Raw genomic sequence first — 57671 nt, forward strand, 5'->3', positions numbered from 1 at the left:
GCCGAGCTGGGCGACGAGGCCGCCCGGCAGCCACGGTTCGGCCGAGCGCAGGTTCGTCAGCAGGTCCCGGGCGCCGGTGCGCTCCAGCGCCTCCTCGGGGGTGGGGCGCGCGTCGGGGTCCTTGGCGAGGAACCCGGAGATCAGCGGGTGCAGCGTGGCCGGCACGCCCGTGAGGTCCGGCTCCTCCTCGGCGATGCGGAACATCAGGGCGTGGATGCCGCTGTCGGCCGTGCCGAACGGCATCCGGCCGCTGGCCGCGTAGGCGAGCACCGAGCCCAGGCAGAAGATGTCGCTCTTGGGCGTGACCTGGCCGCCGCGCACCTGCTCGGGCGACATGAAGCCGGGCGAGCCGACGGCCGCGCCGGTGCGGGTCAGGCCCCCGTCGGTGACGGTCTCCAGGGCCCGGGCGATGCCGAAGTCGATGACGCGCGGCCCGTCGAGCGTGATGAGCACGTTGGACGGCTTGAGGTCGCGGTGGACGATCCCGGCCGCGTGCACGGCCTGCAGGGCGCGCGCGAGGCCCGCTCCGAGGATGCGTACGGACCGCTCGGGCAGCGGCCCGAAGTCCTGGCCGACGACCTGGCGCAGCGACGGCCCGGCGATGTAGCCCGTGGCCACCCACGGGACGGCGGCCTCGGTGTCCGCGTCGAGCACCGGTGCGGTCCACTCGCCGCCGACCTGCCGTGCGGCCCGCACCTCCTGCCGGAAGCGGCGCCGGAACTCCTCCTGGCCCGCCAGTTCCGGCTGCACCAGCTTGACCGCGACCGTGCGGCCCCTGTCGGAGCGGGCGAGATAGACCCGGCCCATGCCTCCTGCGCCCAGCTTGCCGAGCAACCGATAGGCGCCGAGTGTGCGTGGGTCTTCCGGCGACAGATCTTCCATGCCGGGCACTCCTTCCCCCATGTTTCTCCGCGGAGAATAGCGGCATGCCAAAGGGCCGGGTATCCGCACGGCACAAAGTGCGGTCCCCGGCCCCCTGTGGATCCCGGTTCCGGAGGGCTGCCGGGCCGGCCGCCCTGGCCGCCCCGGAGCGCCGTCCGGCCGTCAGGTGGGGAGGATGTTCTCCGCCTGCGGGCCCTTCTGGCCCTGGGTGATGTCGAAGGTGACCTTCTGGCCCTGCTGGAGCTCCCGATAGCCCTGCGTGGCGATGTTGGAGTAATGGGCGAAGACGTCCGCGCCGCCGCCGTCCTGCTGGATGAAGCCGAAGCCCTTTTCCGAGTTGAACCACTTCACGATGCCGGTAGCCAAGCTGATCTCCTTATTGGGGGCGCACGGCGGAATTCCGTGCTCCAGGAAAAACGCAAGTGCGCCCGAGGTCACAGACCTTCAGGCGCACATGACAAATGGGTACCAAAACTGCAACTGCAAAAGACCGTAGCAGGCAAATGACCTCGAATTGGGATTTCCCGCCGCGTGGCGATGCGCCCGTTCCCCCTGTCGGCGGCGCCCTCCCACGGCCGCACGCGGGCCGTTGTTCACGGGCGCCGGGCACCCGGCACTGTGTCCACGGGGGCGTCGAGCGGGCGACACAGTGCCGGTATCCACGCCGGGAGCGCACTCCGTAGGCTCGGGGCCGGACGCCTAATGCCCCATCAGATACGAGGTCATGCCCGTGAGCACCCAGAGCACGCAGCCCGATCCCTCCGCCGGCGCCGCGGTGAAGGCCGCCGACCGCGCCCACGTCTTCCACTCGTGGTCGGCGCAGGGCCTCATCGACCCGCTGGCCGTGGCCGGCGCCGAGGGCTCGTACTTCTGGGACTACGACGGCAACCGCTACCTCGACTTCTCCTGCCAGCTGGTGAACACCAACATCGGCCACCAGCACCCCAAGGTCGTGGCCGCGATCCAGGAGCAGGCCGCCCGGATGTGCACCATCGCGCCGGGCTTCGCGGTGGACGTGCGCTCCGAGGCCGCCCGGCTGATCGCGGAGCGGACGCCCGGCGACCTCGACAAGATCTTCTTCACCAACGGCGGCGCCGAGGCCGTCGAGAACGCCGTCCGGATGGCCCGGCTGCACACCGGCCGCCCCAAGGTGCTCAGCGCCTACCGCTCGTACCACGGTGCGACGGCCGCGGCGATCAACCTCACCGGGGACCCGCGCCGCTGGCCCTCCGACACCGCCTCGGCCGGCGTGGTCCACTTCTGGGCGCCGTTCCTCTACCGCTCGCCCTTCCACGCGGAGAGCGAGGAGCAGGAGTGCCAGCGCGCCCTGGCGCACCTCGAGGACACCATCGCCTTCGAGGGGCCGGGCACGATCGCCGCGATCGTCCTGGAGACCGTCCCCGGCACCGCCGGCATCATGGTCCCGCCGCCGGGCTACCTGCCGGGCGTGCGGGAGATCTGCGACCGTTACGGCATCGTGTTCGTCCTCGACGAGGTCATGGCCGGCTTCGGGCGCACGGGCCGCTGGTTCGCCGCCGAGCACTTCGGCGTCACCCCCGACCTGCTCACCTTCGCCAAGGGCGTCAACTCCGGCTACGTCCCCCTGGGCGGCGTCGCGATCTCGGCCGAGATCGCCGCGACCTTCGACCGGCGCCCCTACCCGGGCGGGCTCACCTACTCCGGGCACCCGCTGGCCTGCGCCTCCGCCGTGGCCACGATCAACGCGATGGCCGAGGAGGGCGTCGTGGAGAACGCGGCCCGCATCGGCGAGGACGTCATCGGCCCCGGGCTGCGCACGCTCGCCGAGCGCCATCCGTCGGTGGGCGAGGTGCGCGGCCTGGGCGTGTTCTGGGCGGTGGAGCTGGTGCGGAACCGGGCCACCCGCGAGCCGCTGGTGCCCTACAACGCGGCCGGCGACGCGAACGCCCCCATGGCGGCCTTCGCCGCCGCCTGCAAGAAGGCCGGCCTGTGGCCGTTCGTGAACATGAACCGCACCCACGTCGTCCCGCCGTGCACCGTCACCGAGGCCGAGGTGAAGGAGGGCCTGGCGGCCCTGGACGAGGCGCTGACGGTGGCGGACGCCCACACGGTCTGAGGAAGGACGACGACCGCCCCCGCCGGAGAGCGGAAAAACGGAACTGCGCATACCGCCCCTTACAGGCCCGCGCGGCCATCGGGTAGCGTTCGCCCTTTCCGTGCGTACGGTCATATCGCCCCGCGACGGCCCTCGCATATCGTTGCGAGGGCCGTTCGCATGCCAGACGCGCGGTCATGGAAGGGGAGACGGAGACCAATGCCCGGCAGCGACGCGGTCAGGCGCACGACGCTGCGCTCGCAGATCGCCGACGCCCTGCGCGACGAGGTCATCGCGGGGCGGCTCCCGGCCGGCCGGCAGTTCACCGTCAAGGAGATGGCCGAGCAGTACGGGGTCTCGGCCACGCCCGTCCGCGAGGCCCTGCTCGACCTGTGCTCGCAGGGGCTGCTCGACGTGGAGCTGCACCGCAGCTACCGGGTGCGCGAGTTCTCCCACGCCGACTTCCGGGACATGATCGAGGCCCGCACCCTGATCGTGGAGGGCATGTTCCGCCGCTCCACCGCGCGGGCCCTGCAGGCGGCCACCCCCCAGGCGCTGGCCTCGGTGCGGCGCCGGGCCGAGGAGGCCGGGCGGGCGGCGGTCGCGGGGGACCTCGACATCCTCATCGGTTACGACCTGCGCTTCTGGCGCGAGATGGCGGGCCTGGTCGGCAACCCCTACATCTCCGACTTCCTGGACCGCGTCCGGGTGCAGAGCTGGATCTTCACGGTGCCGCTGCTGCGCTCGCTGGGGGATCTGCGCGGGCGGCTGTGGGACCGGCACGCCGACCTGGTCGAGGCGGTGGCCTGCCGGGACGTGGAGGAGGCGCAGCGGATCATCGTGGCGTACAACGAGCACACGCTGGCGCTGATCGACTGCCTTACGGACACGACCGGGAGCAATCGAGGTTCGACCGAATAGGGTCGAAGCTGCTCGACGCCGCCGCCAAACGGGTGATCAGACAGGGTGAACAGCCGGGACGGCGGCGCCGATGTCGGATATGCAACCTTCGACCGTTTGAGGGACGTCTCAGTCACGTGATGTCAAAGACCCAGCCGTCGGCCCAGCCCTCGGAGCCCCCCATACCGGCCGGAGCCAGCACCGTCGACCTGACGGTGGTCGTCCCGGCCTTCAACGAGGAGGACCGGCTCGCCCCGACGCTGCGGGCGATCCGGGAGCACCTCGGGACCCTGGAGCCGCTGCGGTGGGAGCTGCTCGTCGTCGACGACGGCTCGACCGACGGCACGGCGGCGATCACCGAGGCGGCGGCCGCCGACGAGCCCCGCATCCGTCTGCTGAGAACCCCCGCCAACCGCGGCAAGGGCCACGCCGTCCGCACCGGCGTCCTCGCCTCCAGCGGCCGGCGCGTCCTGGTCACCGACGCGGACCTGGCCACCCCCATCGAGGAGCTCGCCGTCCTCCAGCGGCACCTGGACGCGGGCGCCACCGCGGCCGTCGGCTCCCGCGCGCTGCCCGAGTCCCGGGTCGCGGTGCGCCAGCACGCCCTGCGCGAGCTCATGGGCCGGCTCGGCGCCCGCCTCATACGCGCCGCCGCCGTGCCCGGCATACGCGACACCCAGTGCGGCTTCAAGCTCTTCGACGGCGACAAGGTCCGTACCGCCTTCGCCGGTTCCCGCCTCGACGGCTGGAGCTACGACGTCGAGATCCTGCGCTTCTTCCACCAACGGGACTGGGAGGTCGCCGAGGTGCCGGTCAGCTGGGCCCACCAGCCGGGATCCAAGGTCCGTCCGCTCGCCTACCCCCGCGTCCTCGCCGACCTCCTGCGCATCCGCCTGCGCACGGTCAGCCCGGTGCGGCTCGCCGTCCCGGCCCTCTTCCTCCTCTTCTCGTTCTTCCTCTACGGCGGACTGTGGGGCGCCCTCGACACCGGCTACCTCGCCGACTCGGGCTCCGACCAGCGGCAGTGGGAGTGGTTCTTCGCGGTCACCGCGGACAACGTCGCGCACCTGCGCAACCCCCTCTTCACCGAGCTGCAGAACTTCCCGCTCGGCGTGAACCTCATGGCGAACACCGCCATGCTGGGGCTCTCCGTCCCCCTCGCACCCGTCACCCTGGCCTTCGGCGCCCACGTCACCTGGGCCATCGTCCTCACCGGCGGCCTGGCCGCGACCGCCTGCGCCTGGTACTGGCTCATCGCCCGCCGCTTCGTGCGCTCCCGCTGGGCGGCCGCGCTGGGCGGCGGCTTCTGCGCCTTCGCGCCGCCGATGATCTCGCACGGCAACGCCCACCCGAACTTCGCGGTGCTGTTCATGATGCCGCTGATCATCGACCGGATGCTGCGGCTGTGCGAGAACCGCCGGCCCACCCGCGACGCCGTCGTCCTGGGCCTGTTCCTCGCCTACCAGATCTTCCTCGGCGAGGAGGCGTTGCTGCTGGCCGTGACCGGCTTCGCCCTCTTCGCCCTCGGCTACGCGATCGCCGCCCCGGACGTCGCGAAGGCCGTCGCCGCGCCGCTGCTGCGCGGCCTGGGCATCGCCGCCCTGGTCTCCGTACCGCTGGTGATCTTCCCCGTGGCCTGGCAGTTCTACGGCCCGCAGAGCTACCACAGCGTCCTGCACGGGCAGGTCGGCAACAACCCGATGGCCATGCTGGAGTTCGCCACCCGCTCGCTGGCCGGCGACGACAAGATCGCCGCGTCGCTGTCGCTCAACCGGACCGAGGAGAACGCCTTCTTCGGCTGGCCGCTCGTGGTCGTGGCCGTCGCCGTCGTCGTCCACCTGCGCGACCAGCCGCGCGTGCGCGCCCTGGGCTTCACCGCCCTGGGCGCCGCCGTCCTCTCCCTCGGGCAGAACATCCCGCTGCTCGGCACGGACAAGACGCTGCCGGGCCCCTGGCGGCTGGTGGCGAAGATGCCGTTCTTCGAGTCGGTCATCGAGTCCCGCACGGCGATGGTCTGCGCGCCCGCCCTCGGCATCCTCCTCGCCCTCGCCTGCGACCGGCTGGCCCTGCGCCGCCTGCGCAGCGAGCGCGAGAGCTCGCGCCGGCTGCTGGGCTGGGCGGCGCTCGCCGTGGCCGTCCTGCCGCTGCTGCCGACGCCGTACCGCACCGTCGAGCGCGCCCCGGTGCCCGCCTTCTTCGCCGACGGCAGCTGGCGGGAGTACGTACGCCCCGGCCACTCCCTGGTGCCTGTCCCCGTGCCCAGCCCCACGGAGACGGCCGCCCTGGGCTGGCAGGTCGATTCCGGCCTCGGCTTCCCCTTCCCCGGCGGCTACTTCAACGGACCCTGGGGACCGGAGCGCATCGGCATCTACGGGCCCCAGCCGCGCTTCACCTCCGACCTGCTGAACAAGGTTCGCGAGAGCGGGAAGGTGCCCGACATCGGCGCCCAGCAGCGCCGCCAGTTCGGCTGGGACGTCGACTTCTGGCGCGCGGACGCCTTCGTCCTCACCCCGCAGGACAACGAGGCGCCGCTGCGCGAGGCCCTCACGCGACTGTCGGGCAAGGAGCCGCGGCGCGTCGCGGACTCATGGGTGTGGGACGTGCGCGAGCGGCGGTGACCAACCGGCCGGAAGCAAGCGGAGTGAGGGCTTCTATGTCCGTCGGCCCTGTGTGACAACCGGCTGAGCGGCACTACTCTGGCCCGACCATCGCATGCCCCGACCATCGCACCGCGAGAACGAGAGTGAGCTCACGTGGCCTGTGACCTCTGGCTAGTTCCCCTTGTCGACGTGCTGTGCCACAGCGCCGACAACCCCTTCGCCGAGGAGATCGCCGCGTACGACAAGGCACTCGGCGAGGCCGGGCTGCCGCCGGTGCCCGTCTTCGGCTACATGCCGGGCCTCTCGGGGGACGTCGCCCCGGTCGCGGGCTTCGACTACGACGCGCTGCACTTCCTGCGCCGCGCCCACCTGCTGAACCTCTGCGGCCTCGCCGTCACCCCGGTGGACGAACTGGGCGGCGACTACGAGCAGTTGCTGGAGATGTTCGACGCCACCGCCCGGCAGTCCCACCTGGTCTGGCACTACGACCACGCCGGGGCGTACGTCCCCGTGGACTTCGCCCACCCGCTGTCCAACGAGGAACTCCTCGAAGGCGGCGGCCCCTTGGGCTCCAGCCACGGCCTGCTGCGCGAACTCCACGCCGTGGCCCCGGTCCTGGGCATCGACCCCGCCAACCCGCCGGCCCCGCCCGCCGCTCCCGACCGCCCCACCACCCTGGAGGAACGCGCGGCCCCGGCCCCGCACGACGACAGCCCCTTCGCCCGCGAACGCCACGTCTGGCTGGGCCTCCACGCGGCGGCGACCAGAAGCCTGGGCCAAGGCTCAATGATCGTCTTCAGCTGACCCCCTCCAAGTCCGTCCGGCGCTTGAGGACGCACTTCAGCCCGTCCGGCGGACGTCCATCCAGCCCGTCCGGCGTTTGAGGACGTCTTTCCAGCCCGTCCGGCGCTTGAGGACAAGAAACGGTGAAAGGGCGGGGCCGGGGAGAATCCCCCCAGCCACCGCCCCCGCATAGCTCGCGGCCCAGGCCACCCCTACCGCGGAGACTCCGGCGGCCGCTGCCGCGGCATGTTCGGCCGCGTATGCGGCGGCAGCGGAAACCGCCCCACGGGCCCGGCCTCCCCCCGCGGCCCCCACGCCACCAGCGACTGCGTCAGCAGCGGGGCCGGGCCCGCCCGGAACTCCACCATCCAGTCGGCCGTCTCGGCCCGTACGAGCTCCGAGACGTCCTCCGAGAAGCGCCGCAGCACCGTCAGGCAGCGCTCGGCCGCCTCGCTGGCCGTGCCCTCGGTCGGCCCGAGCACCTCACGGACGCACTCCGACGCCCAGTCGAACTGCAGCACCTCCAGCCGCCGCTGCACGGCCTGCGCCGTGGCCACCGCGCGCATCCAGCCGGACGTCAGCCCGAAGTAGCGGTCGCAGGCCACGCAGGCCACCGCGCCGAGCAGGGCCAGAAAGGCCCACGCCGAGCCGGTGCGCAGCACCTTCGTCAGCTCCAGCAGCGGCAGGGCGGCCCCCACCACGGCGCAGAACGCCGCCCCCAGGCGCAGCCCGCGCGCCCAGCGGCGCTTCCACGCCCGGTCGGTGAGGTACCAGTCGGCGAGATTCAGCGCCCCGCCCTCGACCCATCTGTACAGCTCGTCCAGCCGCTCGGCGGGCTCTCCCCAGTCCCCGAGCGGGAAGGTACGCCCGCGCAGGTCGCCCCGGTGCTCCCCTCCTTGGCGGCCTCCCTGCTCCCGAGGGAGCCCCTCGGGCTGCATCTCAGGCTGGCTCACCCCTGCACTCCCTCTCCGCCGCGTGCGTCATTAGTGATCGCAGCCTCCTTCCTACCGCCGAACGGTTGGCGTTGGGCGCAAGATCCAGCCTTTTCCGTCCGTAAGTGCAGCGGGATCGGGTATAGGAGCACCGGGTCTTCACCCGAAAGAGTGCGGCCCGATCGGCGTAATGACATCGGACGGGCGCGGAATCGTCCTGACGAGTGGCCTTCGCGGCGTCCGCACGACGGATCCGCGCGGTACTCCGAGGTACGCGAGGGGCTCCCGGGACGGGATCAAGAGGTTCCTACGAGGCGGGGGCGGGCCCCGAGTCGTAGTGATCCACAAGGCAGGCAATAGGGTGGCACCCGTGAAGGTCCTCGTCATCGGCGGCGGCGCCCGCGAACACGCCCTGTGCCGCTCCCTGTCCCTCGACCCCGACGTCACCGCGCTGCACTGCGCCCCCGGCAACGCCGGGATCGCCGAGGTCGCCGAGGTGCACACCGTCGACGCCCTGGACGGCGCGGCCGTCGCGGAGCTCGCCGCGTCGCTGCGCGCCGACCTGGTGGTGGTCGGCCCGGAGGCGCCCCTGGTCGCCGGGGTCGCCGACGTGCTGCGCGAACGCGGCGTCCCGGTCTTCGGCCCGTCCGCGCGGGCGGCCGTGCTGGAGGGGTCCAAGGCCTTCGCCAAGGACGTCATGGCCGCCGCGAACGTCCCCACCGCCCGCAGCTACGTCTGCACCACCCCCGCCGAGATCGACGAGGCCCTGGACGCCTTCGGCGCCCCCTACGTCGTCAAGGACGACGGCCTCGCCGCCGGCAAGGGCGTCGTCGTCACCTCCGACCTGGCGGCCGCCCGCGAGCACGCGCTGGCCTGCGGCCGCGTGGTGATCGAGGAGTTCCTGGACGGCCCCGAGGTCTCCCTCTTCGCCATCACCGACGGCGAGACGGTCCTGCCCCTGCAGCCCGCCCAGGACTTCAAGCGCGCCCTCGACGCGGACGAGGGCCCGAACACCGGCGGCATGGGCGCCTACTCCCCGCTGCCCTGGGCCGACCCCAAGCTGGTCGACGAGGTGCTGCAGACCGTTCTGCAGCCGACCGTGGACGAGCTCCGCCGCCGCGGCACGCCCTTCTCCGGCCTGCTCTACGCCGGGCTGGCGATCACCTCGCGCGGCGTACGGGTCATCGAGTTCAACGCCCGCTTCGGCGACCCGGAGACCCAGGTCGTCCTGGCCCGGCTGAAGACGCCGCTGGCCGGGGTGCTGCTGAACGCGGCCACCGGCAACCTCGCCGCCCAGCCGCCGCTGCGCTGGAGCGAGGGCGCCGCCGTGACGGTCGTCATCGCCTCGCACAACTACCCGGACACCCCGCGCACGGGCGACGTGATCGAGGGCCTGGCCGAGGCGGCCGGGGTCGACAAGGCGTACGTGCTCCACGCGGGCACCGCGCTGGACGCCGAGGGCCGGGTGGTCAGCGCCGGCGGCCGCGTGCTGTCCGTGACGGCGACCGGCAGCGACCTGAGCGCCGCCCGGACCCGCGCGTACGAGGCGGTCTCGCGCATCCGCCTGGACGGCTCGCACCACCGCACGGACATCGCGGCCAAGGCGGCGGCGGAGGCCTGAGCCGCCGCGGGACGCCGGCCGCACGGCGCCGGGCGGGCCGGGATCCGGGGCGTGGCCCCGGACAGGCCCATCCGGCGGCCTCCGCGCAGAGGCTTTGCCCAAAGCCATTCCATCGAGTGACCGCTTGCCCAACCGGCTGACGCACGCCCGTCCCCCAACTAGGGTGCGGCGAAGGCCGACTGCTGTGCATCCGGCAACTGGCCCACCGGCATTGCGATGTCAGAGGCCGGTGCCACAGTGGGGGAGGTACGCAACACACCTCGGCAGAGCACTACAGGCAACTGGGGGTGATCGGTCTCGTGGCAGGTCCGGAAACAGGCGCGCTGACCGCGCGCGCCAGAGCCCTCGCCGTGCTGCGTGTGCGCAGCGCCGCGCTGGCCGTCGCCCTGGTGCCGGCGGCGGCCGCCGTCGTGCTGGCCGCGGGCTCCGCCATGGGCCGGATTCCCGCGGGCGGCGCCGTGGACGTCCTCCGTCCGGCGGTCACCGCCGCCGCCCTGCTGACCCTGGCGCTGGCCGCCGGGGTGGCCATGGTCGTCGCCCGGGCGCGGCCGGCCCTCAGCCCCACCGTCCCGATCCCCGAGGAGACGGCCCCCGACCTCTACCGCCTGGTGCGCGACCTGGCCGAGCGGCTGGAGGTCCCGGCGCCCTCCGCCATAGCGCTCACCCCCGACTGCGACAGCTGGCTGGAGGACCGTACGCATCCGGCGCACGCCCCGCCGCGCGAGCGCCTGCGGCTGCGCAGGCGGGCCGGGGCCGCGCCCGTCCTGGTGATCGGCTCGCCGTTCCTGTGGTGGATGCGCGTCGCCGAGCTGCGCGCCCTGCTGGCCCCGGTGGTGGCGGGCACGGGCCCGGCCGCCCACCCCGACATAGCCGCCGCCCGTCGCTTCGTCCGGGGCCTGGACGCCGCCGTGGCCGTCGCGGCGAGCAGGCCCCTCCTCGCGTTCGTCGGCTGGGTCGCCCGGCTGCTGCTGCGCTCCTGCCGCGACCACGCGGCCGAGATGGAGCGCGGAGTGGCCGCCGCCGCCTCCGAGCGCGCCCAGACCGTGGACTACGGCCTGCGCATCGTCGCCCAGGAGCAGGTCGGCCTGGCCTACGCCGGCTGGGACCGGCTGCTGAACCGCGTGGCGCTGCCCGCCTGGCGGATGGGCCGCTGGCCCTCCCGGCTGGACGCGGGCGTCGTCTCCGCGCTCACCGAGCTGTCCCGGCGCGACCGGCTGGCGGAAGGCTTCGCCTCCCGGCTGGGCGAGCGGCCCGCCTGCGATCTGCTGGAGGAGCCCGGCCTCATCGACGAGGCCGCGTCCCTGCTGGCCGCCCGGCTCTTCCACGGCGGCCCGGCCCAGCCCGGCCCCGACTGGTCGCCGGTCGCCTGGAGCCAGTACGCGGACGAGGTCGTGGACCGCAAGTGGCGGCTGGAGGCCGCCCGGCTGCACCGCGTCCTCGACGACATCGCCGCCTGCGGCGCCGTGCCGGGCGCCCTGTCCGGCGCGCGCAGCGGCCCCGCGCAGGACGCCGTGCCGGCCGCGCCGACGGTCGCCCGCATCCTCGAGCGCCTCACCGGCCCGGCGGGCAGCGGGGTGGGGGAGGAGCTGGAGGTACGGCTCAGCGCCGAGGTGGCGCGCGAGGCGGCCCAGGAGGAGCGCGCGGCCGAGCGGGGCGCGTTCGGCGCGGCGGCCGGGTCGTGGGTCGACGGGCTCGCGCCGCTGTTCCCGCTGCAGCCGCCGCGCAGCGGCCGGGAGCTGCTGGCCGACCATGTGACGGCCATGGTCTGCTGCGCGGCCGTGGACACCGCCGGTGCCGTTCCCGGCCTGGACTGGCTGGACGGCCCGGCCCTGCTGGTCGGCGGCGCCCGCCGCGCCGACCTGACCCGTACGGTCCTGAGCCTGATCGAGGACGGCGACGGGGAGCCGTTGCGCGCCTGGCTCGGCGAGGTCGGGGTCCGCCCCGAGAAGCCGGTCCGACTGATGTGATCAGCAGCAGGTGACCGAGAGTGACGCCGTAACGCTCCGTAGGGGCCGAGCCATCACTTCCGGGGAATTTCCTGACGAACGGTGACAAGCCGCACGCGTCGTGTGATCTGCTGGGAATCTGCTGGGAAACCGAAAAGGTATGCGGGGGCCTAGGGGAGGGAGCACACATGGGGACGGATCAGATCCGCCGCTGGGAATCCGGTGCACTCGCGCACGCCGTTTCGGACCCCTTCGGCCAGGGCCCACTGCCCTGGCTGCGCGGCGGCGAGTACTACTTCGACGGCACCGGCCAGATCATCCCCTGGTACGTGGACCCGGTGACGACCACCGCGGCCGGCACCCGCGTCCCACCGCCCCGCAGACCGGGCCCCCGCGCCGCCGACGACGTCCACTGCCAGATCAAGGGCTTCGCCTCCGCCAGCTCCGTCGCCCCCGGCGAGGCCCTGGACTTCCGGATCACCGTGGACCCGCCCCAGCAGTTCGGCGTCGACGTCTACCGCATCGGCCACTACGGGGGCGTCGGAGCCGCCAAGGTCACCACCAGCCCCCGGCTCTCCGGCATCGTCCAGCCGCCGCCGCTGACCGTGGACCGCACGGTCTCCTGCCACCACTGGTGGCTCTCCTGGCGGCTGCAGATCCCCAGCTTCTGGAGCACCGGCGCCTATGTGGCCGTGCTGACCACCACCGACGGCTACCGCAGCCACATCCCGTTCACCGTGCGCGACAGCGGCCCCGCCGATCTGCTGCTCGTCCTGCCCGACATCACCTGGCAGGCCTACAACCTCTACCCCGAGAACGGCCGCACCGGCGCGAGCCTCTACCACGCCTGGGACGAGGACGGCCGGCTCCTCGGCGAGGCCGACGCGGCCACCACGGTCTCCTTCGACCGCCCCTACGCGGGCGCCGGCCTGCCGCTGCACGTCGGCCACGCCTACGACTTCATCCGCTGGGCCGAGCGCTACGGCTACAGCCTCGCCTACGCCGAGACCCGCGACCTGCACGCCGGGCGAATCGATCCGGCGCGCTACCGCGGCCTGGTCTTCCCCGGCCACGACGAGTACTGGTCGGCCCCCATGCGCCGCGCCGTCGAGGACGCCCGCGACTGCGGCACCTCGCTGGTCTTCCTCTCCGCCAACACCATGTACTGGCAGGTCGAGCTCGCCCCCTCGCCCGCGGGCCCCGACCGCCTGCTGACCTGCCGCAAGCGCCGCGGCCCCGGCCGCTCCGCCCTCTGGCGCGAGACGTCGCCCCCCGAGCAGCAGTTGCTCGGCATCCAGTACGCGGGCCGCGTCCCGGAGCCCGCCCCCATGGTCGTCCGCAACGCCGACCACTGGCTGTGGGAGGCCACCGGCGCCGGCGAGGGCGACGAGCTGCCCGGCCTCGTCGCGGGCGAGGCCGACCGCTACTTCCCCCGTACGGCCCTGCCCGAGCACACCCGTCGCATCCTGCTCGCCCACTCCCCGTACAAGGACAGCGAGGGCGCCACGCGCCACCAGGAGACCTCGCTCTACCGCGCCCCCAGCGGCGCCCTCGTCTTCGCCTCCGGCACCTTCGCCTGGTCCCCGGCCCTGGACCGGCCCGGCCATGTCGACGCCCGCGTCCAGCGGGCCACGGCCAATCTCCTGGACCGCATCTGCAAACGCGTCTGACCCCTCGCGGGAGCCCGGCGGACCGGTACGGCAGAATCGAGGTGCTTGGACAAACCACCAGGAGGCCCGTGTGTCCGGATTCGTCGAGAAGCCCAAACCCGTCGAGGTGCCGGGGCTGACGCACCTGCACACGGGCAAGGTCCGCGACCTGTACCGCGACGAGGCCGGCCGGCTGGTGATGGTCGCCAGCGACCGCATGTCCGCCTACGACTGGGTGCTGCCCACCGAGATCCCCGACAAGGGCCGCGTCCTCACCCAGCTCTCCCTGTGGTGGTTCGACCGGCTCACGGACCTGGCCCCCAACCACGTCCTGTCCACCGACCTGCCGCCCGGCGCCCCCGCCGACTGGGCCGGCCGCACCCTGATCTGCCGCTCCCTGGACATGGTCCCGGTCGAGTGCGTCGCCCGCGGCTATCTGACCGGCTCCGGCCTCGCCGAGTACCGCGAGACCCGCACCGTCTGCGGCCTCGCCCTCCCCGAGGGCCTCACCGACGGCTCCGAGCTGCCCTCCCCGATCTTCACCCCGGCCACGAAGGCCGAGGTCGGCGAGCACGACGAGAACGTCTCCTACGAGGAGGTGGCCCGCCAGGTCGGCGCGGAGACCGCCGCCCTGCTCCGCCAGTCCACCCTCGCCGTCTACAGCCGCGCCCGCGACATCGCCCGCGACCGGGGCATCATCCTCGCCGACACGAAGTTCGAGTTCGGCCACGCGGAGGGCGGCGAGCTGGTCCTCGCCGACGAGGTGCTCACCCCGGACTCCTCCCGCTTCTGGCCGGCCGACACATGGGAGCCGGGCCGCGCCCAGCCCTCCTTCGACAAGCAGTTCGTCCGCGACTGGCTCACCTCCCCGGCCTCCGGCTGGGACCGCACGGCGGAACAGCCCCCGCCGCAGCTCCCGGAGGAGATCGTGGACCGCACGCGAGCGAAGTACATCGAGGCGTACGAACGCCTGACGGGCCAGAAGTGGTCCTGACCGGCAACCCACCCGCCCAGCCATAAGAGCCCTCTCAGACACCGTCTGCCAGGGTGGGGGCACCGGCACAAGATCCCCCACCCCCCGGAGGCCCGATGGGCGAGCCGTCCGTACTCGTCGTGGACGACGACCCCGACGTCAGGGCCGCCGTCGTCGACGGCCTGGCCGTCGAGGGCTACACGGTCCGCTCCGCGGCCGACGGACTCGAGGCCCTCTCCGCCGTCGCCGCCGCACAGCCCGCCGCCATCGTGCTGGACCTGGCCATGCCCGTCCTCGACGGCCTCGCCGTCTGCCGCCGGCTGCGCGAACTCGGCGACCGCACGCCCGTGCTCGTCCTCACCGCCCGCGACGCCGTCTCCGACCGCGTCGCGGGCCTGGACGCGGGCGCCGACGACTACCTCGTCAAACCCTTCGCCCTGGACGAGCTCCTGGCCCGCCTGCGCGCCCTGCTGCGCCGCGCGGCACCGCCCGAAACGTCGGCGGCGGACGTCGAGTTGAGGTTCGCCGACCTCACGGTCGACCCCCTCACGCGCACCGGCGAGCGCGCCGGCGTCGCCCTGGAGTTCACCCGTACCGAGTTCGCGCTGCTGGAGGTGTTCCTGCTCCACCCCGGCCAGGTCCTGCCGCGCGAGCTGATCCAGGAACGGGTCTGGGGCACCGACTTCGGCCCGGAGTCCAACTCCCTCGCCGTCTACATCGGCTACCTGCGGCGCAAGCTGGAGGCGGGCGGCGCGCCCCGCCTCGTCCACACCGTGCACGGCGTCGGCTACCAGCTGGCGGAACGATGAGCCCGGTCCGGGGCCTGCGCCGCAGGCTGCTGGGCCGCAGGCCCCTGCGGGCCCGGCTGGCCATGGTCACCGCCGCCGCCGTCGCGCTCGTGGCACTCGGCGTCCTGGCCGCCGCCTACGTCGTCATCCGCTACGAGCTCGTGCGCCAGCTCGACCTCCAGCTCAAGCAGCAGGCCGGGATCATCGCCCAGCAGGCCCACGGCGGCGCCGACAAGGGCGTCCTGTTCAACCAGTGCGTCTGGCGGGCCGCCCCCGCCTGCGCCCAGATCGTCCCCGCCGACCCGGCCGCCCCCGGCCAGGAGGACCTCGTCCTGCCCGTCACCGGCGCCGCCCGCCAGGTCGCGGCCGGCCGGCTCGGCCCGTACTACAGCGACATCACCCACGACGGCCAGCCCATGCGGATGTTCACCATCCGGCTGCAGGACAAGAAGAACCGGGCCCTGCAGGTGGCCGCCCGCTCCGACACCGTCGACATGGGCGTACGCCAGGCCGGGATGTACCTCGGCGCGGTCGGCGCGGTCGGCGTCCTCCTCGCCGCGGTGCTCGGCTACGCCGCCTCCCGCACCTCCCTGCGCCCCGTCACCCGCCTCACCGCCACCGCCGAACGCATCGCCGCCACCCGCGACCCCGCCCACCGCATCGAACTGCCCCCCTATGAAGCGCGCCGCCAGGACGAGATCACCCGCCTCGCCACCAGCTTCAACACCATGCTCGGCGAGCTGGAGGAGGCCGTCGCCGCCCAGCGCCGCCTCGTCGCCGACGCCTCGCACGAGCTGCGCACCCCGCTCACCGCGCTGCGCACCAACGCCGAGCTCCTCGCCCGCGCGGACCGGCTCTCCGCCGCCCAGCGCGAACGGGCCTCGGACGCCCTGGGGCGCCAGCTGCGCGAGGTGACCGGCATGGTCAACGACCTGATCGAGCTCGCCCGCGACGAGGAACCCCAGCCGCTGGTCGAACAGGTCCGGCTGGACCGCCTCACCGAGCGCTGTGCGGACGTCGCCCGCGGCCACTGGCCGGCCACGGTCTTCACCGTGGACGTGACGGAGGTCACCGTTGCGGGGGTGCCGGCCCGGCTGGCCCGGCTGCTGTCCAACTTGCTCGACAACGCCGCCAAGTTCAGCCCGCCCGGTGCGATGGTGGAGGTCCGCCTGGTCCGCACGGACGGCGGAGTGGACCTCACCGTCCGCGACCACGGCCGGGGCATCGCCACCGAGGACCTGCCCTACGTCTTCGACCGCTTCTACCGCTCCCGCCAGGCCCGGGCCCTGCCCGGCTCCGGCCTGGGGCTCGCCATGGCCCGCCAGATCGCCCGCGCCCATGGCGCCGAGCTCACGGCCGAGCAGGCCGATACCGGCGGCGCCCGCTTCCGCCTGCGCTTCCCGGCCGACGGGCGCTAGCAACGCCGAAGGCCCCGGTCGTTCCCGACCGGGGCCTTCGTTCTCTGAGCGGACGACGAGACTCGAACTCGCGACATCCACCTTGGCAAGGTGGTGCTCTACCAACTGAGCTACGTCCGCATTCGCCCCGCGCTTTCGTGCGGTGCGGGAACCACTATAGCCAACCCTGGGAGCGTGCGATGCGCGCCGCCGCGTGACGGTTCTCCGCGCCGAGCTTCAGCGCGGCCGCCGAGAGGTAATTGCGGACCGTCCCCGGCGTCAGCGAGGCCCGCTTGGCGATCTCCGCGATGGACGCGCCGTCCTCGGCCAGCTCCAGCAGTTCCGCCTCGCGCGCCGTGAGCGGGGAGTCGCCCGCACTGATCGCATCCGCCGCCAACTCCGGGTCCACATAGCGGCTTCCGGCGTGCACGGCCCGGATGATCTCGGCCAGCCGCCGGGCCGACACCGTCTTCGGTACGAACCCGCGCACCCCCGCCTCCAGCGCCCGCTTCAGATGCCCCGGTCTGCCATGGCCTGTCACGATCATGGTCCGGCATCCGGGCAGTTCGGCCCGCAGCGATGTGGCCACCATCACACCGTCCGCCCCGGGCATCTGAAGATCCAGCACCGCCACGTCCGGCCGGTGCGCCCTCGCCATCGCCAGCGCCTCGGTCCCCGAAGCCGCCTCCGCCACGACATGGAGATCGTCCTCCAGCCCCAGCAGCGCGGCGACCGCGCCACGGATCAGATGCTCGTCGTCCGCGAGCAGGATCCGCACGGGCCCACCCCCCTCGTTCCCGCTCATGCCTTCTCCCCCTCCGGTCCGGCCGCCATCCCGGCGGCCACGGGCACGGACTCCCGCTCCGCGACACCGCCCCCGTCCGCCCCCTCGGCCCGGCCTCCTGCCCCCGCCAGTGCAATGCTCGCCGTCAGCCGGAACGTGCGGTGCGAGCGCTGCTCGGACACCAGCGTGCCGCCCAGCCCCGCCAGCCGCTCCCGCAGCCCCGCCAGCCCCGAGCCGCCCCCGGCCCCGGCAGCCGGACCGCTCCCGGAGGCGCGGCGCACGCCGTCGTTCTCCATGAGCAGCACCGCCACCCCCTCCACGACCCGCAGCCGCACCGCGCAGCGGCTCGCCTCCGCATGTCGCAGAACGTTCGTCGTCCCCTCACGGACCACCCACGCCAGCGCCGACTGCACCGCCGACGGCAGCTCCGCCCCCACCGAGTCGGTGATGCGGCACTCGATGCCCGCGGCCGCCAGCACTCCCCGCGCACCGGCCAGTTCCGTGTGCAGATCGGCCTCGCGGTAGCCGCGCACGACCTCCCGCAACTCCCGCTGCGACTCCCGCGCTATCCGCTGCACCTCGTCCATCTCGTCCAGCGCCGCCGCCGAACCGCGCCGCGACAGCTGCGTGGCCAGCTCGCTCTTGAGCGCGATCACCGCAAGGTTCCGGCCGAGCACATCGTGCATGTCGCGCGAGAACCGCAGCCGCTCCTCCGCCACCGCCAGCCGCGCCTGGGTGCCCCGAGCGGCCTCCACCTCCCACATCACGGCGAGGAACCAGGCGGAGGCACGCACCGCCGTCATGCTCCACATCCCCAGCAGGAACAGCAGCACCGCCACCGTGACCGTCCCGACCGGACCGCTGCCCGTCAGCGCCACCCCGGCCGCCGCGACCACCCCCGCCCCCGCACAGCCGGCCATGTAGGTGCGGATCCGGCGGGTGAGCAGGCAGTACGAACCGAAGGTCACCAGCCCGGCATGCAGCAGCACCGTCGAGTTCGCGGTGATATGCGACATCCCGTCGCGGCGCACCTGGATCACGAACACCGTCAGGGTGAGCGTGAAGATGACCGCACTCACGGCCAGCTCCCACCAGGGCGCCGACCGCTTGCGCAGATAGTGGTCCAGCGAGCGCCGGATGAGTCTCATCCCCTGCGCGCACTGCAGGAAGCACAGGCTCAGCAGCAACCAGACCAGCGCCGGGACGCCCCCGGGCTCGGGCAGCCACGCGAGGCAGTTGAGCACCGGAAACAGCCACGGCACTCCGTACAGCGTCCACCGCGTATAGCTGTCCACCTGGGCCACCTTGCTCCGGCCCCGCCACTCCCTCATCCGTGACCGCACCACCACGCGCCCGCCCGCCCCCTCGTCCGCCCCAGCAACCCCGGTCGACGCCTTCAGCGCCTCGGTTCCCAGCGGAACCACCGGCGTACAGCAAACACGCCCAGCCCCGCCCAGGCCAAAGCGGTCCCGAGGGCCCGCAGCGCCTCGCCCGCGCCCATCCCGCCCAGCCAGCCGCCCCGCATCAGCTCGACCACCGGCGTCAACGGCAGCAGCCGGCATGCCCCGGCGAGCCCGTCCGGCATGATCTCCACCGGTATGAACAGCCCCGAGCCCAGCAGCGAGAGCACCATCAAGGGCATCGTCACCAGCTGAGCGCTCTCCACGGTCTTCGCCCAGCCGGCGGTCACGGCGGCGAGGGCGACGCTGAGCACGACGCCCAGCAGCAGCCCGGCCAGCAACAGATCGGGCCGGGCGACCGCCCGCAGGCCCAGCAGACTCACACCGGCCACCACCAGCACCGCGCACTGGGCCAGCGCCACCCCCACCGCGGGCAGCGCGGCCCCGGTCAATATCTCCGCGTCCCCCGCCTCGCCCGTACGCAGCCGCTTGAGCACCAGCTCCTCACGCCGGGCTACATAGGCGCTGACCAGGTTCTGGTAGACGGCGAAGAGCAGGATGTAGCCGAAGGCCCCCGTTATCGACACTTCCTTGAGCGACATCCCGGACGCGCCGAGGTCCAGGTCATCGAGAGACCGCTGCATGGCGGCCACCATCGTCACCGGCATCAGCAGCGCGATGTACAGCGCCATCCTGTTCCGCCCGAGCAGGGTCAGCTCCGCCCGCCCCAGCGCCAGCACCCGTGTGACCGCCATCACTTGCCGCTCCCCGAAACCAGTGCCGCAGCCGGACCGGCCGGCCCGGCATCCGCCCCCGCTATCGCCAGGAACGCCTCCTCCAGCGACGCCGTCCGCGCGTCGAGCTGCTCCAGCTCCACGGACTGCTCCCGTGCCCACAGCAGCAGCCCCGTCAGCGTCCGCTGCAACTCCCGGGTCTGGAGCTCTATCCGCCCGTGCGTCTCCTCGTGCCGGGTCACCCCCAGCTCGGCCAGCGGCGGCAGGTCCCCGACGAACCAGCCCACCGGCATCGCGAAGCGGATCCGCGCCGGATACGTCCCGATCACCTCGGCCGCCGTCCCGGACGTCACGATCCGCCCCTCCCGCATGATCGCCAGCCGGTCGGCCAGCGCCTCGGCCTCCTCCAGATAGTGCGTGGTGAGCAGCACCGTCGTGCCCTCCTCGCGCAGCTGCCGCACCAGCTCCCAGGTGTGGTGCCGCGCCTGGGGGTCCAGGCCGGTCGTCGGCTCGTCGAGGAAGAGCACCTCGGGCCGCCCGAGCAGCGCCAGCGCCAGGTCCAGCCGCCGCCGCTCGCCGCCGGAGAGCTGCTTGACCCGCACATCCCGGCGGCCGGCGAGCCCCACCAGCTCCAGGGCCTCGGCCACGGGCCGCGCCCCGGTCGTGCACCCCGCCCACATCAGCACGGTCTCGGCCGCGGTGAGCCCGGAGGGAAAGCCCCCTTCCTGGAGCATCACCCCCGTGCGGGGCCGCACCGCGCCCCGCTCCTCGTACGGATCGTGGCCCAGCACCCGCACCCGGCCCTCCGTCGGCCGGGCCAGGCCCTCCAGCAGCTCGACCGTGGAGGTCTTGCCCGCTCCGTTCGTCCCCAGCAGCGCGAACACCTCGCCGCGCCGCACGGTGAAGGACACGCCCCGCACCGCCTCGAAGCCCTCGTCCCCGGACGTGCCGTACCGCCGGCGCAGCCCTGAGACCTCGATCACACTCTCCCCGAATCCCATGGTTCAAGGCTCCCGGCGGATCCCGCCCCGGGTCAGTGCGGCCTGTCATGACTTCGCATGACGAATGTCAGCAGGCCCGGCCGCCAACAACGCCGAAGGCCCCGGTCGTTCCCGACCGGGGCCTTCGTTCTCTGAGCGGACGACGAGACTCGAACTCGCGACATCCACCTTGGCAAGGTGGTGCTCTACCAACTGAGCTACGTCCGCATGTCTCCGACCGACGGCTTCTCGAAGAGAGGCGCCACCGGGCGGTGCGTGCATCACTCTACCTGATCCACTGACGTGGTCGGTAAGCGATGAGAGCGGGTGACAGGAATCGCACACTGCGCCTCCCCCTTGGAAAGGGGGCGCTCTACTACTGAGCTACACCCGCGCGTCCATCCGCACCGGCCACTGACGTGGCCGACCGAACGGTGAGAGCGGGTGACAGGAATCGCACACTGCGCCTCCCTCTTGGAAAGAGGGCGCTCTGCTACTGAGCTACACCCGCGCGTCCATCCGTACCGACCACTGATGTGATCGAACGAACGGTCAGAGCGGGTGACAGGAATCGCACACTGCGCCTCCCCCTTGGAAAGGGGGCGCTCTACTACTGAGCTACACCCGCATGACCCCGAAGTTCCGGCCCGTTTCCGCGCCTTGCCCCTCGGTGTGATCCAGACTCTAGCTGATCATCCGGGGTGCTTGGCAAGTCGCCCGGGAAGCCCGGGCGGAACGCGGGGGTCCGCAGGGGAGGGAACGCCCGCACCGGCCCCCCGTCCCTGCTCCCCCCAGCCGTTCCCGCCCCGGCCCCGGCCCGGCGGGCGGCCCGGCCTCAGCCGGCCGCGTTGAACGCCTCGTAGACCTTCTTGGGGATGCGGCCGCGCGGCGGCACCTCCATGCCGTTCGAGCGGGCCCAGGCCCGCACCGCCGCCGGGTCGGGCGCCACGGCCGTGCGCCGGTAGACCTTGCCCGAGCGGGACTGCTTGCGGCCGGCCTCCACGTAAGGCGCGAGGACGCCCCGCAGTTTCTTCGCATTGGCAGTGTTCAGGTCGATCTCGTACGACTTGCCGTCGATCCCGAAGATGAGGGTCTCCGCGGCTTCCCCGCCGTCCATGTCGTCGGAGAGTGTGACCACTACGCGCTGCGCCACGGAAATCGGTCCTTTCGGCCAGTATCACCGCTTTGACCTGCGGTGACGTGAGGGTTGCGGTTGTTCTCGGTCAATACTTATTCATTTGTACAACAAAGGGCAATGCATGGTGAAGCCCAGTTAATTCCGTCCGTGCGCCTCATCGCAATCACGACGGTGCGATCTTCCGGTCTTTTTCCCGAACTTTTCCACCGGCTCCGCATGCCTCCGGGTAAACACGAAGGATAAGCCCAGCATATCTATGCGCGTAGATTTTTGGGGACTGTACTCTGACATCACCGCTTCAGCTCACGCACCACACACCGGGAGTGCCAGTGGCACGCGTCGTAGTCGACGTCATGCTCAAGCCGGAGATCCTCGACCCGCAGGGCCAGGCGGTGCAGCGCGCGCTGCCACGCCTGGGTTTCGAGGGGATCGCCGACGTCCGTCAGGGCAAGCGCTTTGAACTCGAGGTGGAGGGACCGGTCGACGACGCCGCCCTCGCCCGAATCCACGAGATGGCGGAAACGTTTCTCGCCAACACCGTGATCGAGGACTTCACCGTGAAGGTCGACGGGGAGGTCCGCGAGACCGCCGGAGAAGCACAGTGACCGCTCGCGTAGGAGTCATCACCTTCCCCGGCACCCTGGACGACCGCGACACCCAGCGCGCCGTCCGGATCGCCGGGCTCGAGCCCGTGCCGCTCTGGCACCGCGACAAGGACCTCAAGCAGGTCGACGCCGTGGTCCTGCCCGGCGGTTTCTCCTACGGCGACTACCTGCGGGCGGGCGCCATCTCCCGCTTCTCGCCGGTGATGGAGACCGTCATCGAGCAGGCCAAGGGCGGCATGCCGGTCCTCGGCATCTGCAACGGCTTCCAGGTGCTCACCGAGACCCACCTGCTGCCCGGCGCGATGCTGCGCAACAACCACCTGCACTTCATCTGCCGCGACCAGAAGCTCCGCGTCGAGAACGCGGACACCGCCTGGACGGCCGACTACGAAGCGGGCCAGGAGATCTCCGTCCCGCTGAAGAACATCGACGGCCGCTACGTGGCCGACGAGCGCACCCTCGACGAGCTCGAGGCCGAGGGCCGCGTCGCCTTCCGGTACCTCGACGTCAACCCCAACGGCTCGCTCCGCGACATCGCCGGCATCACCAACGCCGCCGGCAACGTCGTGGGCCTGATGCCGCACCCCGAGCACGCCGTCGAGCCCCTCGTCGGCACCGGCCGCACGGACGGGCTCGGATTCTTCACCTCGATCCTGAAGAAGCTGGTCAACGCATGAGCCTCGACACGGTCAAGCACGCAAACGAAACGCCCGACGTCGACCAGCCCTGGGCCGAACTGGGCCTCAAGCAGGACGAGTACGAGCGCATCCGCACCATCCTCGGCCGCCGTCCCACCGGCGCCGAGCTCGCGATGTACTCCGTCATGTGGTCCGAGCACTGCTCGTACAAGTCCAGCAAGGTCCACCTGCGCCAGTTCGGCGAGAAGGCCCCCGAGAACGACGCCCTCCTCGTCGGCATCGGCGAGAACGCCGGCGTCGTCGACGTCGGCCAGGGCTACGCGGTCACCTTCAAGGTCGAGTCGCACAACCACCCCAGCTACATCGAGCCCTACCAGGGCGCGGCCACCGGCATCGGCGGCATCGTCCGCGACATCCTCGCCATGGGCGCCCGCCCCGTCGCCGTCATGGACCCGCTGCGCTTCGGCGCCGCGGACCACCCCGACACCAAGCGCGTCCTGCCGGGCGTCGTCGCGGGCATCGGCGGCTACGGCAACTGCCTGGGCCTGCCCAACATCGGCGGCGAGGTCGTCTTCGACTCCTGCTACCAGGGCAACCCGCTGGTCAACGCCCTGTGCGTGGGCGTGATGAAGCACGAGGACATCCACCTCGCCAAGGCCTCCGGCGCCGGCAACAAGGTCATCCTCTACGGCGCCCGCACCGGCGGCGACGGCATCGGCGGCGTGTCCGTCCTGGCCTCCGAGACGTTCGACGACTCCAAGCCCACCAAGCGCCCCGCCGTCCAGGTCGGCGACCCCTTCCAGGAGAAGCTCCTCATCGAGTGCACCCTGGAGATCTTCCGCGAGGACCTCGTCGACGGCATCCAGGACCTCGGCGGCGCCGGCCTGTCCTGCGCCACCAGCGAGCTGGCCAGCGCCGGCTCCGGCGGCATGCGCGTCGAACTCGACCGCGTGCACCTGCGCGACGCGACGCTCTCGCCCGAGGAGATCCTCATGAGCGAGTCGCAGGAGCGCATGTGCGCGATCGTCGAGCCCGGCAAGGTCGACCGCTTCCTCGAGATCTGCGAGAAGTGGGACGTCATCGCCACCGTCATCGGTGAAGTCACCGACGGCGAACGGCTGGAGATCTTCTGGCACGGCGAGCAGATCGTCGACGTCCCGCCGCGCACCGTCGCCCACGAGGGTCCGGTCTACGAGCGCCCGTACGCCCGTCCGGACTGGCAGGACGCCCTCCAGGCCGACGACGCGAACAAGCTCGCCCGCCCGCAGACCCCCGAGGAGCTGCGCGCGCAGGTCCTGAAGGTCGTCTCCTCCCCGAACCAGGCCTCCAAGTCCTGGATCACCGACCAGTACGACCGGTTCGTGCAGGGCAACACCGTGCTCGCCCAGCCCGAGGACTCCGGCATGGTCCGCGTCGACGAGGACACCAACCTCGGTGTCGCCGTCGCCACGGACGGCAACGGTCGCTACGCCAAGCTCGACCCGTACGCGGGCGCCCAGCTCGCGCTCGCCGAGTCGTACCGCAACGTGGCCGCCACCGGCGCCCGCCCGCTGGCCATCTCCAACTGCCTGAACTTCGGTTCGCCCGAGGACCCGGCCGTCATGTGGCAGTTCGCCGAGGCCACCCGCGGCCTCGCCGACGGCTGCCTGACGCTGGGCACCCCGGTCACCGGCGGCAACGTCTCGCTCTACAACCAGACCGGCGAGACCGCCATCCACCCGACCCCCGTGGTCGCGGTGCTGGGTGTCATCGACGACGTCAACCGCCGTACGCCGATGGCGTTCTCCGAGGAGGGCCACCTGCTGTACCTCCTGGGCGACACCAAGGAGGAGCTGGGCGGTTCGGCCTGGTCGCAGGTGGTCCACGACCACCTCGGCGGGCTCCCGCCGGCCGTCGACCTCGACCGCGAGAAGCTGCTGGCCGAGATCCTGATCGCCGCCTCCCGCGACGGCATGATCGACGCGGCGCACGACCTCTCCGACGGCGGCCTGATCCAGGCGCTGGCCGAGTCGTGCCTGCGCGGCGGCAAGGGTGCCCGGATCGTCGTGCCCGACGGCCTGGACCCCTTCGTCCTCCTCTTCTCCGAGTCCGCCGGCCGCGCGGTCGTCGCCGTTCCGCGCAGCGAGGAGCTGCGCTTCGGCGACATGTGCGGCGCGCGCGGGCTGCCCGCGACCCGCATCGGTGTCGTCGACGGCGAAGAGATCGACGTCCAGGGACAGTTCACCCTCCCGCTGGCGGAGCTGCGCGAGGCGCACGAAGCCACGATCCCGGCGCTGCTCGCGTAGTGCCGAATCCGTAACTCCCGTCACGGATACGGGTGGGCTCGACGGCGGCCATGGCCATTGAGTCCGTTGGGCCCACCCGAAGCCTGGCCAAGGATTAGGCTCGCGCCATGCCTCCAGCACCGCGCAAGCCCCGCGTTCGCAGTTACGACCCCGCAAAGGTGCGGGCCGCCCTGGAAGGGCAGGTCCGGGCCGTACGGGACGTCGTCGACACGGTGTGCGCGGAGCCGGACGCGCGGGCGCTGCTCGCCACGCGCACCCGGCTGGGGGAGTGGACGGTCAGGGAGCTGATCGTCCACCTGGTCGGCGTGTTGGAGCTGTTGCCGCACCGTCTCGCGGAGCCGGGGCGGCTGCCCGCACGGGCGGAGGCCGGGCTTCTCGACTACGTGGCGGGCCTCGCCTCGAGGGCATCCGCGGTCGCGGACGACACGGCGGCGGGAGCCGCGGAGTTCGCCGAAGCGGATCCCAAGTCCGTGGCGGACAGGTTCGATCAGGCCGCCGGGAAGCTGCTCGGCGCCCTCGCCGAAGCCGACTCCGCCGCGCTGGTCCCGACGTCCTTCGGGGCCATGACGGTGGCCGATTTCATGGTGACCCGACTGGTGGAAACCGTGGTGCACGGCGATGACTTGGCGGATGCCACGGGCGTCGCCGTCCGCCACGACCGGCAGGCCCTCGCGGCCGTCACCCGGCTGCTCGCCGACGCCCTCGCGGCCAAGGCCCCCGGCGGCTCCGTGGAGGTCCGCATTCCGCCGTTCGCGGTGGTCCAGTGCGTGGCCGGACCCAAGCACACCCGCGGTACGCCGCCCAATGTCGTGGAGACCGATCCGCTCACCTGGATCCGCCTGGCCACGGGCCGTGCGGACTGGTCCACGGCCCTGGCGGACGCCGCCGTGACGGCCAGTGGCGAGCGCGCCGACATTTCCGGGCAACTTCCTCTGCTCACCTGAGCGAACGGTTTGCCCGCTCACCTGAGCGAACAGTAATTCGGCGGCCCTTTGCGCGGGTTTTCCATGCCACGAATAGGTGATTCACCGTGGCCGCCGAGTTGCTGTCCGTGGAGTGTGCCAATCGCCACTCTTCCCCGGTTCGGATGAACCTCATCCCTGCCATAGACTCAAGGTGTGCCTCGTGGTGACGGACGACTCAACCACGACCTGCTTCCCGGCGAAAAGGGCCCCCAGGACGCTTGTGGCGTCTTCGGTGTCTGGGCTCCGGGTGAAGAGGTCGCCAAACTCACCTATTTCGGGCTGTATGCGCTGCAGCACCGTGGACAGGAGTCCGCGGGCATCGCGGTGAGCAACGGCTCCCAGATCCTCGTTTTCAAGGACATGGGACTGGTTTCCCAGGTCTTCGACGAAACTTCCCTCGGTTCCCTTACGGGCCATATCGCGGTCGGCCACGCCCGCTACTCCACCACCGGAGCCTCGGTGTGGGAGAACGCGCAGCCGACCTTCAGGGCGACGGCCAACGGCTCCATCGCCCTGGGCCACAACGGGAACCTGGTCAACACCGCCGAGCTGGCCGAGATGGTCGCCGCGCTCCCCCGGGAGAACGGCCGTGCCAACCAGGTCGCGGCGACCAACGACACGGACCTGGTCACGGCCCTGCTGGCCGGCCAGACCGACGACGACGGCAAGCCGCTGACGATCGAGGAAGCCGCCACCAAGGTGCTCCCGAACGTCAAGGGCGCCTTCTCGCTCGTCTTCATGGACGAACACACGCTGTACACCGCCCGTGACCCGCAGGGCATCCGCCCGCTGGTGCTGGGCCGGCTGGAGCGCGGCTGGGTGGTGGCCTCCGAGACGGCCGCCCTGGACATCTGCGGCGCGACCTTCGTCCGCGAGGTCGAGCCCGGCGAGCTCGTCGCCATCGACGAGAACGGCGTCCGCAGCAGCCGCTTCGCCGAGGCCCGCCCCAAGGGCTGTGTCTTCGAGTACGTCTACCTCGCGCGCCCCGACACCGACATCGCGGGCCGCAACGTCTACCTCTCCCGCGTGGAGATGGGCCGCCGGCTCGCCGCCGAGGCCCCGGTGGAGGCGGACCTGGTGATACCGACACCGGAGTCCGGCATCCCGGCCGCGGTCGGCTACGCGGAGGCCAGCGGCATTCCGTACGGCACGGGCCTGGTCAAGAACTCCTACGTCGGCCGGACCTTCATCCAGCCCAGCCAGACCATCCGCCAGCTCGGCATCCGGCTCAAGCTCAACCCGCTCAAGGAAGTCATCCGCGGCAAGCGCCTGGTGGTCGTCGACGACTCCATCGTCCGCGGCAACACCCAGCGCGCCCTGGTGAAGATGCTGCGCGAGGCCGGGGCCGCCGAGGTCCACGTGCGGATCTCGTCGCCGCCGGTGAAGTGGCCGTGCTTCTTCGGCATCGACTTCGCCACCCGGGCCGAGCTGATCGCCAACGGCATGTCGGTCGAGGAGATCGGCAGGTCGCTGGGCGCGGACTCGCTGGCGTACATCTCCCTCGAAGGCATGGTCGAGGCGACCACCATCGCCAAGCCGAACCTGTGCCGCGCCTGCTTCGACGGCGAGTACCCGATGGAGCTGCCCGACCCCGAGCTGCTGGGCAAGCAGCTGCTGGAGACCGAGCTGGCCGGTGGCACGGACGCCGCCGACGCGCTCCGTCGCCCGTAACGCCTCCGTAGTACCGAACGACACGAAAGATCTCAAACTGATGTCTGAGACCACTGGTGCCAGCTACGCAAGCGCGGGCGTCGACATCGAGGCCGGCGACCGCGCCGTCGAGCTGATGAAGCAATGGGTGAAGAAGGCCACCCGCCCCGAGGCCGTCGGCGGCCTCGGCGGCTTCGCCGGCCTCTTCGACGCCAGTGCCCTCAAGCGGTACGAGCGCCCCCTCCTGGCCTCCGCCACCGACGGCGTCGGTACGAAGGTCGACATCGCCCGCCGCATGGGCGTCTACGACACCATCGGCCACGACCTGGTCGGCATGGTCGTGGACGACCTGGTCGTCTGCGGCGCCGAGCCGCTGTTCATGACCGACTACATCTGCGTCGGCAAGGTCTACCCCGAGCGCGTCGCCGCGATCGTCAAGGGCATCGCCGAGGGCTGTGTCCTCGCGGGCTGCGCGCTGGTCGGCGGCGAGACCGCCGAGCACCCTGGGCTGCTCGGCGCGGACGAGTTCGACGTGGCCGGCGCCGGTACGGGCGTGGTCGAGGCGGACCGGCTGCTGGGCGCGGATCGTATCCGTACGGGTGACGCCGTCATCGCGATGGCCTCGTCCGGACTTCACTCGAACGGGTACTCACTGGTCCGCCATGTGCTCTTCGAGCGGGCCGGCTGGGAGCTGGACCGAGAGGTTCCGGAGTTCGGCCGCACGCTCGGCGAGGAGCTCCTGGAGCCCACGAAGATCTACTCGCTGGACTGCCTGGCCCTCACCCGTACGGCGGAGGTGCACGCCTTCTCGCACATCACCGGCGGCGGGCTCGCCAACAACCTGGCCCGGGTCGTCCCGGACCACCTCCACGCGAGCGTGGACCGCTCGACGTGGGCGCCCGGCGCGGTCTTCGACCTGGTCGGCCAGGTCGGCTCGGTCGAGCGCCACGAGCTGGAGAAGACCCTGAACATGGGCGTCGGCATGATCGCCGTCGTGCCCCAGGAGTCGGTCGACGTGGCGCTGGCGACCTTCGCGGACCGGGGTGTGGAGGCCTGGGTGGCCGGTGAGGTCACCGAGCGCGGCGACCGCGCGGAGGCCGTGACCCTGACCGGTGACTACAGCAGCTGACCTGCGCAAAGAGACTGCCCGGAGCGATCGGCTCCGGGCAGTCTCCAGGCAGCACAGAACCCGGTCCGGGGCGATGCCCCGAACCGGGTCGGTGAAAAGCTATGGCGTCAAGCGCGGCGACGGTAGGAAGACTGGGGCTGCTCGGACGACTGCTCGTCCTCGTCCTCGTCGTCGTTGTAACGACTCGCGTACTGAGCGTACGGGTCGTCGTCCAGCTCATCGTCCTTTTCGAGCGGCTCGCTGTTCGGCGGCTGCTTCGTCGGCGATGCGCCCAGCTCATTGGCCAGACGTGAGAGGTCGGTCCCGCCGCTGTTGTACTTCAGCTGGCGGGCGACCTTTGTCTGCTTGGCCTTGGCCCGGCCGCGCCCCATGGCTCGACCCCCTCATTGACGGGGCTCGACGGCCCCAGAGTCTTGACACGCGTTCACGTTCATGAGTCAGAGCGGACCCCTGTGAAGGTGTCCGGCCTGTAGAGCTTCAACGGTACCTGCTTCCGCGGCCATACGGTACGTCGCCCGCATGACGTGCCACGCAGCAGAACCGACGAGGAGCCCTGTACTCGCTGGTCAGCTGCGATTTTAACGTGTCCTGGGCGCCGACCCGCCGAGGGGTGGTGAGAGATCTCTCGTTCACCACCTCCCGGTGGCGCTTCTGTGGGGATCCGCCGGGCCCCGCGCCGCCACCCGGCCGGGCGACACGCATCACCCGGCCGGGTGAAAGGGGTGCGGAGCGTGACGGGACCCGCCGCCCGACTACCGGCTCGCGACGATCGCGGCCCGTGCCTCGGCCATGCGCTGCTCGGCGAGCCGGTCGGCCGCCGCGGCCGGCGGGATGCCGTCCGCCTTCGCCCGGTCGAATATCGCCAAGGTCGTGTCGAAGATCTTCGTCGCCTGGGCCTTCGCCCGGTCGAAGTCGAAACCGTGCAGCTCATCGGCGACCTGGATCACCCCACCGGCGTTCACCACATAGTCCGGGGCGTAGAGGATGCCGCGGTCGGCCAGGTCCTTCTCCACGCCCGGGTGGGCGAGCTGGTTGTTGGCCGCGCCGCAGACCACGGTCGCGGTGAGCGCGGCCACCGACGCGTCGTTCAGGGCGCCGCCGAGGGCGCAGGGGGCGTAGACGTCGAGCGGGGTGCGGATGAGCACCTCGGCGTCGGTCACGGCGGTGACCCGCGGGTGGCGGGCGACGATCCGCTCGACCGGCTCGGCCCGGACGTCGGTGATCACGACCTCCGCGCCGTCCTCGACGAGATGGTCCACCAGGTGGTGGCCGACCTTGCCGACGCCCGCGACGCCGACCCGGCGGCCGCGCAGCGTCGGCTCGCCCCACTGGGTCTGCGCGGCCGCCCGCATGCCCTGGAAGACGCCGAAGGCGGTGAGCACCGAGGAGTCGCCGGCGCCGCCGTGCTCGGGCGAGCGGCCCGTGGTCCAGTGGTTCTCGCGGGCGACGACGTCCATGTCCTGTACGTACGTGCCGACGTCGCACGCGGTGACGTAGCGCCCGCCGAGAGAGGCGACGAACCGGCCGTACGCGAGCAGCAGTTGTTCGGTCTTGATCAGATCGGGGTCGCCGATGATCACAGCTTTTCCGCCGCCGTGGTCGAGTCCCGCCAGGGCGTTCTTGTACGACATGCCGCGCGAGAGGTTCAGCGCGTCCCGCACCGCCTCCTCGTCGGAGGCGTAGGGGTAGAACCGGGTGCCGCCGAGGGCCGGGCCCAGGGCGGTGGAATGGATGGCGATGACGGCCTTGAGGCCGCTCTCCTGGTCCTGGCAGAGCACGACCTGCTCGTGGCCGCCCTGGTCCGATCGGAACAGGGTGTGCAGCACGCCGCCGTCGGCGTCGGAGGTGGGACGTACGTCAGTCACGGTGGTGACTCCATATGTCGCGGAGGTCGCCCTCCGAGGGGTGGTGGAGGGCCGGTTGCCCAAGAGGGTAAGACCTGCCGTCCCGCCGTATCCGTCCCGTGCCGAGGATCACTCTCCCGGGCTCCGGCGCCATGGGACGATTCGGTCAGTATGGGGAGGGGCGCCCGCAACTCCCTGGGGGTGACCTACGGCTTGAGGGAGCGAGCGTGGGCGTGGCGTCATCGGTGACCGTCCCGTACGCGGCGTACCTACGGGTCTACGAGCCGCTGGGCGCCTTCCCCGAGCCGGAACGCTCGCACTGGGCCCGCTACGCGCGCCGACCGGTGCTGCCCGGCGCCCAGGACGAGCTGCGCCGGTCGCTGGCCGACCTGCTGCCCACCCCGCCCGTGCCGGTGCCGGTGCACGAGAGCGGCGACGCCTTCGTCGCGGTCGTGGACGGCGTCGTGTGCGTCTGTCCGTGGCGGACGAGGCTGCGGGGCTGGCTGGCGCTGGAGGAGCTGACCGAGCGGTTCCCGGCGCCCGTCCTGGACGCGGTGCTGCCGCCCGTCGTACGCCGCCAGGCGCAGGCGGACCACGAGCGCTGGGCGGAGCGCAACCCCGACGCCCGGCCGTGGATCCGGACGGCCACCTGGCAGGTGCCGCTGCGCTGGTTCGTGCTCTTCTGCGACGAGGAGCGCGAGCACGGCAAGGGCGAGCCCGGGGCGGACGGGGCGGAGGGGCCGCTGCTGCGCTACCGCACGCCCATGGTCCAGGCCCGGCGGCGGGTGGCGCGGGGGCTGCGCACGCTGCGGGACGCGATCGAGGAGGGACCGCTCATCGACGGGCTGGTCGATGTGGGGCGATGGCTGGAAGAGTTTCATCCGCGCTCCCTGGTGGAGCTCGACTACGGCGGACTTGTGCATATGGTTCCCGAGGCACAGCTGGCCGAGGATCACTCCGCCGCCGACACGGCGGAGGGGCTGGCGGCGCTGCGGGCGGGAGACGGAGTGCGGGCCGGTGAGGCGTACGAGCGGCTGACGGAGCGTTGGAGGACGGTCCGCGACCGTCAGTTCGCGAACTGACCCGGCGGTGCCGGCCGGCCGTGAGGGCGGGTCAGGGACCTAGGTCCCGATCCGGGCTATTAGCGGCAACCGTGATCTAACGCACTTACGTAAGGTCTTGCGCCGATCGCCCACCCTCGTGGCAAAATAGGACAAGGAGTCCAGGAAGGACTCCTTCCGTCCAAGTAAGGGCGGATAGATCGGTATTGCACTCCTTGACGGGTCTGGGGACCCCTGATCCCGCTGTGACTGATCGTCACGGTGGCGTGACTGTCCGCTATGGCATGGTCCATCGGCTTCCGTCGAGGTTGAACACCTGAGAGGGCAATTCCATCGGTTTGGCCGACGTGGCTGGACAGATGGTGTAGTTGTAGTGCCGAGGACAAGCCGTTCGTCCTATAACCGACTCGGCCCGCGTCCGCCATTTCGGGCAACGCGGGTCAAGGTGCAGAATTTAGAGGAAAGAACCGACGTGATGGTTCGGTTCTCCCGAGGAGGCCGCTCATGACCGCTCGCACCCCTGATGCCGAGCCGCTGCTGACCCCGGCTGAGGTTGCCACGATGTTCCGCGTGGACCCGAAGACGGTCACCCGCTGGGCCAAGGCTGGCAAGCTCACGTCCATCCGCACGCTCGGAGGACACCGCCGATACCGCGAAGCGGAGGTCCGTGCACTGCTGGCGGGCATTCCGCAGCAGCGTAGCGAGGCCTGAACAACTGAATCACCGGGTGATTCCGGGGCCCCCAACCCGGCTGACGCCCGTTTGAGCTCCATCTGAAGCTCCACAAGCACCAAACGACGGGATGCCTGCCCCAACAGCATCCGTGCCCACCGACTTGGGCTGGTCGTCGATCGCGCTGGACTCCGCCGGGTCCAGCGCGATCTTTTTATGCCCGGACGCGGGCGATGCGCCCCGCGTACGCCGTCATCCCACCGCTCGCCCCCTGCCTCCGGGTGGTCCGGCCGGCGCCGGGGCGCGGTCTCGAGGTAGGTGCAATTGCACATATTAAATTGACCGGGTGTAGGAGGGGGGTAAGTTGCCTCACTCCCGGAACTCTTTCGGTGACACCCGTCACAGCATCACGCGCTTGTCCCTCATCGACCCACTGGGGTAAAGAACTTGTGCGCACCGGCGTGGCGCGGGCCCCGGCGGCCGGACGTCAGCCGGGAGGCCGTTTCGCCCGTCACCGGGAAGAGGGACTTTCCTCCGGCGCCTCCACGGCCTCCTGAGGGCCCTGTGGATCGCTCCCGGCCTCCTGGGCGAGCCGCAGCAGCCGATGGCAGACGGGGCAGTGTCTGGTCAGGTGGCGATAGCCGACGGCGGCGGAGAGGTGAGCACGCAGCAGCGCCCGGGTCTCATGCCGGATGCTCTCGGTCCGCTTCCCGGTCCGCGTGGTCGTCATAGGGCGCAGCACCTCCCACTGACTGGGTACCCCTGGCACGTGTCGCAGTCAAGGACGAACGCACGAAGGCCCGGATCCAAGACTGGATCCGGGCCTTCAACTCATGCGGTCCTGACGGGATTTGAACCCGCGGCCTCCACCTTGACAGGGTGGCGAGCACTCCAAACTGCTCCACAGGACCTTGCTTCGCTTTCCCACTCCGTGGGGCTGCGAAACAAGACTCTACAGCAGGTCAGGGGGTGCGGTCGAACCACATCGAGGAGACGTGGGGCACAGTCCCCCGCCCGGCCGCGATCAGGGCGCCAACTGGTCGATGGCCTTCACGATCCGCTTGTCGGAGACCGGATAGGCGGTCCCGAGCGCGTGCGCGAAGTAGCTCACCCGCAGCTCCTCGATCATCCAGCGGATGTCGCGGGCCTCCTGCGGCACCGGACGCCCCCGCGGGAACTGCTCCAGCAGCCACGCGTACTCGTCCCGCATCTCCTTCACCTTGGCCATCCGGGCCCGGTCCCGGTCGGCGTTGGTCGGCAGCTGCGTCAGGCGCCGGTCGACGGCCACCAGATAGCGCAGGAGGTCCTGCAGGCGACGGACGCCGTGGTCCGTCACGAAGCCCGGCCTGATCAGCTCGGCCAGCTGCTCCTTGACGTCCGTGAGGGAGGGCACCAGCACCAGGCTGGTGGTGTCCTTCAGCCGGCGCTCGCAGGCCTGCCAGGCCGCCAGCACCTCCTGCACCTTGCGGATCGTGTCGAGCGTCGCGTCGACGATGTCGGCCCGCACGGCGTCGAAGAGCTTGCGGAAGGACTCCTCGTCCCACGCCGGCCCGCCGTGGGCCGCCATGAGCTTGTCCGCCGCACCCGAGACGCAGTCGTCGAACAGGGCCTGGATCGAGCCGTGCGGATTCCGCGACAGGGCGAGCTTCTGCTGGTTGCCGAGCTTGCCCTGGGCGAATTTCGCGGGGTTCGAGGGCAGGTTGAGCAGGATCAGGCGGCGGGTGCCGCGCCACATCGCCTCGCGCTGCTCCGGCTCGGTGTCGAAGAGCCGTACGGCCACCGAGGCGCCCTCGTCGACGAGCGCCGGGTACGCCTTGACGGGCTGGCCCGCGCGGCGGGTCTCGAAGGTCCGCGGCAGCGTGCCGATCGTCCACCGGGTCAGGCCCGAGCGCTGCTCGGGACCCGCGCCCCCGGTGGACTCGGCCGCCTTCTCGAAGGCCTTGGTGATCGCCGCCTGCGTCTTCGGCTTGAGCCGCAGGCGCAGCGCCTCCAGGTCCTTGTCCTCGGCGATCTTGCGCTTGCGCTCGTCGACCACCCGGAAAGTGATCTTCAGATGGTCCGGCACCTTGGCGAGGTCGAAGTCCTCCGCCTCCATGCGCACGGCCGTCATCCGGTGCAGCCCACGGGCCAGCGCGGCCGTCAGCGGCTCCTGGAGGGGGAGGGCTTCTGCCGAGAGGCCGCCGAGGAACCGCTGGGCGAAGTTCGGCGCCGGCACGCAGTTGCGCCGGATCGGCTTCGGCAGCGAACGGATCAGCTCCGTCACCAGGTCCTCGCGCAGCCCCGGGATCTGCCAGTCGAAGCCCTCGGCCGAGACCTGGTTGAGGACCTGCAGCGGAATGTGCACGGTCACACCGTCCGCGTCCGCCCCCGGCTCGAACTGATATGTCACCTTGAACTTCAGCCGGCCCTGCCGCCAGGAGTCCGGGTAGTCGTCCTTGGTGACCGCCTCGGCGTTCTCGTTGATGAGCATGGAGTGCTCGAAATTGAGCAACTCCGGCTCGTCGCGCCGCTTGTGCTTCCACCAGGAGTCGAAGTGCGCACCGGAGACGACGTGCTCGGGCAGCCGCTGGTCGTAGAAGTCGAAGAGCGTCTCGTCGTCCACGAGGATGTCGCGACGGCGTGCGCGGTGCTCCAACTCCTCGACCTCGCCGAGGAGTTTGCGGTTGTCGTGGAAGAACTGGTGGTGCGTGCGCCAGTCGCCCTCCACCAGGGCGTTGCGGATGAACAGCTCACGGCTGGTCTCCGGGTCGATCCGCCCGTAATTGATCTTCCGCTGCGTGACGATCGGCACGCCGTAGAGTGTCACCCGCTCGTACGCCATCACCGCGGCCTGCTTCTGCTCCCAGTGCGGCTCGCTGTACGTGCGCTTGACCAGGTGCTGCGCGAGCGGCTCGATCCACTCCGGCTCGATCTTCGCGTTGACCCGCGCCCAGAGGCGGGAGGTCTCCACCAGCTCCGCCGACATCACCCAGCGCGGCGGCTTCTTGAAGAGCGCCGAACCGGGGAAGACCGCGAACTTGGCGCTGCGGGCACCGACGTACTCGTTGTTCTTCTCGGTGTCCTTCAGCCCGATGTGGGACAGCAGCCCCGCCAGCAGCGACTGGTGCACGCGCTCGGGCGCGGCCTCCTCCTCGGCGAGGTGGATCTCCATGCCCTTGGCGACCGTGCGCAGCTGGTAGTAGATGTCCTGCCACTCGCGTATGCGCAGATAGTTCAGGTACTCCGACTTGCACATGCGGCGGAAGGCGGAGGACGACAGCGTCTTCTGCTGCTCGCGTACGTACCGCCACAGGTTCAGGAAGGCGAGGAAGTCGCTCGTCTCGTCCTTGAACCGGGCGTGCTGCTGATCGGCCTGCGCCTGCTTCTCCGACGGCCGCTCGCGCGGGTCCTGGATCGACAGCGCCGCCGCGATGACCATGACCTCGCGGGCACAGCCGTTGCGGTCGGCCTCCAGGACCATGCGGGCCAGCCGCGGGTCCACGGGGAGCTGCGAGAGCTTGCGGCCCAGCGGGGTGAGCCGTTTCTTCAGGTCCTTCTGCTGCGGGTCGATCGCCCCGAGCTCCTGCAGCAGATCGACGCCGTCCTTGATGTTGCGCCGGTCCGGCGGGTCGATGAACGGGAACTTCTCGATGTCCCCGAGGCCGGCCGCGGTCATCTGCAGGATGACGGAGGCCAGGTTCGTCCGCAGGATCTCCGCGTCCGTGAACTCGGGGCGGGCGAGGAAGTCGTCCTCCGAGTACAGCCGGATGCAGACGCCGTCGCTCGTACGGCCGCAGCGGCCCTTGCGCTGATTGGCGCTGGCCTGCGAGACCGGCTCGATCGGCAGCCGCTGCACCTTGGTGCGGTGGCTGTAGCGGGAGATCCGGGCGAAGCCGGGGTCGATGACGTACTTGATGCCGGGGACGGTCAGCGATGTCTCGGCGACGTTCGTCGCCAGGACGACGCGTCGGCCGGTGTGCCGCTGGAAGACGCGGTGCTGCTCGGCGTGGGACAGCCGCGCGTACAGCGGAAGGATCTCGGTGCTGTGTCCGATAGCGCCTCCGGCGCGGGGGAGCTTCTTCTCGAGCGCGTCCGCCGTGTCCCGGATCTCCCGCTCGCCCGAGAGGAAGACCAGGATGTCGCCGGGCCCCTCCTTCTGCAGCTCCTCCACCGCGTCACAGATCGCGGTGACCTGGTCGCGGTCCGCGTCGCCCGAGTCCTCCTCGAGCAGCGGCCGGTAGCGGACCTCGACCGGGTACGTACGGCCGGAGACCTCGACGATGGGCGCGTCGCCGAAGTGGCGGGAGAAGCGCTCGGGGTCGATCGTCGCGGAGGTGATCACGACCTTGAGGTCGGGGCGACGGGGCAGCAGCTGCGCGAGATAGCCGAGCAGGAAGTCGATGTTGAGGCTGCGCTCGTGCGCCTCGTCGATGATGATCGTGTCGTACTGGCGCAGCTCGCGGTCCGTCTGGATCTCGGCGAGCAGGATGCCGTCCGTCATCAGCTTGACCATGGTCGAGGGGCCGACCTGGTCGGTGAAGCGGACCTTCCAGCCGACCGCCTCGCCCAGCGGCGTCCGCAGCTCCTCGGCGACCCGCTCCGCGACCGTGCGGGCGGCGATCCGGCGGGGCTGGGTGTGCGCGATCAGGCCCTTGACCCCGCGGCCGAGCTCCAGACAGATCTTGGGGATCTGGGTGGTCTTGCCGGAGCCCGTCTCACCCGCGACGATCACGACCTGGTGGTCGCGTATCGCCTCCAGGATCACGTCCTTCTTCTGGCTGACGGGCAGCTGCTCGGGGTAGTCGACGGCCGGCACCGCGGCCCGGCGGGCGGCCACGCGGAGCTCGGCCGAGCCGACCTCCGTCGCGATCTCGGTGAGGACGGCCGTGTGGGCCTCGGGCTTGCGGATGCGGCGCGCCCCGTCGAGCCGGCGGCCCAGCCGCTGCGCGTCGCGCAGCATCAGCTCGGGCAGGCGGGCGGCGAGGTCGGCGAACGTGGCGGGGGCAGGCTGCGTAGACATACGAAGTCCAGGATCGCACCAGCCGCCGCGAAGCGGCGAACGCATTTCGCTGGGGAAAGCACTGAGCCCCTCACCGATGGTGAGGGGCTCACTGTGGCTGGGGCCGGGGTCGAACCGGCGACCTTCCGCTTTTCAGGCGGACGCTCGTACCAACTGAGCTACCCAGCCACGCGATCATCCGAGGATGACCACAGCGGTCCTGACGGGATTTGAACCCGCGGCCTCCACCTTGACAGGGTGGCGAGCACTCCAAACTGCTCCACAGGACCATGCTATGTGCGAGCACTAGTCTCGCACACGGTACAGCGTGCCCCCAACGGGATTCGAACCCGTGCTACCGCCTTGAAAGGGCGGCGTCCTGGGCCACTAGACGATGAGGGCTGATGGCCCACCTGGGCGCTTCGCAGCGCCTCGGGGACGTGAGAAGCATATGGGATGCAGGGACCTAACGCCAAAACGGTTTGCCGAGCGCTTTCCGGGAGGGGTCCGCAGACGGCCCCGGTACGGCTCCGGCGTGGCGCCGGGAGTGGTGTCGGGAGCGGCGCCCCATGCCCCCGGCGGGCTTCGTGGCGGACAATGGCCGGGTGCTGGAGATGACGCGCGAGGAGTTCGAGGAACTGGTCGCCGAGGGGCTGGACCGGATCCCCCCGGAGCTGACACGGCTGATGGACAACGTCGCCGTGTTCGTGGAGGACGAGCCCGATGCCAAGGACCCGGAGCTGCTCGGGCTGTACGAGGGCACGCCGCTGACCGAGCGCGGCGAGTGGTACGCCGGGGTGCTGCCGGACCGGATCACGATCTACCGCGGACCGACGCTGCGGATGTGCGAGTCGCGCGAAGAGGTCGTGGCGGAGGTGGAGGTGACGGTCGTTCACGAGGTCGCCCACCACTTCGGCATCGACGACGAGCGGCTGCACGCGCTGGGCTACGGGTGAGCGGACGCCCCGGGGTCGCGGCGCGATCGGCGGGGACCGGACAGGACCGGTCGTGAGGCGGGCGGGACCGGTGCAGGGCTACGGATGATCGATGGCTGACGCCCGGGCGCCCGGCGTGTCCTGCGCGGTGCGGTGCCAGTTGGGCAGGGGGCCTGTCCCCCTGTACCCGAAGGCGGTCCGTCCCATGCGCGCATTGTCAGCGCACGCAGCAACGTTCACCCGAATCGCGGCCGTGGCCGTCGCGACCCTGACCCTGGGCGGGTGCATGAGCGTGAGCGACCCGGGACGCCCCGCCCCGGCGGGGTCGGGCAAGCAGCGCGAGACGGGCACGCAGCCGGACGGCGGCCTGCGGCTCCCGGGCGGCCGCCCGGGGCACGCGGACGCGAAGTCGGGCAAGGGCGGGGCCAGCGGCAGCCCGGCCGCCAAGGGCGGCAGGTCCGAATCGGCGTCGGCCTCGCCCTCGACCGCGCCGGGCGCCTCGCCCCCGGCAGGGCGGCCGGGCAAGCCCGGCGCCCAGCCGAAGCCGCCGGCCGGTGGCCCGGGCACCTCCCCGGCGCCGGGCAAGCCGCCGGCGCCCTCGCAGCCGCCCACCCAGGCACCCCCCACCCAGCCGCCTCCCACGCCCCCCTCCCAGCCCCCCGGCCCCACCTCGCCGTCGACGCCGCAGCCCGGCCCCTCCTAGGCGCGGCAAGGGTTCCGGGGCCGTTCCGCAGGGGGCATCGAGGCAGGTCGGCAGGGGGCGCGTGCGGGATGTGGCGTAGGCCATCCGGGCGCCAGCTTGCGCTGCCGGGCGGTGGGTGCGTATGGTGGTAGATCGTTTGATCCCATTTGCCCGGCGCCTGACAGAAGCGCGCCGTGTGGCGCGTTCCTTACCTTGCCGTGGCTGACCGCATCGAGGCGGTCATTTGTGAAGCCGACACGGAGCTTGGGCGCGTGCCGAAACTCCGGAAGGTTTCGCATTTCGCATGTCCATTTCCACTGACACCACCACCATGCCCGAGGCCGTCGAGACGGTCGTCGAGACCGCTGACGCCGTCGAGGCCGTCGACACCGCTGCCGTCGAGGCCGAGCCGAAGATCACCTTCGCCGACCTCGGTCTGGACGACTCGATCGTCCGCAAGCTCGCGCAGAACGGCGTCACCACGCCCTTCCCGATCCAGGCCGCGACCATCCCGGACGCCCTGGCCGGCAAGGACATCCTCGGCCGTGGCCGCACCGGCTCCGGCAAGACCCTCTCCTTCGGTCTGCCGCTGCTGTCGACGCTGGCCGGCGGTCACACCGAGAAGAAGCGCCCCCGCGGCCTGATCCTCACCCCGACCCGCGAGCTGGCGATGCAGGTCGCCGACGCCCTCCAGCCCTACGGCGACGTCCTCGGCCTGAAGATGAAGGTCGTCTGCGGCGGTACGTCCATGGGCAACCAGATCTACGCCCTCGAGCGCGGCGTCGACATCCTCGTCGCCACCCCGGGCCGTCTGCGCGACATCCTCAACCGCGGCGCCGCCTCCCTCGACAAGGTCCAGGTCACCGTCCTCGACGAGGCCGACCAGATGGCCGACATGGGCTTCCTGCCCGAGGTCACCGAGATCCTCGACCAGGTTCCGGCCGGCGGCCAGCGCCTGCTGTTCTCCGCCACGCTGGAGAACGAGATCGACACCCTCGTCAAGCGCTACCTGGTCAGCCCGGTCACGCACGAGGTCGACGCGGCGCAGGGCGCGGTCACCACCATGACCCACCACGTCCTCGTCGTGAAGCCGAAGGACAAGGCGCCGGTCACGGCCGCCATCGCCGCCCGCAAGGGCCGCACGATCATCTTCGTCCGCACCCAGATGGGCGCCGACCGCGTCGCCGAGCAGCTGCTCGACTCCGGTGTGCGCGCGGACGCGCTGCACGGCGGCATGACCCAGGGCGCCCGTACCCGCGTCCTGGAGGACTTCAAGGCCGGTTACGTCAACTGCCTGGTCGCCACCGACGTCGCCGCCCGCGGCATCCACGTCGACGGCATCGACCTGGTCCTGAACGTCGACCCCGCGGGCGACCACAAGGACTACCTGCACCGCTCCGGCCGTACGGCCCGCGCCGGCCAGTCCGGCACGGTCGTCTCCCTGGCTCTGCCGCACCAGCGCAAGCAGATCTTCCGCCTGATGGAGGACGCGGGCGTCGACGCCTCGCGCCACATCGTCGGCGGTGCCGGCGCCTTCGACGAGGACGTCGCCAAGATCACGGGTGCCCGTTCCCTGACCGAGGTCCAGGCCGACTCGGCGGCCAACGCCGCCAAGCAGGCCGAGCGCGAGCTCCAGGACCTCAACCGCCAGCTGGAGCGCGTCCAGCGTCGCGCCACCGAGCTGCGCGAGGAGGCCGACCGCCTCCTGGCGCGTGCCGCCCGCGAGCGCGGCGAGGACCCGGAGGCCGCGGTCGCCGCTGCCGCCGAGGCCGCCGCTGCCGAGGCCGCCGAGACCGCCAAGGCGGAGGAGGCGCCCGTCGCCTCCGTGCCGGCCCAGTCCGCGCCCGCCTACGAGCAGCGCCGTGACGAGCGGGGCAACTACAGCCCGCGTCGTGACGACCGCTCCGGCGGCTTCCGTCGCGACGACCGCCGTGACGACCGCGGTGGCGACCGTGGCGGCTTCCGCCGTGACGACCGCCCGCAGGGTGGCGGCTTCCGCCGCGACGACCGCCCCTCCGGTGGTTTCCGTCGTGACGACCGCCGTGACGACCGTCGTGACGACCGCGGTGGCTTCCGCCGTGACGACCGCCCGCAGGGTGGCTTCCGTCGTGACGACCGTCGTGACGACCGCCCGCAGGGTGGCGGCTTCCGCCGTGACGACCGTCGCGACGACCGCGCCGGTGGCTTCCGTCGTGACGACCGTCCCTCCGGTGGCTTCCGCCGCGATGACCGCCCGTCCGGTGGCTTCCGTCGTGACGACCGCCCGCAGGGTGGCGGCTTCCGCCGCGACGACCGCCCCTCCGGTGGTTTCCGTCGTGACGACCGCCCGTCGACCGGTGGCGGCTTCCGCTCCGGCGGCAGCGACCGTCCGTTCAACCGCGACCGCCGCGACGACCGCCCCTCCACCGGTGGCTACCGCTCCGGCGGCGACCGTCCGGCCGGCCGTCGTGACGACCACCGCGGTGGCACCGGCACCGGCTCGTTCGGCCGCCGCGACGACAAGCCGCGCTGGAAGCGCAACGGCTGATCAGCCCAGCTGAACTGAGGGCCCGTACGACACGACAGTGTCGTACGGGCCCTCGCCCGTTGGTGCCCGGCGCGACGGAGAGCCATAACGACTCGGGCTCCGGGGCCCGTCCGGGCTATGCTGCGGTGTGCGGGCCGTTAGCTCAATTGGCAGAGCAGTGGACTTTTAATCCATTGGTTGTGGGTTCGAGTCCCACACGGCCTACCGCGAAGCGGGTCGGGCGACGCCTGTGACCCGCGCACCTCCGCCCCGACCGGGAACCCCGGCCGGGGCGGAGTCATGTCCGGCAGGACCCGACGCGACGGCAGGCCCAACTCCCGCATCGACCGGTCGCTTTCGCGTCGCCGAATCCCGGGACAGTCATCCGGATAGGTGAACGCGGCTCGCGTACGCACCGGGGCTTCGGATAAAGGCCGCCGGTCCACTCACTGAGACGGCCGGCGAACACCGCGACACGTGCGGGTGGCGCGCGGCCGGCGTTGCTCCGCATTCGTGCCGGTTCGCCGGGGATGGGCCGCGGGGGCGGCCCTAGGGTGCGGCACCCCGGAACCGGATTTGCCGGAGGTACGTCGCCATGAGGCATATTCGGCTGCTGCGCTGCAGGCCGGTGCGGGTGCTGTGGCTGTCGATGACGCTGTCCGTGCTGGGCGACCGGCTGTACGGGCTCGCCGCGATGTGGGTGGTCTACGCGGCCACCGGATCGTCCGCGCTGATGGGCCTGGTGGCCGCCGTCGAGGCGCTGCCGTACATCGTGCTCGGGGGCGCCCGCTCGCTGATGGCGCGGTTCGCCTGCTGGAGCTCCCTGGCATGGATCGACGCCGGCCGTGCGGCGGTGGCGGTGGGCGTGCCGCTGCTGTGGTCACCGGACCTGACGGGCTTCGCGGCGATGCTGGCGCTCGTCCTGCTGCTCGGTGCGCTCACCGCCCTGTTCGAACCGAACCTCGCCGCCCTGATCCCCCAGCTCGTGGAGCCGGAGGAGGTCGCCCAGGTCAGCTGCCTGTTCGACCTGACCGCGCGGGTCGCGGCCGTGGTCGGCCAGGGGTGCGTCGGCGTGCTGCTGCAGTACATGTCCGAGATCCAGCTGTTCGCCATCGACGGGTTCACCTTCGCGGTCTCCGCCTTCGCCCTGGGATGGCTCGGCCGGCGCACGGCGGCCGGCCGGACGGCCCCGCCGCGGGCGGCCATGGGGCCCGAGGGCGTACGGGGCCGGTCCGTGCTGAGGGCGCACCGGCGCGTCGGCGTCGCCATCGCCGTGCACGGGGTGGCGCTGTTCGCCGCGGCCGTCTCCACCGTCGGCCTGCCGCCCCTGCTGGTCTCCCGCTTCGGCCAGGGCGCCGTCGGCTACGGGCTGGCGCTGGCCGCCACCGGGGCGGGCGGCCTCGCCGGGAACCTGCTGACCGGGCACCTGCCGCGCACCTGGCCGTGGCTGGCCACGTACTGCCTCGCGTGGACGGCGTCCGGGCTGGCGCTGGCCGGGCTGGGCGTCGCGGACTCCATGACGGCCGTCGTCGCGCTGTGCGTGGCCTCCGGGCTGCTCTTCCCCGTCTGCGCGGTGACGCTGCGCACGCACCTGTCCCGGTTCCGCCCGGCCGAGCGGCTGAGGCTCCTGACCGTCGACCAGACCGCGTCCCGTACGGCCGGCACGGCCGGGCTCCTGCTGCTGCCGTACGTGGTGGACGCCGCCCCGGCGGGGTCGTTCGTGGGGGCGGGGGTGCTGCTGTCGGCGCTGTCCCTGACGGGGTGGTGGGCCGGCGGGCGGTCGGGCGAGGGGCCGCCGGCGGTCGTGGAGGCCGCCTGAGCCCATACGTACGCCCCGGCCCGTGCGTACGCCCCGGCCCGTACGGCCCGCTAGGCCACCTGGTTCGTGTCCGCCAGGACGATCTCGCGGATGCAGACGTTCTGCGGCTGCCGGTACACGTACGCGACGGCTTGGGCGACGTCGTCGGCCGTCAGCCCGCCCTCCAGGGAGGCCTCCGCCGCCTGGTAGGCCGCCCGCGTGTCCGGGTCGGTGATGTGCGAGCTGAGCTCGGTCGCCGCGTAGCCGGGGGCGATGACGCTCACGCGCACGCCGTGCGGGGCGGCCTGTTCGCGGATGGCCTCCGTCGCCGCGTGCACCGCGAATTTCGTCGCGCAGTAGATCGCGTTGGGCCCGAAGGTCTTGCGGCCCGCGATCGAACTGACGTTGACGACCGTGCCCCGGCCGCGCTCGGCCATGCCGGGCAGGACGGCGTGGACCCCGTTGAGGACGCCCCGGATGTTGACATCGATCATCCGGTCCCATTCGGCGGGGTCCTGGGTGAGGGGATCGCCGGTGAGCATGACGCCGGCGTTGTTGACGAGCAGGTCCGTGGGCCCGTACTCCGCCTCGGCCCCGGCCACCGCCGCCGCGAAGGCGGCGCGGTCGGTGACGTCGACGGCCCGCGCCATGGCCCCGGGCAGCCCCAGGGCCTCCAGCCGGTCCGTGCGCCGCCCCAGCAGGAGCAGGGGATGACCGTCCTCGGCGAACAGCCGGGCGCACGCGGCGCCGAAACCGGAGCCGGCGCCCGTGATGACGACGAGTCCAAGGGTCATGCCCAGCACGCTAGGCGGGCGCGGGGCCGTGCGCCCGGCGGGCAGGCGTTCGGGGGACCGGCCGGGCGGAGCCCCCGGCCCTGCCGCCAGTTGGTGAAAACCCCGCCCCCCTCCCGTGTTCGCGCCGCTACGGTAAGTGGCGCGGGGTGGGTGCGGCGAAGGTCGGGAGGTCGACGGGCATGGCGAAGACGCGAGCGGGCGGGGGCGAGGGCGAGAGCAGGGGCTGCGGCGAGCCGGGCGGCCCGGCCGGCCGCGAACCGACGCCCGCCGAGCAGGTGGAGGAGCTGCTGAAGCGGGCCCAGAACGGCTTCGAGATCGGCGAGCCGGTCCTGGAGCGGCTGCGCACCGCGCTGATGCACCAGGCCGAGCTCCGCTCGTACCGTCAGCGCAACGACGAGCCGCGCCCCCTGCGCTGCAACACCTACCGGCACATCTTCCTGCTCGCGGACGGCAGCAGCCTGCTGCTGTACGAGCTGGAGCACGACACGGGCGTGCGGGAGGGGTTCCTGTACGAGCTGTACGTGCACGAGAGCGCGCTCGACGCCGCCGAGCGCCGGGTGCACGACCGCATCGGCGGCGGGGGCATCGGCCCCGGCAGCGAGGACGAGGAGCTGCCCGCCTGGCTGGCGGAGGAGCTGCTGCTGGCCATGGGGCCGACGCGGCCCCGGCGGGAGTACGTCGCCGAGGCCTCGCCCGATCACGCCCGCCGGCTGCTGCGGCGCGCGGAGAACGCCGACGGGCCGGGGGAGGTGGTGCGGGAGCTGCTCCAGGGGGCGCTCGGCCACCACATCGCGCTGATCACCAAGCCGAGGCGCCGCAGCGCCGGGCGGGACGCCACCTGGTGCCGGTTCTACGAGCACGCCTTCCTGCTGGAGGGCGGGGGCGAGGTCAGCCTCTGGGAGCTCGAGCACAACATGACGGCCGACGGCCGGCTCGTCTGCGAGGTCTACCTCGACGAGGCGGAGGCGGAAGTGGCGGCGGACCGGCACGCCCGGGCCCAGGGGGTGGAGTTATAGCGCGGCCGGGGCGGGTGGGGGGAGTGGTGTGCGGAGGGGCGTTTGCCCAGCTCAGCAGGGCTCTGTCGGTCTGTGCTACACTAGTTCGAGTTGCAGTTGTGGTACCCATGAACTCGTGTGCGCCTGACGGTTATGTAGCCGAAGGCGCATTTTTGTTTTCGCCGGTCTTGTTTCCGGCCTTGGGGCCCATCCCATCGCTAAGGAGACAAAAATGGCGACCGGTACCGTGAAGTGGTTCAACTCCGAAAAGGGCTTCGGCTTCATCGAGCAGGACGGCGGCGGCCCCGACGTCTTCGCCCACTACTCGAACATCGCCTCGAGCGGCTTCCGTGAGCTCCTCGAGGGCCAGAAGGTGTCGTTCGACGTCACGCAGGGCCAGAAGGGCCTGCAGGCGGAGAACATCGTCACCATCTGACGACCGACGATCAGGAGCCTTACGAACGACCAGGAGTCTTCCGGACGTTCAGAAGCTCGCTGAACCTCGCGATGGGGCCCGCACCACTGGGTGCGGGCCCCATTGTCGCGCTCGTCACAACAGGCCGAAGGCGCCACTCGGCGCCCGCCAGAATGGCCACACAGGGGGCTTGGCACCCCATTGAGGGAAGGTCCCCGCATGACTCGCTCCGCCGCACGCACCGATCGCCCCGATCGGCCCGCCCGTCCTGCCCGCTCCGCTCGCACCTCGGGTCCGGCCCGCTCCTCGCGACCGCGCCGCTCCGACGAGTCCCAGCCGGCCGCGCGCCGGCGCCCCGCCGCACCGCAGGGTGACTTCGAGATGCCGGTCAGCACGACGCCGGCCCTCCCGCCCGTCGACACCTTCGCCGAGCTGGACATGCCCTCCGGCCTGCTGGCGACCCTGACCCGCGAGGGCGTCACCGAGCCCTTCCCGATCCAGTCCGCGACGCTCCCCAACTCGCTGGCCGGCCGTGACGTCCTCGGCCGCGGCCGCACGGGCTCCGGCAAGACCCTCGCCTTCGGCCTCGCGCTCCTCGCCCGCACCGCCGGCCGGCGCGCCGAGGGCAAGCGCCCGCTGGCGCTCGTCCTCGTCCCCACCCGCGAGCTGGCGCAGCAGGTCACCGACTCGCTCAGCCCGTACGCGACCGCCGTCAACCTCCGGGTGGCCACGGTCGTCGGCGGCATGTCCATCGGGCGCCAGGCCCAGACCCTCGCGCGCGGCGCCGAGGTGCTCGTCGCGACGCCGGGCCGGCTCGCGGACCTCATCCAGCGCGGCGACTGCAAGCTCGGCGACGTGGCGATCACCGTCCTCGACGAGGCCGACCAGATGGCCGACATGGGCTTCCTGCCGCAGGTCACCAAGCTGCTCGACCAGGTGCGCCCGGACGGTCAGCGGATGCTGTTCTCCGCGACCCTCGACCGCAACGTCGACCGGCTCGTCCGCCGCTTCCTCTCCGACCCGGTGACGCACTCCGTCGACGCGTCGGTGGGCGCGGTCGCGACGATGGACCACCACCTGCTGCACGTCACCGACCAGGACAAGAAGGACGCCGTCACGCGCGTCGCAGCCCGCGCCGGTCGCGTGATCATGTTCGTGGACACCAAGCGCGGCGCCGACCGCCTGGTGAAGAAGCTGCTGTCCGAGGGCGTGCGCGCCGCGGCCCTGCACGGCGGCAAGAGCCAGCCGCAGCGCAACCGGGTCCTGGACCAGTTCCGCACCGACCAGGTCACCGCCCTGATCGCGACGAACGTCGCGGCGCGCGGCATCCACATCGAGGGCCTCGACCTCGTCGTGAACATCGACCCGCCGGTCGACCACAAGGACTACCTCCACCGCGGCGGCCGCACCGCCCGCGCGGGCGAGTCCGGCACGGTCGTCACGTTCGTGCTGCCCGAGCAGCGGCGCGAGATGAGCCGCATGATGACCACGGCGCAGATCACCCCGAACGTCATGAAGACCTACCCGACCGACCCGGAGCTCGCCCGCATCACCGGTGCGCGCGAGCCCAGCGGCGTCCCGGTCGTCATCGCGGCCCCGGCCCCGGCCCAGCCGCAGGGCGCCGGCAAGTCCTCCTCCCGCTCGCGCGGTTCCTCTTCCGGCAGCCGCGGCGGCCGCGGCCGTACCCGTACGGACGCCGCCGGCGCTCCCGCCTCGGGCGGCAGCGGCAACGGCGGCGGGCGCCCCTTCCGCGGCTTCGGCGGCAACGGCGGCGGCGAGGGTGCGCGCCGCTCGGGCGGCACCCGCCCGGGCAACGCCGTCGGCCGTTCGCGCCGCGGTGGCGCCGGTGGCGGCGGTCGCCGCTCGGCCGCGTCCTGACGCGCCGATCCCGTCCGGCTCCGCGCTGACGTCCTGATGTCCCGATGAGGCGGGGCCCGGTCTTCCGGGCCCCGCCTCACCGTTTCCCCGTCCCCGTCCGGCGCAACACCGCTCGCGAAGGCCCGCGCGCTGCGCAAGGGTGGAACGCGATGCCCAGGGACGGCGGCCGGTCAGGAGAACGCACGGTGGGGATGCCAGAGGGGCTCGAACCCCAGTCGGAGCCACCATTCGCGCACGGCCACCGGACGGGCCCGCACCTCACCGGCCGGCTGTCCGTGGCGCGCCCGCTGCCCGCGCTGCTGATCGTCTCCGGCGTCGTCTTCGACGTCCTGACGCCCTCGCACTACTCCTCCGCCCCCTTCTTCGCCTGCTCACCCCTCATCGCGGCAGCCCTGCTGTCCCACGGCGCGACGCTCGCCACCGCCGTCACGGCCCTGACCGCCATGACCACCCTCACGATCATCCGCCGGGTGCCCCACACGGGCGCCGCCGTCACCGAGATCGCCACCGTGCTGGCCGTCGCCGCCCTCGCCCTCGGCATCAACCGCGTCGTCCGCCGCGGCGACCGGAAGCTGGCCTCCGTCCGGTGCATCGCGGAGGCCGCCCAGCGCGCCGTACTGCCCGTACCACCCGCCCGCATCGGCGGACTGCGCGTGGCCGCGCGCTACCTGGCGGCCGAGGCCGACGCCCGGATCGGCGGCGACCTGTTCGCCGTGCAGGAGACCCCGTACGGCGTGCGCGCCATCGTGGGGGACGTACGCGGCAAGGGGCTCGGCGCGGTGGAGGCGGTCGCCGTCGTGGTCGGCGCGTTCCGGGAGGCGGCGGAGCAGGAGCGCACGCTGGAGGGGCTCGCGGTGCGACTGGAGCGCGCCTTGCAGAGAGAGGGCGCCCGGCGCGCGAACCTCGATCAGAGCGAGGGCTTCACCACCGCCGTACTCGCCGAGGTCCCGCCCGGCACCACCGCGCTGCGCCTGGTCAACCGCGGCCATCCGCCCCCGCTCCTGCTCCACGCCGACGGCACGGTCGGCGAGGCGTACCCCGGCGCGCCGGCGCTGCCGCTCGGCATGGGGGAGCTGGGGGAATGGCCCGACCGCGTGGAGGAGTGGGAGTTCCCGGCGGGGTCCACGTTGCTGCTCTTTACGGACGGGGTCACCGAGGCGCGGGATGCCGAGGGCAACTTCTACGACCCGCTGCAGCGCCTCAGCGGCAAGCAGTTCAGGAACCCGGAAGCGCTGCTGGACGCCCTGACGGCGGACGTCGCCCGGCACGCCGGCGGCCCGGCCGACGACGACATGGCCCTGCTCGCCATCCGGCGCGGCGACGGCCGCCACCGCCCCGCCGTCATCACCCACGCGCTCACCCAGACCACCACCCGTACCGTCCGCATGCGAACCGATAACAACTGACGAACGGTCAGCTGGTGCGCATCGCAAAATCCGCCCAAGAGGCGTGCCATTTCATGCTTTCGGCTTGGAATCCGGTGGCGGTGTCTATTAACGTTCGATAACGCAGCGCGGTCGTTGCAGCCGTCGCAAGAGGCGGCGCCGCGCGCCTTCGCCGAATCCCGTGGGCGGAACCGGGGAACCATCAACTCTGGGGTGAATCGGACCGCGCGCCGGCCCGTAGGAGACCTTCCTGCTCCGAACCCGTCAGCTAACCCGGTAGGCGAGAGGAAGGAAAGGAGTGCGCCTCCGTGGCGTCCAACAGGCCTGCTCTCGACGACAGTTCGTACGGTTCTTCGAACAGCGCTCCGGGTGGGGCCTCGGGTGAGGCGTCGGCCGGCCCCGACTTCGCCGATGACGGCTCCGCTTTCGCTCATGACGGTGGTCACGGCCCCGACGGCGAGGAGACCTGGGGCGAGTGGAACCCGGCCGAGGGTTCCGCGACGGGGCCCGTCCGCGGCAGACACCGCGTCGTCAAGCAGCGCGGCGGCACGATGGCCCGCAGCGGCGCGGTGCTGGGCGTCGGCGTCATCGCGGCGGTCGGCGCGGGCGGCATGGCGAGCGCGCAGGACCGTCCGCCGACGCCGATATCCGTGCCCGACCTGGCGCAGAAGCTTCCGGGCGTCGGCTCCCTCATAGCCGGCGGCGAGGAGAAGCAGGCCCCCGGCGCCGAAGCGGGGGCCGGACCGGTCGACGGGGCCCCAGCCGTCGCGTCGGCCATGCACAGCGCCGCCGACGCCGGCGAGGCACTGCGCGCCCGCATCCTCCAGCAGGCCGAGCGCCAGCAGGACGCCGCCGACGAAGCCGCGCGGGAGAGCGAGGCGCGCACCGCGGCGGAAGAGAAGCGCAAGGCCGCGGCGGAGCAGGCCCAGGCACACGAGGCGCGCGAAGCGCAGGAGGCCCAGGAGGCACGGGCGGCGGCGCAGGCCGCCGAGGCGGAGGCGCACGGGGCCGGCCGGGCCGCGGCGGCCGGCGCTGCCGAGCGGACCGGGGCGGGCGAGGCCGAACGGCCCGCGGCCCCCGCGAAGCGCACCCCGGCCCCTGCCGGAAAGCACGGTTCCGCCGCCACCGGCTCGTACACCCTGCCCGTGGGCTCGTACACCCTCACCGCCGGCTTCGGCCAGGCCGGCAACATGTGGTCCGCCAACCACACCGGCGAGGACTTCGCCGCCCCGACCGGCACCCCGGTCAAGGCGGTCAGCGGCGGCACGGTCACACAGGCCGGGTGGGCCGGCGCGTACGGCTACCGCATCGTGCTGACGCTCGGCGACGGTACCGAGATCTGGTACTGCCACCTGTCGTCGATGGTGGTCACGTCCGGGAAGGTCGGTACGGGCACGGTCATCGCCCGCGTCGGCGCGACCGGCAACGTCACCGGCCCCCATCTGCACCTGGAGGTGCGGCCCGGCGGCGGTGCGCCGGTGGACCCGCTGTCGTGGCTGCGCGCCAGGGGGCTGCAGCCCTAGTCGCCGAGGGAGGCCGAGGGAGGCCGAGGGAGAGGCCGACGGGCACCGCAACCCCAGAGAGGCAGCCGGGTTACAGGAGCCACAGATGTGATTTGCCGGGAATGTTCTGCGTGCGATCGGGAAATCAGCACATGTGACGACGACCCCGACGATCACCACGTCCGTGCCTTCCCGCCTGGACCGGCTGCCCTGGTCCCGGTGGCACTGGACCGTGGTGATCGGCCTCGGGACCGTATGGATCCTGGACGGCCTGGAGGTGACGGTCGTCGGGAACATCGCCGGCCGCCTCTCCGAACAGGGCAGCGGCCTGTCGATCACCTCGGGCGGGGTGACGGGCCTGGCGGCCGCCCTCTATGTCGCGGGAGCCTGCTCCGGCGCACTGTTCTTCGGCCGGCTGACCGATCTCTTCGGCCGCAAAAGACTCTTCATGGTCACGCTCGCGGTCTATCTGACCGCGACCGCGCTGACCGCGCTGTCGTACCACTCCTGGTGGTTCTTCCTCTTCCGCTTCCTGACGGGCTTCGGCATCGGCGGCGAGTACGCGGCCATCAACTCCGCCATCGACGAGCTGATCCCCGCCGTCTACCGGGGCCGCGTCGACCTCATCATCAACGGCAGCTTCTGGCTCGGCGCGATCGCCGGCTCCCTGCTGTCGATACTCATGCTCGACACCAGCATCTTCGCCAAGGACGTCGGCTGGCGGCTGACCTTCGGGCTCGGCGTCATCCTGGGCCTGGTGATCCTGCTCGTACGACGCCATGTGCCGGAAAGTCCACGCTGGCTGTTCATCCATGGCAGAGCCGAAGAGGCCGAAGCCCTGGTCACGACGATCGAAAAGCGCATCGAGGCGGAGAAGGGCCGCCCGCTGCCGCCCGCCAAAGGCAGGCTCGTCATCCGGCAGCGGGAGAGCTTCGGCTTCCGCGACATCGCCCGCACCGTCTTCTCCGACTACCGCAGCAGGGCCGCCCTCGGGCTCGCCCTCTTCATCGGCCAGGCCTTCCTCTACAACGCGATCACCTTCGGCTTCGGCGCCATCCTCACGCGGTTCTTCGGCGTCTCCACCTCGCACACCGGCTACTTCTTCGCCGTCATAGCGGTCGGCAACTTCCTCGGTCCGCTGTTCCTCGGCAGGCTCTTCGACACCGTCGGCCGGCGCATCATGATCTCCTCGACGTACCTGCTGGCCGGCGTGCTGCTCTTCGGCACCGCCTGGCTCTTCGGCGCCGGGCATCTGAACGCCGTGACGCTCACCGCCTGTTGGGCTGTCGTCCTCTTCTTCGCCTCGGCGGGCGCGAGCAGCGCGTACCTCACCGTGTCCGAGATCTTCCCGATGGAGACCCGGGCCATGGCCATCGCCTTCTTCTACGCGGTGGGCACGGCGGCGGGCGGCATCAGCGGCCCGCTGCTCTTCTCCGCACTGACACAGAGCGGCGTCGTCGGCGACACCGTGCTGGCCTTCGACATCGGCGCGGCCCTGATGTGCATGGGCGGCGTGGTCGCCGCGTTCCTGGCCGTACGGGCGGAAGGCCGCTCCCTCGAGGACATCGCCGCCCCCCTGTCCGTCCACTCCCCGGAGCCCCTGCCGTCACCGGCGCCCGCGCCGGCGGAATAACCGTTCCGCCAAGGGCGTTGGCATACCGCATGGCTGACAATCACCGGAAGATCGGCACGCTCTCCGTCCACCCGCTGTCCCTCGGCGGCAACGTCTTCGGCTGGACGGCCGACGAGAAGCAGTCCTTCGCCGTCCTCGACGCCTACGCGGAGGCGGGCGGCAATTTCATCGACACCGCGGACGTCTACTCGGCCTGGGCGCCGGGCAACGAGGGCGGCGAGTCCGAGACCGTCATCGGCAACTGGCTCGCCGCGCGCGGCAACCGCGACGACATCGTCGTCGCCACCAAGGTCGGGAACGGCATGCCCGTACACCGCGGCCTGGCGGCGGACGCCATCAAGACGGGCGTCGAGGAGTCGCTGCGCCGCCTCCGTACGGATTACATCGACCTCTACTACACGCATGTCGACGACACGTCCCAGCCGGTCGAGGACATCATCGCGACGCTGGACGGGCTGGTGAAGGAGGGCAAGGTCCGCGAGATCGCCGCCTCCAACATCTCCGCGGACCGGCTGCGGCGGTCCCTGGAGTTCTCGGACCGCTCCGGCCTCGCGAAGTACGTGGCGATCCAGCCCCACTACAACCTGGTCTCCCGCGACACCTACGAGGGCGAACTGGCGGACGTGGCCGCCGCGCACGGCCTGGCCGCGGTCCCGTACTTCGCCCTGGCCTCTGGCTTCCTCACAGGAAAGTACCGTCCGGGCACGACGGTCGACAGCGCCCGGTCGGAGGGCGCGGCCGGGCACCTGGAGTCGGAGCGGGGCCTGAAGGTCCTCGCCGCCCTGGACGAGGTGGCCGCGGCCCACGACGCCGAGCCCGCCACGGTGGCCCTGGCCTGGCTCGCGGCCCGGCCGACGGTGGCGACGCCGCTGGCGAGCGCCCGTACGGTGGAGCAGCTTCGGCCGCTGCTGGCGTTCGTGGACCTGGAGCTGACGGAGGCGGAGCTGGGGCGCTTGACGGAGGCGTCGGCGTAGAGGGCGAAGGGGCCAGGGAGACGTCTCCTCGGCCCCTGCTTCCCCCGATCGGTCAGCCCTCGCGCCGCTCCACGGCCCAGGAGGCGAGCGCGACGGCCCCGGCGACGGCGAAGACCGAGGGCCAGGCGCCGATCTTCTTCGCCAGCGGGTGGGAGCCGGCGAACGCGGCGACGTACAGCCCGCTGAGCGCGGCGGCCGCACCGGCGCCGGCCTTCTGGTGCCACTCCTTGGCGGCCACGGCTCCGGCCGCCGCGAGCGCCACCCCACCGAGCGGCCGCTTCTTGGTCCACCGGGCCACGCCGTACCCGCCGACGAGCCCGCCGGCCGCCACGAGGGACGCCGGAATCCGTGCTCCTGCTGTCGCCATTACCGGGACCTCCGCATCAAGAGACGATCTGCCTCAAGCAGGCTAACTCCGGCTGCCCGGAGGGCCGGACGCACCCTGGGACGACACCCCGGCGACTGCCATGCTGGGCGCGATGCCCCTATCGCGCGGAGGTGGTTCAAGTGAACGACGCCGGTGAGCCCGACGAGAGCTACGAGAGCGGCGGCTCCAATGAGAGTGGCGAGGCCGAGGGGCGGCGGAGCGCCGCCCTCCTGATCGAGGAGGCCCTGGGCTTCCTGTTTCCCGCCGCGCTGCGGGCGGCGGCCGAGGTGGGGGTCGCGGACCACTTGAGCGACGGCCCCCGCACGCCGGCGGACCTGGCGAAGGCGACCGGCACCGACGCGGACAACCTCCACCGCGTCCTTCGCCTGCTGGCGACCCGGGGCCTGTTCGAGGAGGACGACAAGGGCCGGTTCCGCCTGACGAGGGCCGGCGACGCGCTACGGTCCGACGCGCCCGTACCCGTCCGGTCGGCGATCCTGATGATCACGGACCGGACCATGTGGCTGCCGGCGGGGGAGATGACGCGCTGCCTGAAGGAGGGCACCTCGGCGTTCGACCGCATCTTCGGCATGCCGTTCTTCGACCACTTCACGCAGGACGCGCAGACCGCCGCGATCTTCCACGAGGGCATGGCCTCCATGTCGGATGCGGAGAACCAGCCCATCGCCGAAGCCTGCCCCTTCCCCGAGAAGGCCACGGTCGTCGACGTGGGCGGCGGCCACGGCGGCCTCCTCCTGTCCGCCCTGCGCACTCACCCCGGCCTCCACGGCATCCTCTACGACCGCCCCCACGTCCTGGCGGGCCACCGCCTGGACACCCCGGAGACGAAAGGCCGCTGGTCCGTACAGGAAGGCGACTTCTTCACGACGGCCCCACCGGGCGACGTCTACCTCCTCAAGCGCATCCTCCACGACTGGGACGACACCCAGTGCGTGACGATCCTCAACAACTGCCGCCGAACGATGCCCCCATCCGGCCGCATCCTCGTCATCGACGCGGTCCTCCCCCAGGACAACGCCCCTCACCAGGGCAAGACGCTGGACCTGATGATGATGGCCTCGCTGGTGGGGCGCGAACGCACGGAAGCCGACTTCGCGCGTCTGTTCGGGGAGGCGGGGCTGCGGCTTACGCGGGTGATTCCTACGGGGACGGTGCTGTCGGTGGTGGAGGGGGTGCCCCAGAAGCTGCCCTCATAGCGACCTGCTGGTTAGCTGCCGTCGGCCGTGCGCTTCGTCTCGTGGTGGTCGCGATGGTACTTCAGATGTTCTTGCCGTATTTCATGCTGAGGGTGCCGGCGCAGTTCGTAGTTGTGCTGCTCAGACCCGTGCTCAATCACCTTTCCCGCCTCATCGATCGTGATCATCCCAAAGTCGAACGCCACGTGGTGATTCGGGCAGAGGCACAGCACATTGTCGGTCTTGTCTGGCCCGTTGTGGGGGCGACCCAAGGGCCGGATGTGCGCGGCTTCTGAGTAGGCGCCGGTCGGAGTTTCGATCCGCGTGCCACAAATTTGGCACGTGTGGTCGTGCAGCTGCTTCACCCTGTTAGCCACTGCGGTGCTACGGACGACGCGCTGCGTTATTGCGGTCTTGCGCCCAGGAGCGTCCTCTCCGAGGTCCTTGGGCGTGGAGATTACAGGGGCGCTGGGGAAGGAGAGCTGGCCGGCGCTCACGGCTGCGTTGCCGTCCACGGTTTCCACGGCACGCAAGCGGTATCTCCAGACCCGGAAGCCGGAGGCGCCGCGCTGCGACCAGTGCTCCTCTACGCGGTACAGCCCGTCGTACCGAAGGCCCTCCGCAGGGGAGTGGGCCTTGTCGCCCTTGCAGCCACGGATGACTCGAATGGGCCTGCCGGTGGCGATGCTGTTGACCAGTGCCGCGTTTCCGCGCGTGAGGTCTTGGTTCTTCACCTGGCGGCCGGAATCATCCTGGCCGCCCTGCCCCGTGTAGATGATTTCGCTGCCGAAGTCTTCATCGTCTTCGTACCCGCCCGACACGACGATGGACTTTGCCTCTTCCTTCGCCTTGCCCCAGATGCCTCCCTGTGTGGGGCTATGGACGTTGGCCACGTGCAGGGCCCTGCGGTCCTTGAAGTGCATGCCCACCGGGACGTAAGGCGGGTGCCCGAAGCCGTCGAAGGGCTTTTCCGTAAGCCCTGTGGAAAGCAACAAGCTTTCCCAGGAAGTGTCCGGGAAGTAGGTTCCGAGCAGGGTGGCTACCGCCTGCTCGCGGGCTTCGGAGTTCGTGGAGAGAAGCTCATGAAGCGTGCCCTCGAGGCCGGCCTCGGCCTGCCCCGAGTCACCCTGTGTACCGGTCAGTTCCCATATCGGGGACTGATGCAGTGCGGCGAGGGGAAGCCCTGGATCGAGCGTGTGGTCGGGGAGGCCATGTTCCTGAAGGAGCTCTTTGATCTCCTGCTTGGCCTTGTGCCAGCTGACGAGCCGTTCCCGTCGCGTAGCCACACGGCCAATCGCCCAGAGGGCCAGGAACGGCTCGTGCCGTACGGGCTGGTCAGACGACCAGTCGACGTGGAGAGAGCCGAGCGGGGCCAGGAGCTTGTGTGCGGTGTCCGTCTCGCCGTTAGGCACGGTGATGCTCTCCCTTGCGTGTGGTCTCCGCTGAGCTGGAACTGGGTGGAGTTGAGCTACAGCACTCGCGCGTGCGGGTGGTGCTCTGTACGTCCCGAACGGTGAACCTGGGTGAGGACGAGAGAAGTTCCCGATGGAACGGTCACCGCGCTACCACCCCTCCCCCCGCTGCCACCCCGCCCCCATGGGCGCGGTCGGTCCTCCCGTAGGCGGTACTGGTGCCCCCCACCCCTGTACCGGGACCGCCACCGGCGTGAACGGCTGCGGTACCACCGCCGTTGCCTGGGCCAGGGCCGGCTGGGCCACGGACTTGCGGTGCCACAGGTGGTGGAGGAGTTCCTGCTCGCGGGCCGTGAAGTCGGGGGACGGGGTGCCGCGGTAGGCGCGGTGGCGGAGGAAGGCCAGGGACGTGGCGAAGGATATGTACTCCGCCACGGTGCGGGCCGCGGCCGGGCCGCCGGTGCGGCGGGCCAGGTCGCGGGCTATGCCGCGGGCGCGCATCGAGGACAGGGCGAGGGGCTCGGGCGGGGTGAGCCAGCCGGCGGCCTGGTAGGCGGGGAGGTGGGCGCGGATGGTGCGGAGCTCGTTCTGGCGGGACCAGATCGTCAGCCAGGTCAGGACGCCGAAGACCGGGACCATGAACAGCGCGTAGACGATCAGGAAGCCGCCGCCCGGCAGGCTCGCGGAGCCGTTCCACACGCCGTGCAGCAGCATCGCGGTCAGCAGAGCCAGTACGGGGATCAGTACGCGGAGCACTCGGCGGCGCTGGGGGAGTGCTGCGGCTATGCCGAAGCCCAGGCCCGTCATCGACGTGAAGAGCGGGTGCGCGAACGGCGACATCAGCACGCGGACGAAGAACGTCGCCGCCGTCGTCGACCGCAGGCCCGTGTAGCCGAAGCTCTGGTCGGAGGCGAAGGCGTTGCCGAGGTAGAGGATGTTCTCCGTGAAGGCGAAGCCCGTGGCGGTGATGCCGGCGATCACCACGCCGTCGACGATGCCGTTGAAGTCGCGCCGTCGGAAGAGGTAGAGCAGGAGCACCGCCGCGGCCTTGCCGCTCTCCTCGACGACCGGGGCGACGAACGTCGCACCCCACGTGGAGGCGTCGGCGCCCTGCGCGACGTCGACGGTGGTCAGGAGCCACTTCGTGGCGTAGCCGTTGGCCAGCAGTGAGACGAGGGTCGCCGCGCAGGAGCCCCAGGCGAAGGCGAAGGCCAGGTTCCGCCACGGTTTCGGCTCGACGCGGTCCATCCAGCGGAACGCGGCTATGAGCAGCGGTACGGGCAGCACGGCCAGGCCCAGGCCCACCAGGAAGCCCTCGGTGCCGGTCTGCTCACGGACGAGCGCGAGGATGACCAGCCCGCAGAGCGCGAGCAGCAGGACAAGGCCGCCGACGCGCACCGCCTTGTTGTCCCAGAGGGTGTCCCACAGGGCCCGACGGGGCTTGTAATGCCCGAACGTCGGCGGGAGCGGGTGCTGCGGCTGCTGGAAAGGCGGGGGCTCATGCACGCGATGACCCTAACCAAGGCGCGGACCGCCCCGGGACCGTTTTCCCTCCCGCCGGTCCTGGCCGACCGTCCCAGCAGCCCGGTCCCGCCTACGCCGCGCGGCGGCGGAACAGCAGGTCGTGCACCACGTGGCCCTTGTCCAGGCCCTGGCCCTCGAACCGCGTCAGCGGGCGGAACTCCGGGCGCGGGGCGTAGCCGCCGTCGGCCTGGGTGTTCTCGAAGTACGGGCTGGCCGAGAGCACCTCGAGCATCTGCTCGGCGTAGGGCTCCCAGTCCGTCGCACAGT

Annotated in this window: 47 protein-coding genes, 10 tRNA genes and 1 riboswitch (2 of these 58 running past the window's edge); of the genes, 31 read left to right on the plus strand and 26 right to left on the minus strand. The window is 71.7% G+C overall.

Features of this window, described 5'->3' with window-relative positions; translation table 11 throughout:
- Together AB0G59_RS19810 and AB0G59_RS19815 are read right to left on the minus strand one after the other, a co-directional pair.
- Positions 1 to 882: the 5' portion of a serine/threonine-protein kinase gene (locus AB0G59_RS19810; protein ID WP_360913250.1), read on the minus strand. It extends 852 nt beyond the left edge of the window; only the first 882 of its 1734 coding nucleotides appear in the window; the start codon lies at positions 880 to 882; its stop codon lies beyond the left edge, outside the window.
- Between the two features lie 162 nt (positions 883 to 1044).
- A complete protein-coding gene (locus AB0G59_RS19815; RefSeq protein ID WP_071965778.1) occupies positions 1045 to 1248 on the minus strand; it encodes a cold-shock protein in 204 nt (67 codons plus the stop codon).
- A 358-nt stretch (positions 1249 to 1606) separates the two neighbouring features.
- On the opposite strand from AB0G59_RS19815, the gene AB0G59_RS19820 reads away from it, so the two are divergent.
- The 4 genes from AB0G59_RS19820 to AB0G59_RS19835 all read left to right on the plus strand — a co-directional run bounded on the left by AB0G59_RS19820 (position 1607) and on the right by AB0G59_RS19835 (position 7260).
- Positions 1607 to 2977 (plus strand): aspartate aminotransferase family protein, encoded by a 1371-nt coding sequence (locus AB0G59_RS19820; protein WP_360913252.1) that lies wholly within the window; start codon positions 1607 to 1609, stop codon positions 2975 to 2977.
- A 198-nt stretch (positions 2978 to 3175) separates the two neighbouring features.
- Positions 3176 to 3877 (plus strand): GntR family transcriptional regulator, encoded by a 702-nt coding sequence (locus AB0G59_RS19825; RefSeq protein ID WP_360913254.1) that lies wholly within the window; start codon positions 3176 to 3178, stop codon positions 3875 to 3877.
- Positions 3878 to 3996: 119 nt separating this feature from the next.
- Positions 3997 to 6474: a dolichyl-phosphate beta-glucosyltransferase gene (locus AB0G59_RS19830; RefSeq protein ID WP_360913256.1), complete on the plus strand. Its 2478-nt coding sequence runs from the start codon at positions 3997 to 3999 to the stop codon at positions 6472 to 6474.
- 135 nt (positions 6475 to 6609) lie between these two features.
- Complete coding sequence (locus tag AB0G59_RS19835) at positions 6610 to 7260, plus strand: hypothetical protein (protein ID WP_071965782.1); 651 nt, start codon at positions 6610 to 6612, stop codon at positions 7258 to 7260.
- A gap of 191 nt (positions 7261 to 7451) precedes the next feature.
- On the opposite strand, the gene AB0G59_RS19840 is transcribed toward AB0G59_RS19835, so the two are convergent.
- A complete protein-coding gene (locus AB0G59_RS19840) occupies positions 7452 to 8192 on the minus strand; it encodes an SLATT domain-containing protein (protein ID WP_071965783.1) in 741 nt (246 codons plus the stop codon).
- A gap of 349 nt (positions 8193 to 8541) precedes the next feature.
- Here AB0G59_RS19840 and purD point away from each other — a divergent pair, with 349 nt between their 5' ends.
- The 6 genes from purD (at position 8542) to AB0G59_RS19870 (ending at position 16566) form a co-directional block, all read left to right on the plus strand.
- Complete coding sequence (purD, locus tag AB0G59_RS19845) at positions 8542 to 9792, plus strand: phosphoribosylamine--glycine ligase (protein WP_360913258.1); 1251 nt, start codon at positions 8542 to 8544, stop codon at positions 9790 to 9792.
- 290 nt (positions 9793 to 10082) lie between these two features.
- Positions 10083 to 11759 carry a hypothetical protein gene (locus tag AB0G59_RS19850; protein WP_360913342.1) on the plus strand — a complete coding sequence of 559 codons (1677 nt, stop codon included), beginning with the start codon at positions 10083 to 10085 and terminating at the stop codon, positions 11757 to 11759.
- 167 nt (positions 11760 to 11926) lie between these two features.
- Positions 11927 to 13408 (plus strand): N,N-dimethylformamidase beta subunit family domain-containing protein, encoded by a 1482-nt coding sequence (locus AB0G59_RS19855; RefSeq protein ID WP_360913260.1) that lies wholly within the window; start codon positions 11927 to 11929, stop codon positions 13406 to 13408.
- Between the two features lie 70 nt (positions 13409 to 13478).
- Positions 13479 to 14381: a phosphoribosylaminoimidazolesuccinocarboxamide synthase gene (locus AB0G59_RS19860; RefSeq protein ID WP_360913262.1), complete on the plus strand. Its 903-nt coding sequence runs from the start codon at positions 13479 to 13481 to the stop codon at positions 14379 to 14381.
- Between the two features lie 95 nt (positions 14382 to 14476).
- Positions 14477 to 15169, plus strand: coding sequence for a response regulator transcription factor (locus tag AB0G59_RS19865; protein ID WP_071965788.1), 693 nt, complete (start codon positions 14477 to 14479; stop codon positions 15167 to 15169).
- Positions 15166 to 16566, plus strand: coding sequence for a HAMP domain-containing sensor histidine kinase (locus AB0G59_RS19870; RefSeq protein ID WP_360913264.1), 1401 nt, complete (start codon positions 15166 to 15168; stop codon positions 16564 to 16566). The genes AB0G59_RS19865 and AB0G59_RS19870 overlap by 4 nt, the downstream gene beginning before the upstream one ends.
- Positions 16567 to 16613: 47 nt before the next feature.
- Here the strand turns inward: AB0G59_RS19870 and AB0G59_RS19875 are convergent.
- From AB0G59_RS19875 to AB0G59_RS19920, 10 genes are all read right to left on the minus strand, one after another.
- Positions 16614 to 16686, minus strand: a tRNA-Gly gene (locus AB0G59_RS19875).
- A gap of 34 nt (positions 16687 to 16720) precedes the next feature.
- Positions 16721 to 17350 carry a response regulator transcription factor gene (locus tag AB0G59_RS19880; protein WP_360913266.1) on the minus strand — a complete coding sequence of 210 codons (630 nt, stop codon included), beginning with the start codon at positions 17348 to 17350 and terminating at the stop codon, positions 16721 to 16723.
- Positions 17347 to 18624: a histidine kinase gene (locus tag AB0G59_RS19885; RefSeq protein WP_360913268.1), complete on the minus strand. Its 1278-nt coding sequence runs from the start codon at positions 18622 to 18624 to the stop codon at positions 17347 to 17349. Before AB0G59_RS19885 ends, AB0G59_RS19880 begins: the two co-directional genes overlap by 4 nt.
- Positions 18625 to 18725: 101 nt before the next feature.
- Entirely contained in the window at positions 18726 to 19484 is a 759-nt protein-coding gene (locus AB0G59_RS19890; protein ID WP_360913270.1) for an ABC transporter permease, read from the minus strand.
- The gene (locus tag AB0G59_RS19895) at positions 19484 to 20464 is read right to left on the minus strand and encodes an ABC transporter ATP-binding protein (protein ID WP_360913272.1); all 981 of its coding nucleotides are present in this window, start codon (positions 20462 to 20464) and stop codon (positions 19484 to 19486) included. Before AB0G59_RS19895 ends, AB0G59_RS19890 begins: the two co-directional genes overlap by 1 nt.
- A gap of 134 nt (positions 20465 to 20598) precedes the next feature.
- A tRNA-Gly gene (locus AB0G59_RS19900) sits at positions 20599 to 20671 on the minus strand.
- Between the two features lie 94 nt (positions 20672 to 20765).
- Positions 20766 to 20837: transfer RNA gene (locus tag AB0G59_RS19905), tRNA-Gly, on the minus strand.
- Positions 20838 to 20882: 45 nt separating this feature from the next.
- Positions 20883 to 20954: transfer RNA gene (locus tag AB0G59_RS19910), tRNA-Gly, on the minus strand.
- A gap of 45 nt (positions 20955 to 20999) precedes the next feature.
- A tRNA-Gly gene (locus AB0G59_RS19915) sits at positions 21000 to 21071 on the minus strand.
- A 207-nt stretch (positions 21072 to 21278) separates the two neighbouring features.
- The gene (locus AB0G59_RS19920) at positions 21279 to 21596 is read right to left on the minus strand and encodes an Lsr2 family protein (RefSeq protein ID WP_071965739.1); all 318 of its coding nucleotides are present in this window, start codon (positions 21594 to 21596) and stop codon (positions 21279 to 21281) included.
- Positions 21597 to 21910: 314 nt separating this feature from the next.
- On the opposite strand from AB0G59_RS19920, the gene purS reads away from it, so the two are divergent.
- From purS to purM, 6 genes are all read left to right on the plus strand, one after another.
- Positions 21911 to 22186 carry a phosphoribosylformylglycinamidine synthase subunit PurS gene (purS, locus tag AB0G59_RS19925; RefSeq protein ID WP_071965740.1) on the plus strand — a complete coding sequence of 92 codons (276 nt, stop codon included), beginning with the start codon at positions 21911 to 21913 and terminating at the stop codon, positions 22184 to 22186.
- The gene (gene purQ / locus AB0G59_RS19930) at positions 22183 to 22863 is read left to right on the plus strand and encodes a phosphoribosylformylglycinamidine synthase subunit PurQ (protein WP_360913274.1); all 681 of its coding nucleotides are present in this window, start codon (positions 22183 to 22185) and stop codon (positions 22861 to 22863) included. Before purS ends, purQ begins: the two co-directional genes overlap by 4 nt.
- The gene (purL, locus tag AB0G59_RS19935; protein WP_360913276.1) at positions 22860 to 25109 is read left to right on the plus strand and encodes a phosphoribosylformylglycinamidine synthase subunit PurL; all 2250 of its coding nucleotides are present in this window, start codon (positions 22860 to 22862) and stop codon (positions 25107 to 25109) included. Before purQ ends, purL begins: the two co-directional genes overlap by 4 nt.
- A gap of 107 nt (positions 25110 to 25216) precedes the next feature.
- A complete protein-coding gene (locus AB0G59_RS19940; protein WP_360913278.1) occupies positions 25217 to 26053 on the plus strand; it encodes a sterol carrier family protein in 837 nt (278 codons plus the stop codon).
- A gap of 174 nt (positions 26054 to 26227) precedes the next feature.
- Complete coding sequence (gene purF, locus AB0G59_RS19945) at positions 26228 to 27745, plus strand: amidophosphoribosyltransferase (protein WP_071965744.1); 1518 nt, start codon at positions 26228 to 26230, stop codon at positions 27743 to 27745.
- A gap of 40 nt (positions 27746 to 27785) precedes the next feature.
- Positions 27786 to 28853 (plus strand): phosphoribosylformylglycinamidine cyclo-ligase, encoded by a 1068-nt coding sequence (gene purM, locus AB0G59_RS19950; RefSeq protein ID WP_071965795.1) that lies wholly within the window; start codon positions 27786 to 27788, stop codon positions 28851 to 28853.
- Between the two features lie 107 nt (positions 28854 to 28960).
- Here the strand turns inward: purM and AB0G59_RS19955 are convergent, their stop codons facing one another.
- Together AB0G59_RS19955 and AB0G59_RS19960 are read right to left on the minus strand one after the other, a co-directional pair.
- Positions 28961 to 29224: a DUF3073 domain-containing protein gene (locus AB0G59_RS19955; protein WP_360913281.1), complete on the minus strand. Its 264-nt coding sequence runs from the start codon at positions 29222 to 29224 to the stop codon at positions 28961 to 28963.
- Between the two features lie 381 nt (positions 29225 to 29605).
- Positions 29606 to 30718 (minus strand): Glu/Leu/Phe/Val dehydrogenase dimerization domain-containing protein, encoded by a 1113-nt coding sequence (locus AB0G59_RS19960; RefSeq protein WP_360913283.1) that lies wholly within the window; start codon positions 30716 to 30718, stop codon positions 29606 to 29608.
- Positions 30719 to 30924: 206 nt separating this feature from the next.
- On the opposite strand from AB0G59_RS19960, the gene AB0G59_RS19965 reads away from it, so the two are divergent.
- Positions 30925 to 31779, plus strand: coding sequence for a hypothetical protein (locus AB0G59_RS19965; protein ID WP_360913285.1), 855 nt, complete (start codon positions 30925 to 30927; stop codon positions 31777 to 31779).
- A gap of 483 nt (positions 31780 to 32262) precedes the next feature.
- A complete protein-coding gene (gene bldC, locus AB0G59_RS19970; RefSeq protein ID WP_003949541.1) occupies positions 32263 to 32469 on the plus strand; it encodes a developmental transcriptional regulator BldC in 207 nt (68 codons plus the stop codon).
- Between the two features lie 472 nt (positions 32470 to 32941).
- On the opposite strand, the gene AB0G59_RS19975 is transcribed toward bldC, so the two are convergent.
- The 6 genes from AB0G59_RS19975 to AB0G59_RS20000 form a co-directional block, all read right to left on the minus strand.
- Positions 32942 to 33160 (minus strand): DUF6274 family protein, encoded by a 219-nt coding sequence (locus AB0G59_RS19975; protein ID WP_360913287.1) that lies wholly within the window; start codon positions 33158 to 33160, stop codon positions 32942 to 32944.
- Between the two features lie 106 nt (positions 33161 to 33266).
- Positions 33267 to 33341 (minus strand) — tRNA-Asp (locus AB0G59_RS19980).
- Positions 33342 to 33454: 113 nt separating this feature from the next.
- Positions 33455 to 37429, minus strand: coding sequence for an ATP-dependent RNA helicase HrpA (gene hrpA / locus AB0G59_RS19985; RefSeq protein ID WP_360913289.1), 3975 nt, complete (start codon positions 37427 to 37429; stop codon positions 33455 to 33457).
- Between the two features lie 94 nt (positions 37430 to 37523).
- Positions 37524 to 37597 (minus strand) — tRNA-Phe (locus tag AB0G59_RS19990).
- A gap of 26 nt (positions 37598 to 37623) precedes the next feature.
- Positions 37624 to 37698 (minus strand) — tRNA-Asp (locus tag AB0G59_RS19995).
- 39 nt (positions 37699 to 37737) lie between these two features.
- Positions 37738 to 37810: transfer RNA gene (locus AB0G59_RS20000), tRNA-Glu, on the minus strand.
- Between the two features lie 203 nt (positions 37811 to 38013).
- Here AB0G59_RS20000 and AB0G59_RS20005 point away from each other — a divergent pair.
- From AB0G59_RS20005 to AB0G59_RS20025, 5 genes are all read left to right on the plus strand, one after another.
- A complete protein-coding gene (locus tag AB0G59_RS20005) occupies positions 38014 to 38364 on the plus strand; it encodes a metallopeptidase family protein (RefSeq protein WP_360913344.1) in 351 nt (116 codons plus the stop codon).
- Between the two features lie 232 nt (positions 38365 to 38596).
- Positions 38597 to 39046, plus strand: a complete 450-nt coding sequence (locus tag AB0G59_RS20010) for a hypothetical protein (protein ID WP_360913291.1) — start codon at positions 38597 to 38599, stop codon at positions 39044 to 39046.
- 283 nt (positions 39047 to 39329) lie between these two features.
- Complete coding sequence (locus tag AB0G59_RS20015) at positions 39330 to 41552, plus strand: DEAD/DEAH box helicase (RefSeq protein WP_360913293.1); 2223 nt, start codon at positions 39330 to 39332, stop codon at positions 41550 to 41552.
- A gap of 131 nt (positions 41553 to 41683) precedes the next feature.
- Positions 41684 to 41756, plus strand: a tRNA-Lys gene (locus tag AB0G59_RS20020).
- Between the two features lie 370 nt (positions 41757 to 42126).
- The gene (locus AB0G59_RS20025) at positions 42127 to 43350 is read left to right on the plus strand and encodes an MFS transporter (RefSeq protein ID WP_360913295.1); all 1224 of its coding nucleotides are present in this window, start codon (positions 42127 to 42129) and stop codon (positions 43348 to 43350) included.
- A 50-nt stretch (positions 43351 to 43400) separates the two neighbouring features.
- Here AB0G59_RS20025 and AB0G59_RS20030 read toward each other — a convergent pair whose 3' ends face one another.
- Positions 43401 to 44123 (minus strand): SDR family oxidoreductase, encoded by a 723-nt coding sequence (locus AB0G59_RS20030; RefSeq protein WP_360913297.1) that lies wholly within the window; start codon positions 44121 to 44123, stop codon positions 43401 to 43403.
- Positions 44124 to 44302: 179 nt separating this feature from the next.
- On the opposite strand from AB0G59_RS20030, the gene AB0G59_RS20035 reads away from it, so the two are divergent.
- The 7 genes from AB0G59_RS20035 to AB0G59_RS20065 all read left to right on the plus strand — a co-directional run bounded on the left by AB0G59_RS20035 (position 44303) and on the right by AB0G59_RS20065 (position 52905).
- Positions 44303 to 45139, plus strand: a complete 837-nt coding sequence (locus AB0G59_RS20035) for a DUF6227 family protein (RefSeq protein WP_360913299.1) — start codon at positions 44303 to 44305, stop codon at positions 45137 to 45139.
- A 211-nt stretch (positions 45140 to 45350) separates the two neighbouring features.
- Positions 45351 to 45554: a cold-shock protein gene (locus AB0G59_RS20040; protein ID WP_109282060.1), complete on the plus strand. Its 204-nt coding sequence runs from the start codon at positions 45351 to 45353 to the stop codon at positions 45552 to 45554.
- 198 nt (positions 45555 to 45752) lie between these two features.
- Entirely contained in the window at positions 45753 to 47411 is a 1659-nt protein-coding gene (locus AB0G59_RS20045) for a DEAD/DEAH box helicase (protein ID WP_360913302.1), read from the plus strand.
- A gap of 185 nt (positions 47412 to 47596) precedes the next feature.
- Complete coding sequence (locus AB0G59_RS20050; protein ID WP_360913304.1) at positions 47597 to 48817, plus strand: PP2C family protein-serine/threonine phosphatase; 1221 nt, start codon at positions 47597 to 47599, stop codon at positions 48815 to 48817.
- A 139-nt stretch (positions 48818 to 48956) separates the two neighbouring features.
- A riboswitch (cyclic di-AMP (ydaO/yuaA leader) is annotated at positions 48957 to 49093 on the plus strand.
- Positions 49094 to 49104: 11 nt separating this feature from the next.
- A complete protein-coding gene (locus tag AB0G59_RS20055) occupies positions 49105 to 50319 on the plus strand; it encodes a peptidoglycan DD-metalloendopeptidase family protein (protein ID WP_360913306.1) in 1215 nt (404 codons plus the stop codon).
- 133 nt (positions 50320 to 50452) lie between these two features.
- Positions 50453 to 51931 (plus strand): MFS transporter, encoded by a 1479-nt coding sequence (locus AB0G59_RS20060; RefSeq protein ID WP_360913308.1) that lies wholly within the window; start codon positions 50453 to 50455, stop codon positions 51929 to 51931.
- A 29-nt stretch (positions 51932 to 51960) separates the two neighbouring features.
- The gene (locus AB0G59_RS20065) at positions 51961 to 52905 is read left to right on the plus strand and encodes an aldo/keto reductase (RefSeq protein WP_360913310.1); all 945 of its coding nucleotides are present in this window, start codon (positions 51961 to 51963) and stop codon (positions 52903 to 52905) included.
- A 52-nt stretch (positions 52906 to 52957) separates the two neighbouring features.
- Here the strand turns inward: AB0G59_RS20065 and AB0G59_RS20070 are convergent, their stop codons facing one another.
- Positions 52958 to 53272, minus strand: a complete 315-nt coding sequence (locus tag AB0G59_RS20070) for a hypothetical protein (RefSeq protein ID WP_360913312.1) — start codon at positions 53270 to 53272, stop codon at positions 52958 to 52960.
- A 230-nt stretch (positions 53273 to 53502) separates the two neighbouring features.
- On the opposite strand from AB0G59_RS20070, the gene AB0G59_RS20075 reads away from it, so the two are divergent.
- Positions 53503 to 54489 (plus strand): methyltransferase, encoded by a 987-nt coding sequence (locus AB0G59_RS20075; protein WP_360913346.1) that lies wholly within the window; start codon positions 53503 to 53505, stop codon positions 54487 to 54489.
- An 11-nt stretch (positions 54490 to 54500) separates the two neighbouring features.
- Here the strand turns inward: AB0G59_RS20075 and AB0G59_RS20080 are convergent, their stop codons facing one another.
- The 3 genes from AB0G59_RS20080 to trmB all read right to left on the minus strand — a co-directional run.
- Positions 54501 to 55880 carry a YDG/SRA domain-containing protein gene (locus AB0G59_RS20080; protein WP_360913314.1) on the minus strand — a complete coding sequence of 460 codons (1380 nt, stop codon included), beginning with the start codon at positions 55878 to 55880 and terminating at the stop codon, positions 54501 to 54503.
- A 150-nt stretch (positions 55881 to 56030) separates the two neighbouring features.
- Positions 56031 to 57386: a PrsW family intramembrane metalloprotease gene (locus tag AB0G59_RS20085; protein WP_360913316.1), complete on the minus strand. Its 1356-nt coding sequence runs from the start codon at positions 57384 to 57386 to the stop codon at positions 56031 to 56033.
- Between the two features lie 88 nt (positions 57387 to 57474).
- Positions 57475 to 57671, minus strand: the 3' portion of a protein-coding gene (gene trmB, locus AB0G59_RS20090) for a tRNA (guanosine(46)-N7)-methyltransferase TrmB (RefSeq protein WP_360913318.1). The gene runs 628 nt beyond the window's last position; only the last 197 of its 825 coding nucleotides appear in the window; the start codon falls outside the window, past its right edge — the gene reads right to left on this strand; it ends in the stop codon at positions 57475 to 57477.

This window comes from Streptomyces sp. NPDC021096 (assembly GCF_040641275.1).
Lineage (GTDB): Bacteria > Actinomycetota > Actinomycetes > Streptomycetales > Streptomycetaceae > Streptomyces.

Coding starts and splice junctions, on each gene's coding strand:
- AB0G59_RS19880 (WP_360913266.1), bottom strand. CDS start 17,350: ATGAGCGGGAACGAGGGGGGTGGGCCCGTGCGGATCCTGCTCGCGGAC.
- AB0G59_RS19855 (WP_360913260.1), top strand. CDS start 11,927: ATGGGGACGGATCAGATCCGCCGCTGGGAATCCGGTGCACTCGCGCAC.
- AB0G59_RS20015 (WP_360913293.1), top strand. CDS start 39,330: ATGTCCATTTCCACTGACACCACCACCATGCCCGAGGCCGTCGAGACG.
- AB0G59_RS20065 (WP_360913310.1), top strand. CDS start 51,961: ATGGCTGACAATCACCGGAAGATCGGCACGCTCTCCGTCCACCCGCTG.
- hrpA (WP_360913289.1), bottom strand. CDS start 37,429: ATGTCTACGCAGCCTGCCCCCGCCACGTTCGCCGACCTCGCCGCCCGC.
- AB0G59_RS19870 (WP_360913264.1), top strand. CDS start 15,166: ATGAGCCCGGTCCGGGGCCTGCGCCGCAGGCTGCTGGGCCGCAGGCCC.
- AB0G59_RS19895 (WP_360913272.1), bottom strand. CDS start 20,464: ATGGGATTCGGGGAGAGTGTGATCGAGGTCTCAGGGCTGCGCCGGCGG.
- AB0G59_RS19820 (WP_360913252.1), top strand. CDS start 1,607: ATGCCCGTGAGCACCCAGAGCACGCAGCCCGATCCCTCCGCCGGCGCC.
- purL (WP_360913276.1), top strand. CDS start 22,860: ATGAGCCTCGACACGGTCAAGCACGCAAACGAAACGCCCGACGTCGAC.
- AB0G59_RS19975 (WP_360913287.1), bottom strand. CDS start 33,160: ATGACGACCACGCGGACCGGGAAGCGGACCGAGAGCATCCGGCATGAG.
- AB0G59_RS19825 (WP_360913254.1), top strand. CDS start 3,176: ATGCCCGGCAGCGACGCGGTCAGGCGCACGACGCTGCGCTCGCAGATC.
- AB0G59_RS19890 (WP_360913270.1), bottom strand. CDS start 19,484: ATGGCGGTCACACGGGTGCTGGCGCTGGGGCGGGCGGAGCTGACCCTG.
- purM (WP_071965795.1), top strand. CDS start 27,786: ATGTCTGAGACCACTGGTGCCAGCTACGCAAGCGCGGGCGTCGACATC.
- AB0G59_RS20045 (WP_360913302.1), top strand. CDS start 45,753: ATGACTCGCTCCGCCGCACGCACCGATCGCCCCGATCGGCCCGCCCGT.
- AB0G59_RS19830 (WP_360913256.1), top strand. CDS start 3,997: ATGTCAAAGACCCAGCCGTCGGCCCAGCCCTCGGAGCCCCCCATACCG.
- bldC (WP_003949541.1), top strand. CDS start 32,263: ATGACCGCTCGCACCCCTGATGCCGAGCCGCTGCTGACCCCGGCTGAG.
- AB0G59_RS20030 (WP_360913297.1), bottom strand. CDS start 44,123: ATGACCCTTGGACTCGTCGTCATCACGGGCGCCGGCTCCGGTTTCGGC.
- AB0G59_RS20025 (WP_360913295.1), top strand. CDS start 42,127: ATGAGGCATATTCGGCTGCTGCGCTGCAGGCCGGTGCGGGTGCTGTGG.
- AB0G59_RS20040 (WP_109282060.1), top strand. CDS start 45,351: ATGGCGACCGGTACCGTGAAGTGGTTCAACTCCGAAAAGGGCTTCGGC.
- AB0G59_RS19865 (WP_071965788.1), top strand. CDS start 14,477: ATGGGCGAGCCGTCCGTACTCGTCGTGGACGACGACCCCGACGTCAGG.
- AB0G59_RS20070 (WP_360913312.1), bottom strand. CDS start 53,272: ATGGCGACAGCAGGAGCACGGATTCCGGCGTCCCTCGTGGCGGCCGGC.
- AB0G59_RS19955 (WP_360913281.1), bottom strand. CDS start 29,224: ATGGGGCGCGGCCGGGCCAAGGCCAAGCAGACAAAGGTCGCCCGCCAG.
- AB0G59_RS19940 (WP_360913278.1), top strand. CDS start 25,217: ATGCCTCCAGCACCGCGCAAGCCCCGCGTTCGCAGTTACGACCCCGCA.
- AB0G59_RS20035 (WP_360913299.1), top strand. CDS start 44,303: ATGGCGAAGACGCGAGCGGGCGGGGGCGAGGGCGAGAGCAGGGGCTGC.